This is a genomic window from Pseudomonas sp. GM48 (genome assembly GCF_000282335.1).
In the GTDB taxonomy this organism is placed as follows: Bacteria; Pseudomonadota; Gammaproteobacteria; order Pseudomonadales; family Pseudomonadaceae; genus Aquipseudomonas.
Genome location: NZ_AKJM01000009.1, coordinates 1 through 57,671, shown reverse-complemented (window position 1 = coordinate 57,671; position 57,671 = coordinate 1). Strand labels below are relative to the sequence as shown.

General features: G+C 62.2%; 33 protein-coding genes and 1 pseudogene. 12 read left to right on the top strand and 22 right to left on the bottom strand.

Annotated elements, in window-relative coordinates; all coding sequences use genetic code 11:
- Window positions 1–127: 127 nt before the first annotated feature.
- The gene (gene relB / locus PMI28_RS26830; RefSeq protein ID WP_007981750.1) at window positions 128–319 is read right to left on the bottom strand and encodes a type II toxin-antitoxin system RelB family antitoxin; all 192 of its coding nucleotides are present in this window, start codon (window positions 317–319) and stop codon (window positions 128–130) included.
- A gap of 539 nt (window positions 320–858) precedes the next feature.
- Between relB and PMI28_RS26835 the strand changes: the two genes are divergently transcribed.
- Complete coding sequence (locus tag PMI28_RS26835) at window positions 859–1,206, top strand: DUF6124 family protein (RefSeq protein ID WP_007981747.1); 348 nt, start codon at window positions 859–861, stop codon at window positions 1,204–1,206.
- 146 nt (window positions 1,207–1,352) lie between these two features.
- Here the strand turns inward: PMI28_RS26835 and PMI28_RS26840 are convergent, their stop codons facing one another.
- The 7 genes from PMI28_RS26840 to PMI28_RS26870 form a co-directional block, all read right to left on the bottom strand.
- Complete coding sequence (locus PMI28_RS26840; protein ID WP_007981745.1) at window positions 1,353–2,318, bottom strand: alpha/beta hydrolase; 966 nt, start codon at window positions 2,316–2,318, stop codon at window positions 1,353–1,355.
- Window positions 2,319–2,595: 277 nt separating this feature from the next.
- Window positions 2,596–14,430, bottom strand: a complete 11,835-nt coding sequence (locus PMI28_RS26845; protein WP_007981743.1) for a non-ribosomal peptide synthetase — start codon at window positions 14,428–14,430, stop codon at window positions 2,596–2,598.
- Window positions 14,427–17,525 carry a non-ribosomal peptide synthetase gene (locus tag PMI28_RS26850; protein WP_007981741.1) on the bottom strand — a complete coding sequence of 1,033 codons (3,099 nt, stop codon included), beginning with the start codon at window positions 17,523–17,525 and terminating at the stop codon, window positions 14,427–14,429. Before PMI28_RS26850 ends, PMI28_RS26845 begins: the two co-directional genes overlap by 4 nt.
- Before the next feature lie 11 nt (window positions 17,526–17,536).
- Window positions 17,537–18,595, bottom strand: coding sequence for a TauD/TfdA family dioxygenase (locus PMI28_RS26855; protein ID WP_007981738.1), 1,059 nt, complete (start codon window positions 18,593–18,595; stop codon window positions 17,537–17,539).
- Between the two features lie 52 nt (window positions 18,596–18,647).
- Complete coding sequence (locus tag PMI28_RS26860; RefSeq protein WP_007981736.1) at window positions 18,648–27,881, bottom strand: non-ribosomal peptide synthetase; 9,234 nt, start codon at window positions 27,879–27,881, stop codon at window positions 18,648–18,650.
- Between the two features lie 235 nt (window positions 27,882–28,116).
- Window positions 28,117–28,851, bottom strand: coding sequence for a thioesterase II family protein (locus tag PMI28_RS26865; protein ID WP_007981735.1), 735 nt, complete (start codon window positions 28,849–28,851; stop codon window positions 28,117–28,119).
- Between the two features lie 169 nt (window positions 28,852–29,020).
- A complete protein-coding gene (locus PMI28_RS26870; RefSeq protein WP_007981734.1) occupies window positions 29,021–30,193 on the bottom strand; it encodes an MFS transporter in 1,173 nt (390 codons plus the stop codon).
- Window positions 30,194–30,449: 256 nt separating this feature from the next.
- On the opposite strand from PMI28_RS26870, the gene PMI28_RS26875 reads away from it, so the two are divergent.
- Window positions 30,450–32,273, top strand: a complete 1,824-nt coding sequence (locus PMI28_RS26875; RefSeq protein ID WP_007981732.1) for a glycoside hydrolase family 15 protein — start codon at window positions 30,450–30,452, stop codon at window positions 32,271–32,273.
- Between the two features lie 323 nt (window positions 32,274–32,596).
- Window positions 32,597–32,986: a hypothetical protein gene (locus PMI28_RS26880; RefSeq protein ID WP_007981730.1), complete on the top strand. Its 390-nt coding sequence runs from the start codon at window positions 32,597–32,599 to the stop codon at window positions 32,984–32,986.
- An 11-nt stretch (window positions 32,987–32,997) separates the two neighbouring features.
- On the opposite strand, the gene PMI28_RS26885 is transcribed toward PMI28_RS26880, so the two are convergent.
- On the bottom strand, window positions 32,998–33,981 hold the full coding sequence (locus PMI28_RS26885) for a GlxA family transcriptional regulator (protein ID WP_007981728.1): 984 nt from the start codon (window positions 33,979–33,981) through the stop codon (window positions 32,998–33,000).
- A gap of 88 nt (window positions 33,982–34,069) precedes the next feature.
- On the opposite strand from PMI28_RS26885, the gene inhA reads away from it, so the two are divergent.
- Window positions 34,070–34,756 (top strand): isonitrile hydratase, encoded by a 687-nt coding sequence (gene inhA / locus PMI28_RS26890; protein ID WP_007981726.1) that lies wholly within the window; start codon window positions 34,070–34,072, stop codon window positions 34,754–34,756.
- A gap of 294 nt (window positions 34,757–35,050) precedes the next feature.
- Here inhA and PMI28_RS26895 read toward each other — a convergent pair whose 3' ends face one another.
- Window positions 35,051–35,533: an SRPBCC family protein gene (locus PMI28_RS26895; protein WP_007981724.1), complete on the bottom strand. Its 483-nt coding sequence runs from the start codon at window positions 35,531–35,533 to the stop codon at window positions 35,051–35,053.
- 197 nt (window positions 35,534–35,730) lie between these two features.
- Between PMI28_RS26895 and PMI28_RS26900 the strand changes: the two genes are divergently transcribed.
- Both PMI28_RS26900 and PMI28_RS26905 read left to right on the top strand, forming a co-directional pair.
- Entirely contained in the window at window positions 35,731–36,129 is a 399-nt protein-coding gene (locus PMI28_RS26900; protein WP_007981722.1) for a GFA family protein, read from the top strand.
- Window positions 36,130–36,192: 63 nt separating this feature from the next.
- Window positions 36,193–36,594: a lysozyme inhibitor LprI family protein gene (locus PMI28_RS26905; RefSeq protein ID WP_007981720.1), complete on the top strand. Its 402-nt coding sequence runs from the start codon at window positions 36,193–36,195 to the stop codon at window positions 36,592–36,594.
- A 119-nt stretch (window positions 36,595–36,713) separates the two neighbouring features.
- Here PMI28_RS26905 and peaD read toward each other — a convergent pair whose 3' ends face one another.
- The 4 genes from peaD to peaA all read right to left on the bottom strand — a co-directional run bounded on the left by peaD (window position 36,714) and on the right by peaA (window position 41,303).
- Complete coding sequence (peaD, locus tag PMI28_RS26910) at window positions 36,714–37,832, bottom strand: quinohemoprotein amine dehydrogenase subunit beta (protein ID WP_033063031.1); 1,119 nt, start codon at window positions 37,830–37,832, stop codon at window positions 36,714–36,716.
- Window positions 37,833–37,870: 38 nt separating this feature from the next.
- A complete protein-coding gene (qhpC, locus tag PMI28_RS26915; RefSeq protein ID WP_007971075.1) occupies window positions 37,871–38,194 on the bottom strand; it encodes a quinohemoprotein amine dehydrogenase subunit gamma in 324 nt (107 codons plus the stop codon).
- 1 nt (window position 38,195) lies between these two features.
- Complete coding sequence (peaB, locus tag PMI28_RS26920; RefSeq protein ID WP_007981716.1) at window positions 38,196–39,626, bottom strand: quinohemoprotein amine dehydrogenase maturation protein; 1,431 nt, start codon at window positions 39,624–39,626, stop codon at window positions 38,196–38,198.
- A 96-nt stretch (window positions 39,627–39,722) separates the two neighbouring features.
- On the bottom strand, window positions 39,723–41,303 hold the full coding sequence (gene peaA / locus PMI28_RS26925) for a quinohemoprotein amine dehydrogenase subunit alpha (RefSeq protein WP_007981714.1): 1,581 nt from the start codon (window positions 41,301–41,303) through the stop codon (window positions 39,723–39,725).
- 344 nt (window positions 41,304–41,647) lie between these two features.
- Here peaA and PMI28_RS26930 point away from each other — a divergent pair, with 344 nt between their 5' ends.
- Complete coding sequence (locus PMI28_RS26930; RefSeq protein ID WP_007981712.1) at window positions 41,648–42,004, top strand: hypothetical protein; 357 nt, start codon at window positions 41,648–41,650, stop codon at window positions 42,002–42,004.
- A gap of 49 nt (window positions 42,005–42,053) precedes the next feature.
- Here the strand turns inward: PMI28_RS26930 and PMI28_RS26935 are convergent, their stop codons facing one another.
- The gene (locus PMI28_RS26935; protein WP_007981710.1) at window positions 42,054–42,308 is read right to left on the bottom strand and encodes a DUF1652 domain-containing protein; all 255 of its coding nucleotides are present in this window, start codon (window positions 42,306–42,308) and stop codon (window positions 42,054–42,056) included.
- Window positions 42,309–42,585: 277 nt separating this feature from the next.
- Here PMI28_RS26935 and PMI28_RS26940 point away from each other — a divergent pair, with 277 nt between their 5' ends.
- Entirely contained in the window at window positions 42,586–44,076 is a 1,491-nt protein-coding gene (locus PMI28_RS26940) for an aldehyde dehydrogenase family protein (protein ID WP_007981708.1), read from the top strand.
- Window positions 44,077–44,188: 112 nt separating this feature from the next.
- Here PMI28_RS26940 and qhpG read toward each other — a convergent pair whose 3' ends face one another.
- The 7 genes and pseudogenes from qhpG to PMI28_RS26975 form a co-directional block, all read right to left on the bottom strand.
- Window positions 44,189–45,484 (bottom strand): flavin-dependent monooxygenase QhpG, encoded by a 1,296-nt coding sequence (qhpG, locus tag PMI28_RS26945; protein ID WP_007981706.1) that lies wholly within the window; start codon window positions 45,482–45,484, stop codon window positions 44,189–44,191.
- Window positions 45,481–46,158 (bottom strand): subtilisin-like serine protease QhpE, encoded by a 678-nt coding sequence (gene qhpE, locus PMI28_RS26950; RefSeq protein WP_007981704.1) that lies wholly within the window; start codon window positions 46,156–46,158, stop codon window positions 45,481–45,483. Before qhpE ends, qhpG begins: the two co-directional genes overlap by 4 nt.
- Window positions 46,148–47,866 (bottom strand): ABC transporter ATP-binding protein, encoded by a 1,719-nt coding sequence (locus tag PMI28_RS26955; RefSeq protein ID WP_007981702.1) that lies wholly within the window; start codon window positions 47,864–47,866, stop codon window positions 46,148–46,150. The genes qhpE and PMI28_RS26955 overlap by 11 nt, the downstream gene beginning before the upstream one ends.
- Window positions 47,866–49,770 (bottom strand): sigma-54-dependent Fis family transcriptional regulator, encoded by a 1,905-nt coding sequence (locus PMI28_RS26960; RefSeq protein ID WP_007981699.1) that lies wholly within the window; start codon window positions 49,768–49,770, stop codon window positions 47,866–47,868. Before PMI28_RS26960 ends, PMI28_RS26955 begins: the two co-directional genes overlap by 1 nt.
- 233 nt (window positions 49,771–50,003) lie before the next feature.
- Window positions 50,004–51,029 (bottom strand): histone deacetylase family protein, encoded by a 1,026-nt coding sequence (locus PMI28_RS26965; RefSeq protein ID WP_007981697.1) that lies wholly within the window; start codon window positions 51,027–51,029, stop codon window positions 50,004–50,006.
- A gap of 120 nt (window positions 51,030–51,149) precedes the next feature.
- Window positions 51,150–51,479, bottom strand: a pseudogene (locus PMI28_RS26970) (M20/M25/M40 family metallo-hydrolase); the annotation flags it as partial.
- A gap of 814 nt (window positions 51,480–52,293) precedes the next feature.
- Window positions 52,294–53,259 (bottom strand): LysR family transcriptional regulator, encoded by a 966-nt coding sequence (locus PMI28_RS26975; protein ID WP_007981693.1) that lies wholly within the window; start codon window positions 53,257–53,259, stop codon window positions 52,294–52,296.
- Between the two features lie 295 nt (window positions 53,260–53,554).
- Between PMI28_RS26975 and argH the strand changes: the two genes are divergently transcribed.
- The 4 genes from argH to PMI28_RS26995 all read left to right on the top strand — a co-directional run bounded on the left by argH (window position 53,555) and on the right by PMI28_RS26995 (window position 57,642).
- A complete protein-coding gene (gene argH, locus PMI28_RS26980; RefSeq protein ID WP_007981691.1) occupies window positions 53,555–54,982 on the top strand; it encodes an argininosuccinate lyase in 1,428 nt (475 codons plus the stop codon).
- Window positions 54,983–55,122: 140 nt separating this feature from the next.
- Window positions 55,123–56,001 carry an amino acid ABC transporter permease gene (locus tag PMI28_RS26985; protein WP_007981689.1) on the top strand — a complete coding sequence of 293 codons (879 nt, stop codon included), beginning with the start codon at window positions 55,123–55,125 and terminating at the stop codon, window positions 55,999–56,001.
- A gap of 10 nt (window positions 56,002–56,011) precedes the next feature.
- Complete coding sequence (locus tag PMI28_RS26990) at window positions 56,012–56,776, top strand: amino acid ABC transporter ATP-binding protein (protein ID WP_007981688.1); 765 nt, start codon at window positions 56,012–56,014, stop codon at window positions 56,774–56,776.
- 41 nt (window positions 56,777–56,817) lie between these two features.
- Window positions 56,818–57,642, top strand: a complete 825-nt coding sequence (locus PMI28_RS26995; RefSeq protein ID WP_007981686.1) for an ABC transporter substrate-binding protein — start codon at window positions 56,818–56,820, stop codon at window positions 57,640–57,642.
- Window positions 57,643–57,671: the final 29 nt, after the last annotated feature.

Below are 57,671 nucleotides of genomic sequence, written 5' to 3'. Positions count from 1 at the left end.
CAGCTTATAGTTAAGTGTCGAGTGACTGCTTTGGGGGGTGGTTTCAACCGGCGATGAAATACCCTAAAGATCAAGGGTATTCCTGCCGAGCATGCAACACGCTCAATATCTCGATTCAAACCATCACTCAACCAGCATCCTGCTTGTTGTGCTTTACCTCGATGAGGGCTCGCATTTCAGCCATCACCTGATCGTGCGAGACATTCGGGCGTGGATCGTCAAGCGAAGATTGCACCTTGGCGCTGAACCAACGGTTATGGCTGGCGGCCTGCGCTTCGGTCTCAAACTCTAAAACGATGAGGGGAAAATCGGCGCTCATAATGACCTCCAGAGCCGCTGTCATCATTGACAATGATGAGTGTCATTGGCTTACCCGACCAATGCGTAACGTCAGATCGTAAGGGCTGTACTTCCGAGGACCAACCGCAAACTTGCGTAGGATTTTTCTTGCCGATTCCAAAAGACTTCAACGCTCTCTGACAAGGCAAAACAGCAGGTTAAAAACCACTTGGCAGTGCTTGTTTAAGAAGCCTGTAGGTTACTTCGTGAAAGCCACAACGCCTTGCGCCGTTGCCTACAGGTACGCCAGAATCCGCCGGCTTGTGCGCCTTGGGGGTCGTCGGTAACTTGATTCGGGTCACTGATTTCCAGTGATCGGGTTTAGTAGCCCGGCCAAGGTAAGAGCGGTCGCATGAGTATCATCAGTCAGGTATTCGCCTGTGCTTGATGGTGGCTGTGCGCATGGCGTCCTCGGGCGCGCCGGTTTTTGCTTACCTCACCGGTCTACTAACTTGCGCACAGCTGCCACCCCTTCGTTTAGTAGCGAACTGGTGCGGCCCTCTTTAAAGGTAAGTATCTATGTTCAAGGTTACTCCAAATCCGCCGGACACCGACCCGGCCGCCCCACATGAAAGCCCCGACTCAAAACAGTCCCACGAAACCGCCGAGTGCGCCTTCGATCCAGGCCCCAACATCATGGCCACCCCGCGCACACCCAGCACGATGTTCATCGTCAACCCCGAACTCAGTACCGAAACCCTGCTGGTGCACGCCTGTGAGTCACTGGCGTCGGCCAATGTTATGGCTAACGATCTGGTGGATCATTTGCAAGGGACGAGCCGCAATGCGCTGTTGGGGATTGCGCAGGTGATCATGCTCGGGGAACTGGCGGTGAATCGGGCGCTGGATCAGCTTGATCCGCCCTGACCACATTTCCCAGATCACCGATAGACCTGTGGGAGCGGGCTTGCTCGCGAAGGCGGCGTGTCAGGCAACTTATGTGTCGGCTGAAATATCGCTTTCGCGAGCAAGCCCGCTCCCACAGGGGTACGACGTCGCTGATCACTAATATGTCAGGCCAAACTCTCGCTGATCTGCGCCGCCAGTTGCGCCAGCATCCCCGGTACCTCCTGGACCATCTCGCCCATGCGCGCAAAGTCGTGGGTCATGCCGGCCTTCACGTCCAGCACCAACGGCTGCCCCGCCGCACGCAGTTTCTCGGCCCAGGCCAGGCCCTCGTCCAGCAACGGGTCGTACTCGGCCAGCCACAGGACGGTGGGCGTCAGACTTTGCAAACGCTCGGCGTACAGCGGCGAAAAACGCCAGTCGGCACGGTCCGCCTCGCTGCGTTGGTACTGCTGGTAAAACCATTCCAGCGTGGTGGCTTCCAGCAGATAACCTTCGGAGAATCGCTCCAGGGACGGGCGCTTTGTTACAGCGTCGATCACCGGGTACAGCAGCACTTGCAGACGCGGCACAAGCGGCCATCCCAACGGGTCCCGGGCAATGGCGATACACAGCGATGCCACCAGGCTGCCGCCGACGCTATCCCCCGCCAGCGCGATTCGCCTCGCGTCCAGCCCCAACGCTTTGGCTCCGGTAATGGCGAGCCAACGCGTGATGTCTTCGGCGTCGTTGTAAGCAGTCGGAAACCGGTGCTCAGGCGCCAGGCGATAATCCGCCGACAACACGGCAAACTCCCCCGCCAGTGCCAGGCGCCGGCACAGGGTGTCGTGGGAATCGAGGCTGCCCACCACGTAACCGCCGCCATGGAAGTACAACAACACCGGACGCTGCTCGCTGCCCGATTGCGGTTTGGCGAACAGCCGCGCGTTGAGCCAATGCCCGTCTCGCGCAGGAATGCTGACCGCCGTTACCGTCAATGCACCCGTCGGTGCCTCATCGAGCAACTGCGAAGTCTGTTCGAATTGCTGCCGCGCTTCGCCAGGAGTCAGTTCGTGCATGGGTTGGCTTTTGCCGTTGAGGCGGCCGAACTCGGCCAGCTCTAGAAATCCTTCGATGTCCGGGTGCAGTGGCATGGGCGGTAGTCTCCAAAAATAAACAGGCTCACCGTGGTAAACGAACCGGGAGGGATGTTCATTAGGGCTCAATGAAGACCCTCCCAAGCCGAACGAAAACCTGTGGCGAGGGAGCTTGCTCCCGCTCGGCTGCGAAGCAGTCGCAAACCCGCACAAAGCGGTATGCCTGAAGAACCGCGACGGCCGGTTTTGGGGCCGCTTCGCGACCCAGCGGGAGCAAGCTCCCTCGCCACAGAGAAGCTGCCTCACCACTGGCAAGCTCCCTCGCCACAGATGATCAGCTTTGTGGCACCACCTCGCGGCCAAGCAGCGCCACCACCGCATCCAGACACTCATCCTGCTGCAGGATATCGAAGTGGCCGGACGTCACTGTTTGCACCTTGCGCAGCCGTGGTCGCTGGCGCTCGAGGGTCGCGCGTTCGGCCGTCGGGTTGCCATCGGCCCACCAGCAATGCAGCCCGGCTTGCGGAATCGGCAGGGTTTCGACCTGCCGCGACAGCGCCTTCAAGCGTGTGCTGACCATGAACGTCTGGGCCAACTCGTCGGCACCGAGCAGCGCGTAACCGCTGACCTGATCGCTTTCACCGTCGATCACCGCACGAATGATCCGCGCCACGGCATCGTGGTCCCCCGCCGACTCGGTACTCAACGCCCGGGCGATCACCTCGCCATCCATGCCCAAGGTTGCACCAAGGAACTCGACCAGATCCACACGCCACTCATCCGCAGTGGCGACGGCATTGGCCTGGGTCGGCACAAAGCTGTCCACCAGTCCGAGGAACGCCACTCGCTGGCCCTGCTGTTCGAACAAGTCACTCACCATCAACGCCAACGCCCCGCCCAGCGACCAGCCCAACAGGTGGTACGGCCCTTGAGGCTGTTTGCCGCGAATAGCCTCGACGTAATCACGGGCCATCTGCGAAAGCGACGAGTCATGCCACTGCCGGTCGAGCAACATCCGGCATTGCACGCCGTACACCGTGCGCTGACCTTCCAGACGCCGGGCCAACGGTTCGTAGTCGAACACCGTGCCGAAACCGGCGTGCAGGCAGAACAGCGGCGGTTGATCGTCCACCGCCTGATTGAGCAGCAACAGCGGTTGTGGACTCTGGTGCACGGGTTGCTCATCGACACCGGACAACCCGGCAATCGTCGGCTTGGCCATCATGTCGCGCAGTTTCAGCTGGAAGTCCGGCTGATTCAGGGCACGCACTTTCGAGATCACCTTGAGGGTGCGCAGCGAATCTCCGCCCAACTCGAAGAAGTTGTCGGTAATGCCGACCTTCTCGATGCCCAGCACCTGTTGCCAGATGTCCGCCAACGCCCATTCCAGCGGCGTGCGCGGGGTCACGTAGTCGCGACCGGTGAAGGCAGGATCCGGTAGAGCCTTGCGGTCGAGTTTGCCGTTGGGGGTCAGCGGGAAACGTGGCAGCACCACGACCTGCGTCGGCACCATGTAGTCGGGCAGGCTTTCGCGCAATGCCACCTGGCAACGCGGGCCGAGGCCATCGTCTTGCGCCGCCACCACATAGCCCACCAGTTGCGGCCCCTGGCCGTTGTCCCGCACCAGCACCAGCGCATCGTTGACCCCGGCCTGCTCGCGCAAGCGGGCTTCGATTTCCCCCAGTTCGATGCGGAAGCCGCGCACCTTGACCTGATGGTCGATACGCCCGACATAATCGAACACACCATCTTCGCGACGGCGCACCAGGTCACCGGTACGGTACAGGCGCCCGCCCTCGGCGCTGAACGGATCGGCAACGAAGCGCTCGGCGCTTTGCCACGGGTGACGATGGTAGCCGCGCGCGACACCCCGTCCGCCGATGTACAGCTCACCGACGATGCCCACCGGCAGCGGATTGAGGTCCATGTCCAGCACGTGCAGGCTGCGACTGCCGACGCCTTGGCCAATCGGTGCGTACATCGCCTGGCAGTGGCCGTCGGCGGCGATTTTCCACAGCAACGGCGTAACCACGGTTTCCGTCGGGCCGTAGCCGTTGACCAGGTATTGCGGCTTGAGTGTGTGCTTGACTCGCTCGAACGTGGCGTCCGGCACCGCATCGCCACCGAAGCAATAGATGCGCACCGGTGGCGGTTCACCGCCCTGCAGTTCGGCGTGCTCGGCCAGTTGCAGCAGGTACGCCGGCGGGAAGCAAGCGACGCTGATGCGCTGGCGATGCAGCACGGCCAGGGTCTGTTCGGCGGTCCACAAGGTGTTGTCACGAATGACCAGGGTCGAGCCGCTGACCAGCGCGGTGATCCAGCGTTCATGGGCGCCATCGAAGGCGAACGACATGAAATGCAGTTCGCGATTGTCCGGGTCCATTTCGTACAGCTCGGCGATGGCTTGCACGTGCATGCTCAACGGCCCATGGGCCACGGCGACGCTTTTCGGTTTGCCGGTCGAACCGGAGGTGTAGATCAGGTAGGCCAGTTGCTCGGCGTGCACAGCACGTTGCGGTGCCGACACCTCGACGTCGAGATTCAATCGGTCCACCGCGACCATCGCCGTACCCGGATTCAACTGCGCTGTTTCGCGCAGCCGTTCCTGGGTCAACAGCAGGCGCATGTCGCTGTCGGCCATCATGTAGCGCAGGCGTTCCTGCGGGTATTGCGGATCCAGCGGCACATACGCGGCGCCGCACTTCATCACCGCCAGCAGCGACACCACCAGCTCCAGCGAACGCTCCATGAACACGCCAATCACGTCTTCGGCCTGCACGCCTTGTTCCAGCAGGTGCACCGCCAAAGCATCGGAACGACGGTCCAGTTCGGCGTAGCTCAAGTGCTCGGCGTCGCGGTCGGCATAGCTGAGGACCAGCGCCGTGTGATCCGGTTGCAGTCGCGCACGCTGACGGATCAGCTCGTGCACCGGTGTCTCGTCACCGTCCGCCAGCATCGGCCGTTCGCCGTCCAGTGCCCGGCCTTCGTCCAGAGTCAGCAGGCCCAGCTCGCCGACGGCACGCCCGGCGTCTTCACACAGGCGCTGCATCAGGCTTTCCATGTGGCTGCGCAGGGTTTCGACGGTCGCCAGATCGAACTGATCGCGCTGGTGCATGTACTCGATGCGCAGCCCTTCATCGAGGCTGATCATCAGGTCCATGGCGAAGCTGGTCAGGCCGAAGTCGGAGACATCTTCGAAACGCAGCGAGTCGCCGTTCCACTCGCGCAGGGTGCGATCCACCGGCTGGTTTTCGAAGACGATGATGCTGTCGAACAACGACTGCCCGCCCTGCCCGGCCCAGCGCTGGATATCACTGAGCGGGGTTTGCTGGAAGTCGCGGATGTCGAGGTTGCAGGCCTGGATTTCACGCAGCCAGTCACCGACGCTCGCGTCGGTGGGCACCGTGTTGACCACCGGCAAGGTGTTGATGAACAGCCCGAGCATGTTCTCCGAGCCGTTAAGGGTTTCCGGACGCCCGGAAACGGTGGCGCCGAACGTCACCGTACGCTGGCCGGTGTAGCGCTGCAACAGCAGCAACCACGCGGCTTGCACCAAGGTGTTGAGCGTCACCTGTTGTTGCTGGGCAAACGCCTGCAAGCGAGCGGTCTGACTCGCATTGAGGTGCGTGTAGATCGCGTGATAACCGGTTTGCGGTGCCTTGACCGGCAAGGCGCGGGCCAAATGCGTGGCGCCTTCCAGATTGTGAAGCTTGCCCTTCCAGAACGTCTCGCTGGCTTCGGCGACTTGCTGGCCGAGCCAGTCGATGTAATCGCGATAGGCGGCCACCGGTTCCTGCGGGTCGCCGCTGTAATGACGCAACACTTCACCGATCAGGCGCGACACGCTCCAGCCGTCCATGAGGATATGGTGGTAGGTCCAGATCAGGCGATAGCGATCATCCTCAAGACGCACCAGCAGCAGACGCAACAAGGGAGCGCGGTTCAGCGAGAAGCCACGCTCGCGCTCCTCCATCGCCAGTTGGCGTACGCGCTCAGGTTGATCATCCAGCCCGCGCCAGTCCAGCTCGGTCAGCAACGCAGGCGCGTCACGCCGCACCACTTGCAGCGGCTCCCTGTCGCCTTCCCACAGGAATGCGGTGCGCAGAATCCCGTGACGCCGGGCGGCATCGGCCCAGGCCGCACGAAAACGCGCACCGTCAACACCGCGCACACCCACTTCGATCTGGTTGACGTACAGCCCCGAGTCGCCGTCCTGCACCGAGTGGAACAACATGCCCTGCTGCATCGGCGACAGCGGATAAACGTCCTCGACTTCGTCCGCCGTCAACTCCAACGCCTGGTACTGCGCTGCGCTCAGTTCGATTTTCGCTGCCGGTGCAACCACGGCCGGCACGGTTTGATCTGCCACGAGTGGTTGGGCAACTGTCGCCAGTTCGGCAATAGTCGGGTGACTGAACACATCCTTGGGCGAAATGCTCAAACCGGCCTTGCGTGCGCGGCTGACGGCCTGGATCGAGACGATGGAGTCGCCGCCCAGCTCGAAGAAGTTGTCGTGCATGCCCACCTGTGGCACTTCGAACAACGCCTGCCACACCGCTTGCAACGTTGATTCCACGGCATTACGCGGCGCGATGTATTCGCGCACTTGCTGGTCCGGCTGCGGCAATGCGCGGCGGTCGAGTTTGCCGTTGGGCGTCACCGGCAACTGATCGAGCAGCAGCATGTGGCTTGGCTGCATATGCTCGGGCAGCGCGTTGCGCAGGTGCTGCTTGAGTGGCTCAACGTCGGCTTGACCGACAACGTAAGCCACCAATTGCTTGGACTTGCCAACGTCCAGGGCGATCACCACGGCTTCGCGCACCTGTGGATGCGCCAGCAGGCAAGCTTCGATTTCCCCCAGTTCGATGCGCAAACCACGGATTTTCACCTGATGGTCGATGCGGCCGACGTATTCGATCACACCATCCTCACGGTAGCGTGCGAGGTCGCCGGTACGGTACAGACGCTCGCCCTGCTCACCGAACGGGCTGGCGACGAAGCGCTCGGCGGTCAGGTCCGGGCGGTTGTGATAACCACGGGCCAGGCCGATGCCGCCCAGATACAGCTCGCCCACACACCCCTGCACCTGCGGTTGCAGGCTGTCGTCGAGAATGCAGGTCACCAGGTTGGCAATCGGATAACCGATCGGCACGCTGAACCCACCGTCATCGACACAGGTCCAGTGGGTCACGTCAATCGCCGCTTCGGTCGGGCCGTACAAGTTGTACAGGCCAACGTTCGGCAAGACGCGGAACAGGCTGTGCTGCAAATCCGCCGACAACGCTTCGCCGCTGCACATGATCTGCCGCAGGCTGGCGCAACGCTCGAAGCCTTCGCCCTGGACAAACGCCTGCAACATCGACGGCACGAAATGCAGGGTGCTGACCCGGTACTGCTCGATCAGGCCGACCAGTTGCGCCGGATCGCGATGGGCACCCGGTTCGGCAACGACCAGCCGTGCGCCGGTCATCAGGGGCCAGAAGAACTCCCAGACCGACACGTCGAAACTGAACGGGGTTTTCTGCAAGACGGTGTCGCGACCATCCAGCGGGTACGCGCCCTGCATCCACGCCAGGCGGTTGTACAAGGCTTCATGGTGATTGGCCGCGCCCTTGGGTTTGCCGGTGGAACCGGAGGTGTAGATCATGTAGGCCAGCGATTGCAGCTCGACCACGCAGGGCAGGTTTTCTTCGCTCTGGCCTTCGAGTAACGGCGCCATGTCGTCCAGGCAGATCGTCGTGGTGGTGGCCGGGATCGGCAATTGCTGAAGCAGATGCCGCTGGGTCAGCAGCAGGTGTACGCCGCTGTCGTCGAACATGTGTTCCAGACGTTCGCGCGGGTAGTCCGGGTCCAGCGGCACGTAGGCGCCACCGGCCTTCATGATCGCCAGCAGACCGATCACCAGTTCCAGCGAACGCTCGGCAGCGATGCCCACCAACACTTCGGCGCCCACGCCCTGGCTGCGCAACAGGTGCGCCAGGCGGTTGGCCTGTTGGTTGAGTTCGCGATAACTCAGGGTCCGGCCGGCAAACACCAGGGCCGGAGCCTCCGGGGTTTGCAGTACCTGGGCTTCGAAGCACTGATAGACCGGGCGCACCTCCGGCCAGACTTGCGCGGAGCGGTTGAAACCTTCGACCTGCTGCGTCGTTTGCGCGGCATCGAGCAGGCTCAAGCGCCCCAAAGGCTGTTGCGGCGCACTGACCATGGTGTCGAGTAACGCCAGCAGACGTGAGCTCAACCCTTCGATGGCCGTGGCGCTGAACAGCGCCGTGTCGTAGTTGAAACGCAGGTCCAGGCATTCGCCCAACTCGGCGGCAATCGCCAGCGGGAAACTGGTCTGGTCATGGTGACGGATACCGGAGAACTTCAGCGCGCTGCTGTTGCCCTCCTCCAGCGCTTGCGCCACCGGGTAGTTTTCGAACACCAGCAGCGTGTCAAACAGCGCCTCGCCGGCATGACTGGCCCAGCGCTGTACATCAGCCAGCGGCGTGTATTCGACTTCGCGTAACTTGAGGTTGAGTCCCTGGACTTCATCGATCCATTGGCTGACCGTGCGTTCGGGGTGCGGCGTGGCGATCACCGGCAAGGTGTTGATGAACAAACCTATCTGCTGTTCGATCCCTGGCAACTCGCTCGGACGCCCCGACACCGTGGCGCCGAACGCCACCGTCTGTTGCCCGGTGTAGCGTTGCAACAGCAACAGCCATGCAGCTTGCAGCAGGGTGTTGGGCGTGACGCGGGCCTGACGGGCAAAGCCGCTCAGGCGTTCGGTGGTTGCGCGGTCCAGGCTCAGGTGCAGAGTGCGATGACCGTTGTCCTGCCCTGCAACCGGTGCCGGCAAGGCACCAGCCAAACGTGTCGGTTCGGTGAACGCCCGCAATTGCTCCAGCCAGAACGCTTCGCACGCGGCACGGTCGCGAGTACCCAGCCAGCCCATGTAGTCGCGATAACGGCCAACGCCCGGTGCGGGCATGTTTCCGGAATACCGCTGCAGCACTTCGCCGAACAACTGCGAGGTACTCCAGCCGTCCAGCAGGATGTGGTGGTTGGTGAAGATCAGGTGATGCTTGTCACTGGCGGTCTGTACCAGAGTCAGGCGCAGCAATGGCGCCACCGTCAGGTCGAAACCGCGCAGGCGATCTTCATCTGCCAATTGATCCAGAGCGCGGGACAAGCCCGTTTGATTGCGCCAGTCGAGCACGGTCAGCGGCAGCGTGGCGTCGGCCAGAATCACCTGCAGCGGCCGCGAGCCGTTGCTTTCGCTGAAAAATGCCGCGCGCAGGATTTCATGGCGCTCAAGCGTCTGCTGCCAGGCGTTGCGGAACGCCTCGACATCCAGGCCCTGCACATCCACGCGCATCTGCGGGACGTAGGCTCCGGCATCCGGGGCGAACAGACTGTGGAACAACATGCCTTGCTGCATAGGCGACAACGGCAGGATGCTTTCGATCCGGTTTGCCGCCAGCGGCAAGGCATCCAGCTGCGCCTGATCGACACTGACCAGCGGCACATCGCTCGGGGTCAGGCCGCCGGCACCGCTGAGGCAATGTTCGATCAGCCGTTGCAGTTCGCTGGCGTAGGCATCGGCCAGGCGCTGCACGGTTTGCGCTTTGAACACTTCGCCGCTGAAGGACCAACTCAGGCGCAATTGCCCGGCGAAGACCTGACCGTTGATGCTCAGGCCACGCTCCTGCGCGGCCGATGCACCTTGCTCGGCACCGCCGCTTTCCCGGGCCGGACGCCACGGAGCCTGTTCGTCGAAGCTGGCATCGAACTGACCCATGTAGTTGAAGGTGACTTGCGGTGATGGCAAGTCCTTGAGGCCAACGTCGGCCAGATACCGCAGGATGCCAAAGCCGATGCCTTTGTCCGGCACGGCGCGCAACTGTTCCTTGACCGCTTTGATGCTGCCGGCCAGATCGCTGGCCGGGGTGAGTTTGACCGGGAAAATCGAGGTGAACCAGCCGAGGGTGCGGGTCAGGTCGATGTCGTCGAACAGGTCTTCACGACCGTGACCTTCCAGCTTCACCAGAGTCGACGGCTGGCCGGTCCAGTTGCCCAGCACCCGCGCCAGTGCGGTCAGCAACAGGTCGTTGACCTGGGTGCGGTAAGCCGCCGGAGCGTCTTGCAGCAGTTGGCGGGTGAACGTGCTGTCGAGCACTGTTTCCACACTCTCAGTGTGCTGGCTGGCCAGGCTGCCTTGGGGATTGTCGGCTGGCAGTTCCAGCGCGACGCCGTGGTATTGGGCTTGCCAGTAAGCGGCTTGCGTCGCCAGTTCCGGGCTCTGTGCATGTAACTGCAAACGCGCTGCCCAGGCCTGATACGCGCTGGTTTTCAATGGCAGACGCAAGGGCTGAGCCTTCTGTGCCTGCTGGTAAGCCGTTTGCAAATCTTCGAGCAACAAGCGCCAGGACACCCCGTCCACCGCCAAGTGATGCACCACCAGCAACAGGCGTTGACCTGCGGCGCCCATGTCCACCAGCAAGGCACGCAACAGCGGGCCATCCTGCAAATTCAGGCTGGCCTGTGCGGCGTTGCACAACTCAAGCAACTCTTCGGCGTTCGCCGCCTGGCGCTGCCACAGCACATCGGCGCTGCACCACTGTTCGGCTTGCGCCTGTCGCCACACGCCATCCACCTGATGCCAGCACAAACGCAGGGCATCGTGATGCCAGCACAAACGCAGGGCATCGTGATGCTCCAGCAACGCCGCCAGCGCTTGTTGCAGGCAATCGCTGTCCAGCGGCTCACGCAACTCCAGTAGCAGCGACTGGTTCCAGTGATGGCGAGCATCAATATGCTGCTCGAAGAACCAGTGCTGGATCGGCGTCAGCAACACGTCACCGCGCACCGGCCCCTGATCGATGATCAGTCCCGCACTGCGCTCAGCGACTTTCGCCAGGCTCTGCACGGTCTGATGCTGGAACAGGTCGCGCGGGGTGATGCGAATGCCGGCCTGACGCGCGCGGCTGACCACCTGGATCGAGATGATCGAGTCGCCGCCCAGTTCAAAGAAGTTATCGTCGATGCCCACGCGCTCGAGCTTGAGTACGTCTTGCCAGATTGCCGCCAGCTCGGTCTGCATCTCATCCATCGGCGCCGTGTAAACCTGTTGCGCCAGCGCGGCGTCGGGCTTGGGCAATGCGTTGCGATCAAGCTTGCCGTTGCTGGTCAGCGGCCAATGATCAAGTTTGATCAGATGCGCCGGCACCATGTAGTCCGGCAAACCGGCCTGCAAGTGTTCGCGCAGGGACTGACGCAAATCCTTGTCGTCGCTGGTAGCGGTGAACCACGCGACCAATTGCTGGCTGCCGTTGACCTCAGGCGCCAGCACCAATGCTTGCTCGATGGCCGGGTGGCTTTGCAGGCGATCCTGGATTTCCCCCAGCTCGATGCGAAAACCACGAATTTTCACCTGATGGTCGATACGCCCGGCGTATTCGATGCTGCCATCGGCGCAGTACCGCGCCAGATCGCCGGTGCGATACAAGCGCGCCCCCGACTCGGCGGCGAACAGGTCCGGCACGAACCGCGTAGCGGTCAGATCGGCACGCTGGTGATAACCACGGGCCAGGCCGGCACCGCCGACGTACAGCTCACCAACGCAACCCTTGGCCACCGGGTTCAGGAGCGGGTCGAGCACGTACCAGCGCAGATCGCTGATCGGCTCGCCCAGCGGCGAGCTGTTGTTGCCATCGAGGTCGGCGCGGGACAGCGCACGGTAGGTCACGTGCACGGTGGTTTCGGTGATGCCGTACATATTGATCAGCAACGGCTGTCGATCGTCGAAAGCGTCGTACCACGGCCGCAGGCTGGCCACATCCAGTGCCTCGCCACCGAACACCACGTAACGCAGGGCCATGCTTTGCGCGTTGGCGCAGGCAAACGGTATCAACTGGCGGAAGGCCGAGGGGGTTTGGTTGAGTACCGTGACCCCCTCATCGCTGAGCAAACGGGCGAAGTCTTCCGGGGAACGGCTGACCGCGTGCGGCACCACCACCAGCTTGCCGCCGTAGCACAACGCGCCAAAGATTTCCCATACGGAAAAGTCGAAGGCATAGGAGTGGAACAGGCTCCAGACATCGTCCGCGTTGAATCCGAACCAATGCTCGGTGGCGCTGAACAGGCGGGTCAGGTTGCTGTGGGGCAGCAGCGTGCCTTTGGGTTTGCCGGTGGAGCCGGAGGTGTAGATGACGTAGGCCAGGTTCGCTGGAACGGTCAGGTTCGGCAAGTTGTCGGCACTGGCCTCGGACAGCCAGTCGCTGGCGTGATCGAGGCAGATCACTTCGATCTGTTCGTTCAAAGGCAGGCGCGGCATCAGAGTCGAAGCGGTCAGCAGCAGGCGCGTGCCGCTGTCGGCGAGCATGTAGGCCAGGCGATCCTGCGGGTAATCCGGGTCCAGCGGCACATAGGCGCCACCGGCCTTGAGGACCGCCACCAGACTGACGATCATCTCCAGCGAACGCTCAAGGGCGATACCCACCAGCACGTCCGGGCCGACACCACGCTCGCGCAGGCGATGGGCGATGCGGTTGGCGCGGTTGTTCAGTTCGGCGTAAGTGAGAGTGATGCCGTCGCAGGTTACGGCGATGTTATTCGGGTGCGCAATGGCCTGGGCTTCGATCAATTGATGAGCGCACAGCGGATTCGCCGGGGCAGCGGCATTCAGTTCGGCACTGCGGTTCCAGTCCAGCAACGTGGCCTGCTGCTCGGCAGGGTCGAGCATGTTCAGGTCCGCCAAAGCCACGCGGCTGTCTGTGCAGATCGCCTGCAACAGGTTCAGCCAGTGTCGGCCAAAACGCTCGATGGTCGCGGCGTCGAACAGCTCCGTGGCGTACACGAACGAAGCATGGATGCCGTCGTCACTCTCGACGGTGTCGAGCATCAAGTCGAACTTGGTGGTTTTTTCATCCCAGATCAGCGGTTCGACGCTCAGCCCCGGCAAGTCCCAGCGTTGCGGGCCGCCAGCGTCGCGCTGGTGGTTGAACATCACCTGAAACAGCGGCGTATGGCTCAGGCTGCGTTCCACGCCCAGGCCATCGACCAGTTGCTCGAACGGCAGGTCCTGATGGGCCTGTGCACCAAGTGCCGCAACCTTGATGTCGGCCAGCAATTGCACAAACGGCTGATCCGCCCGGGGCTGGCTGCGCAGCACCTGGGTGTTGACGAAAAAGCCCAGCAGGTTTTCCACGTCCTGGCGGGTGCGGTTGGCAATCGGCACGCCGACGCGGATGTCCTGCTCGCCGCTGTAACGATGCAACAATGCCTGCAATGCCGCCATCAGCAGCATGAACAGCGTACAGCCTTCGCGGTGGGCCAGTTCGCGCAGTTGAGCGGTCAACGTGGCGCAGACTTTCAGCTCGACACTGGCGCCCTGCTGGCTCGGGATCGCCGGGCGACGACGGTCGGTCGGCAGGTTCAGTGGCGGGTGCTCGTGGCCCAACTGCTCGCGCCAGTAATCGAGCTGGCGCTCGGCCTCGCCGGCCTCCAGCCACAGACGCTGCCAGCGGGCGAAGTCGGCGTATTGAATGCCCGGCTCCGGTAGCTGCGGGGCCTGCCCGGCACTCAGTTGTGCATAGAGTCGGGTGAACTCCTGCAACAGGATCGGCAGCGAGCCGCCATCGGTGACGATGTGGTGGAAGGTCAGCACCAGCACATGTTGCCGGGCATCGAGGCGGATCAACCGGCAACGCATCAACGGGCCGTTCTGCAGGTCGAACGGCTGCTCGGCGTTGAGGGCGATCTGGCGTTGCAGTTCGATGTCGTCGGTGGCAGTGACCTCGACCAGCGGGGTGTCCATCTGCGGGTGAATCTTTTGCAGCACTTGCTGTTCGTCGAAGACGAAAGTGGTGCGCAGCACTTCATGCCGTTGCACCAGTGCAGCCAAGGTCTGCGCCAGCGCGTCGCGGTTCAGCTCACCGCTCAGTCGGAAAGCGCCGGTCAGGTTGTAGGCGGTGGCCTGGGGCTGCATCTGCCAGAGGAACCACAAGCGCTGCTGCGCGTAGGACGCGGGCAGCGTGTCGACGGCGCGGTCCCGTGGCGGGATCGGCAGCAGTTCCAGGGTCAGCCCCTGGGCATGCATCTTCTGTTGCAACGCACGCCGGGCGTCTGCGCTCAAGTCGCAGAAACGCTGGGCCAGGGTCATCATTCTGTCCGGTGCAGCACTCATCGTGCGTGTTCCTCATCCACTTCGTCGAACAACGCTTCGAGGGCGTCTACATCGTTTTCCTGGTGTTCACTTTGCTGGCGGAACTGCTCGATTTGCGCCGCCAGGCGTTCCAGGGTGTCGCCGTCGAAAAACAGCTTGAGCGGGATCGCCAGGTTCAGTTCCTCCTGAATCCGCGCACGAATGCGCGTGGCCAGCAGCGAGTGCCCGCCGAGTTCGAAGAAACTGTCGTGTACGCCAACGCGCTCCACGTGCAGCGCTTCGGCCCAGATCGCCGCCAGGGCTTTTTCCAGGTCGTTGCGCGGCGCAACGAAGGCACTGCGGCGCACGTCGAGATCGAGCAAGGCCTGGCGATTGAGCTTGCCGTTGGGCATCAGCGGGAAGCGCTCCAGCACCTGCAAGCGCGCCGGCTGCATGTGCTCGGGCAGCGCCTCGGCCAGATGGCTGCGCAATTCATTGAGGCGAACATCGGCGGTGTCGGCCGGGGACACCACGAAGCCCAGCAGTTGCGGGCCGGTCGGGGTTTCCCGGGCTATGACGGCGGCGTCCTCGATGCCCGGCGCGCTGCGCATGGCAGCTTCAATTTCGCCCAGTTCGATGCGGAAGCCACGGATTTTCACCTGATGGTCGACCCGGCCCAGATACTCCAGCACGCCATCGGCGCGATAGCGCGCCAGGTCGCCAGTGCGGTACAGGCGCTGGCCCGCCGCCTTCGCGAACAGGTCGGGGACAAAACGCTCGGCCGTCAGCGTGGCGCGTTGCAGATACCCCCGGGCAATGCCGGCACCGCCGACATACAACTCGCCTTCGACGCCCACGGCCAGCGGTTGCAGGTCCGGACCGAGCACGTGGATGCGCATGCCGGCAATCGGCTGGCCAATCGGGATGCTGTCGTCGTCCTGGCCGAGCGGCGGCTCCCAGGCCGAGCACCACACCGTGCCTTCGGTCGGGCCGTATTCGTTGACCAGCGTCACCCCCGGCAACGCCTCGCGATGTCGCTGCACCAGCGCCTTGCTGCAGGCTTCACCGGCAACAATCACACAGGCCAGCGCCTGACGGTCGAGGTGCTCGAGAATCTGCGCGTGGTAGGACGGCAAGGTCAGATAGTGGGAAATCTCTTCGCGCTGGATCAACGCCGCCAGTTGCACCGGATCCTTGTAGCTGTCCTCGTCCGGCAGGCACAGGGTCGCGCCCTGCCCCAGCGCCCAGAAGACCCCGGCCACCGAGCTGTCGAAGGAGAACGACGAGAGCATCAGGAACGCGCGCAGCGGTTGTTGATAGAAAGCATTACGCGCCAGGGTCGAGGCCACGGCGTTGGCATGGCTGATCATCACACCCTTGGGTTGGCCGGTGGAACCGGAGGTGTAGATGACGTAGGCCAGATTGGCGCTGTCGCCCTGAGGCGCAGGTTCGGTTTGCGCGGCGGCCCAGACGTCGGCCCCCGGCAGCAGGGAAATTATCCGCTCATGACGCAATGCGTCCGGCAGCGGCTGGCAGGCCAGCACGTGGCGTGCACCGGTATCAGCAAGCATGAACGCCAGGCGCTCGATCGGGTAGTTCGGGTCCAGCGGCAAGTACGCAGCGCCGGCCTTGAGCGTGCCCAACAAGGCAATGACGATTTCCAGCGAGCGCTGGCCGTAGACCGCAACGACCTGCTCCGGCGCCACACCCTGGGTGCGCAAGGCATTGGCCACCTGATTGGAACGGGCATCGAGTTCGGCATAGGTCAGGCGCTGACCGCTGACACTCACGGCGGTGCGTTGCGGATGCAGGCGTGCCTGTTCGCCGAACAGCTCTTGCAGGAAACGGCACGGCAATGCCTGCCCGGCAGCGTCCGGATTGAAGCCATCGATCAATCGGCTCAGTTGTGCGTCATTGACCAGACTCGCCTGAGCCAGGGTCAGTTCGGGCATCGCCAGCAATTGGCTGCTGAACTCGACAAACTGATCCAGCCATTCGACCAGTATCGATTCGGGCAGCGCACCGTCAAGACACGACACCTGCAACCGATCGCCCTGCACGCGCAGGCGCAGGACTTCGGGGTTGCCGTCGTCCACCTCGATACCGGCTTCGATGGCGGCCTGATAGACAAAGCCATAACGCAACGGCGCGCTGCCTTCGGCGCTCAGTTCGAATTCGTTGAGGCAGTCGAGCCAGGACAGCGACTGTTCAACGCTGGCGGTAAAGGACGCCAATGCTTGCGCCAGGGTTTGATTGCCGCGGTGATCAAAGGCCACCGGCAAGCGACGGGCGAAACGGCCCAGGGTCGCTGCGGTTTGCTCGTTGCGCCCCTCGACCTGCCAACCCATCAGCAATTTTTCTTGTTGGCCGATGCGGGCGACAAATGCGCTCCACAACAGCAAGACCACCTGCTCGGCCTCGACACCGAGGTCGGCGGCGGACTGTTGCACACCGGCAAACCATTGCTTGTCGATGAGCACGGCCTGACGGCGAGCAAGGGAAACCTCGGCGGCTTTTTCAAACGGCAAGCGATGGGCCACGGCGAATTGCTGTTGCAGATTGCGCCAGAACGCCGCGCCTTGGTGGCCAATGTCTTGCTCACGCAGCTCTTCCTGCCACGTGGTGTAGTCCAGGTATTGCAGCGCGTCCTCATCGTCGGCCAGGGTTTCACCGCGCAACAGGCAGCCCAGCTCACTCGCCAGCACCCGCAGTGATGTCTCATCGAAACTGCATGCCGGGGTCAGCAGGGTGATGAAATGCTGCCCTGCTTCGCCTTCGACCTGCGCTACCACCAGCGCGAGATTCGAATCTTCAACCATGACTTCGCGGCTGCGGCTCAAGGCCTCGGCCACCGAAGGCTGGTTGCCCGGCAATGCGAGCGGCAACCCATCGCACAGGCTCTGCACCGGCCACTTCATGCCCGGCAAGCGGCGGTACAGCGTGCGCAATATTTCATGGCGCTGACCGAGTGTTTCCAGAGCCCTGCGCAGCGCCTGGGCATCCACTGGCCTGGCGACCGGCAACGTCAGTGCGGCGAACAGCGGCTGGCCGCCCAGCTCCTGGGCACGCAAATAAAAGGCCTGCTGGGCCGAAGTCTGAAATACGTCTACCGAAGGTTCGAGGGCGGTGGTGTTCATGTCGGGTGTCCTTATTCCTGATCCAGGTCGGCGCTTTTCTGCGCGATGGCCATGGCCGTGAGGATTTTTCTGTAGCCGGTGAATTCGTTACGCGCATGCACGCTGAGGATGTTGTCCAGCAGGACCACGTCGCCTTTCTCCCAGGCGAACTCGACCATCACCTCGCGGTAGATGCCTTGCAGGTGGCGAATCACCTCGTCGGGAATCGGCGAGCCGTCGCCGAAAAAGGTGTTTTGCGGCAGGTCTTGCGGCCCGAATTCACGCAGCAGGTTGTCGCGGATACTGTCCGGCAAAGTCAGCGCGTTGAAGAACGTGCCGTGGTTGAACCAGATGCGCTCGCCGGTCAGCGGATGGCGGACGATGGCCGGGCCGTTCTGCCGGGTGCGCAGGCGGTTACCGGACTTCCATTCGGCCTGGATACCGATTTTGGCGCAGTAGGCTTCGACCTCGGCGCGGTCCTCGCTCTGGAACACGGTCTGCCACGGCAGCCCCATGCCATCGCCGTAGTTGCGCACGTACATGATGCGTTTACGGGCAAACTCTTCGCGCACCGGCGGGTCGATTCGCGCGAGGATCCGGCGGGTATCGCCAAACGGCGTTTCACCGCCGGTGGCCGACGGGGTGTCGCAGTAGAAATACAGGTGACGCGGGAACACCGGCGAATACGAGTGCTCGTTGTGCGGGAAGATTTTCTCCGGCGCCGGGTAATCGGTGGAGCTGTAGATCTTGAACTGACCGCTGATCTGGGTCCGTGGCGAGGCGCGGAACAGGTACTCCAGGGCACCGCCGGAAATCGCATCGACGCAGCGGTTGAACTCGCCGATATCGGCTACCTGGAAACCACGGAACAGGATCACCGCGTGTTCCAGCAGCTTGCTTTCGATCAGTGCGCGATTCTGGTTCGCCCATTCCACCAGGCTCACGCCGGACACAGCAGGACGGCACACCAGCGGCATGCTGTGGCCTTCGAACATCGGCGCAAAACTCACCAGCCGCGTCGGATCGGTGGACAGGCTTTTGCGGGCACCACGACCCAACTTGGGAATGGACCTGGTCGTTGAAACGCTCATAAACCCCTCCAGAAAATGTTGACGGCGGCGCTGAAAAGCACCGCCGACTGAATCAGTCCGCCGTCGATTGCACGGTTGGCACACCCCGGATCGCCGAGCGCCGCTTGATCGCCATCGCGCCGCCGAGCAAGGCCTTGCGTTGCTCGTTCAAGCGCACATCGGCACGGCGCTGCACATCGGCGGCCAGGTTGAGCAACTCGCCAACCTGCAACTCATCGGCACTAATCAGCGTTTCGAGCACCGCCTGAATCTGTTCGAACAAACATTCCAGCGTGCTCGGCAGGTACTGGCCGGCCGGTGTCTCGAAGCTCAGGTGGATGTGCTGTCCATCGTTGTAGAACGCTGCGACCATGCCGATTTCGGCGGCCTGACGCCCGGACGGAAAATCCTCCACTTGCAACCCATCCATCGAGGGCAAGCGACCAACGCCTTCCTGGTAAATCAGCTTGATGTCGAACAGCGGCGAACGTCCGGCCCGGCGCGGCAGGCGCAAGGCCTCCACCAGTCGCTCGAACGGCAGGTCCTGATGGTCCGAAGCCTCCAGCACCGCTCGGCGACAGGCGTCCAGCAATTGCGCCGCCGACTGCCCGGCATCAACGTCGATTTGCAGTACTAATTGGTTAACGAAGAAGCCGACCATTTCTTCAAGCTCGGCTTGATTTCGGTTGGCGATATCGGTGCCGATGCGCACACGACTGACCTCGGTGCGCTGGCGCAGGACCAGGGTGAAACCGGCCAGCAGCAGCATGAACAGCGACAGATCGCGCTGTTGGGCAAAGTCGCGCAACTGCTGGCTGAGTTCGACACTGAAGGTGAAATGCGCACTGGCACCTGCTTGCGCCGTGCGCCGGTCGCCATCGGCGGGCAACTCCAGCACGACCAGAGGTTCAGCGAGGCGCTGCTGCCAGTAATCGAGCTGGCGTTGCAACTCGCCGCCCTGCTCCAGCCACTGGCGCTGCCATTTGGCGAAGTCGGCGTACTGCACGCTGTGCGCCGGCAGTTGCGGAGTTTCGCCACGACTGAGGGTTGGATACAGCGTGACGAATTCATTGATCAGGAGGCGGAACGACCAGTCATCGGCGACGATGTGATGCACCGTCAGCAACAGCACATGCTCGTCGTCCGCGACCCGCAACACCCGCACCCGCAGCAACGGACCGTGGCGCAGGTCGAATGGCCGGGCGACTTCCTCGCGGGCCAGTTGTTGCGCTTCGACGTCCGGTGCCGGCAGATGCCGCAGGTCGCTGTCGACAAAACTCAACGGCAGATGCGGATGCACCCGCTGCCAGGTCTGGCCGTCCTCTTCGTAAAAGGTGGTGCGCAACACCGCGTGACGCTGCACCAGGGTTTCGAAGGTCTGGCGCAAGGCCGCCAGATTCAACTCGCCGCGCAAGCGCAAGGCACCCGGCATGTTGTACATCGAACTGTCCGGCTCCAGGTTCCACAGGAACCACAAGCGCTGCTGGGCAAAGGACAACGGCTGGCGTTCGCCAGAGGTGTCCGCAACCAGCGCCGGGCGTTCACAGCTGTGTTGCAGCGTCTGCACCTGAGCGGCGAAATCCTCAAGACGCGGATGTTCGAACAGGCTGCGCAGGCTCACCGACAGGCCCAGGCGCTGGCGGATCTGCGAGACGATTTGCGTCGCCAACAACGAATGCCCGCCCAACTCGAAGAAGCTGTTTCCGCGGTCGACGCGACTGACCTGCAACACCTGCTGCCAGATCTGCGCCAGTTCGATTTCCAGTGCACCTTGGGGCGCGCTGCCAGCCTCGACCTCCCACAGTTGCGGAGCCGGCAACGCGGCGCGGTCGAGTTTGCCATTGCGGTTGAGCGGTAACGCGGCCAGCAACACCAGTTGTGTTGGGAGCATGTAATCCGGCAGGCGCTCGCCCAAGGCGCGGCGCACGGTGTCGTTGAGCTGGCGCGCATCAACTGCCAGCAGCCCTGCCTTGGCCGGCACCACATAGCCGATCAATTGCTTGCCACCAACGCCCTCGTGCACCAGCACCGCAGCTTCGCTGATCATCGGCAGGCCTTGCAGGTGCGCTTCGAGCTCACCCAGTTCGACCCGGAAACCACGGATTTTCACCTGATGATCGATACGCCCCAGGTATTCCAGCGCACCGTCTTCGCGATAGCGCGCCAAGTCGCCGCTGCGGTACAGCCGCGCACCCGGCGTGGTGGAAAACGGATCGGCGATGAAGCGCTCGGCGCTCAACCCCGAACGTTGGTGATAACGCTGGGCAAGGCCGGCATCGCCGCCGATACACAACTCGCCGACACAACCGGTCGGCAGCAGGTGCCCTTCGCTGTCCAGCACATACAACGCACGTCCCGGCAATGCTTTGCCGATGGGCACGCCGACGTGGTTGCGAGTATCGGCCAACGTGCATTCGTGGGTGCTGGACACCACCGTGGCTTCGGTCGGCCCATAGGTGTTGAGCAAACGCACCTCACCCAACCCCGCCGCGTACCACAGCTTCAGGCCTTCGAGGGACATGGCCTCGCCGCCGACGTGGACCTGACGCAGTCGCCCCTTGTTTCGCTGAGGCTGGGTGGCCCACTCCTGAGCCAGCAGGAACCAGTAGGCCGCCGGCAGGTCGGCCAGGGTCACGCCGTGCTCGATGATCTGGCGGTAGAGGGTGTCGGTGTCCCACAGCTCATCGCCGCGCATCACCAGTGCTGCGCCCACGCACAGCGGCGGATAGCACTGTTCGACAAAGCCGTCGAAGCTGAACGTGGCGAATTGCAGCACACGGTCTTCAGGGGTGAGTTGCGAATAGTCCGCCGCGATCACGCAAAACTCGCGCAATGCGGCGTGGGCCAGGCACACACCTTTCGGGCGTCCGGTGGAACCGGAGGTGTAGATCAGATATGCGAGGTCTTCGGTGCTGGCGAGGTTCGTCGGGTTTTCAGTGGAGTAACTGTCAGCGCCCGACTCCAGCGCCAGGCGCGGCAAACCTTGCGGCAGCGCTACATCGGTGAGCAACCCCGGTTGCGCCAGCAGCAGATCCATGCCGCTGTCTTCGATCATGTAGGCCAGACGCTCGGCCGGGTAATCCGGATCGAGCGGCACATAACCGGCGCCGGACTTGAGGATGGCCATCAGGCTGACGATCATCTGCGCATTGCGCCGCACCGACAGGCCAACCCGCTGCCCCGGCGCCACACCGTGGGCGCGCAGGCGATGGGCGAGCCGGTTGGCTTGCGCATTGAGCTGGGCATAGGTCAGGCGCTCGTCGCCGACCATCACGGCCAGCGCATCGGGCGTGCGTGCCGCTTGTTGCTCGAAGCGCTGATGGGCCAGCAGCGGGCTATCGATTTGCGGCGCAGGCGGACGGCAATAAGCCAACACTTTTGCCCGGGCCTCGGGGTCCAGCAAGCTGACCGCGCCCAATGCCTGTTGTGGCTGCGCGACGAATTGCTCCAGCACCTGCAACAGACTGGTGCCCAACTGGCTGATCTGCACAGCACTGAATCTGGCCCGGTCGAAACTGAAATCCAGACGCAAGCTGGCACCGACTTCGATGCCCAGGGTCAGCGGGTAGCTGGTGATTTCGTGATTGTGCAGCTCGCCGAAAGTCAGGCCTGCCGGCGCCCCTCGCTTGAGGGCTTCGGCCACCGGGAAGTTCTCGAACACCAGCAGACTGTCGAACAGCGCCCCCTGCTGTCCGGCCCAGCCCTGAATGTCGTACAGCGGCACATGTTCGAATTCGCGCAGGCTCAGGTTCAGGGCTTGCAGGTGGTTGAGCCACTGGGCCACCGACTGCCCCGCGTGCGGACTGGCAATGATCGGCAAGGTGTTGATGAACAGCCCCAACTGCTGCTCGATGCCCGGCAGCGGCGCGGAGCGTCCGGCAATGGTTGCGCCAAACGCCACGCAGGATTGGCCAGTGTAGCGCTGCAACAACAGGCCCCAGGCGCCTTGCAGCAACGTATTGAGCGTAATTTTCTGCTGCCGGGCGAAATCACCCAGGCGCTGTAGCGCGGCGCTCTCAAGGGTCAATTGATGTTCGCCCATGCCGTGGCCATCGACCGGCGCCGGCAAGGCTTGCGCCAGCAGCGTCGGCGTCTCCAGTGGCACCAGTGCTTGCTTCCAGAACTGCTCGGCGGCCAGTAACGGTTGCAGTTGAATCCAGCCCAGATAATCGCGGTATTGCCCCAACGGCGTGGCCAGCGTCTGGCCGGCATAGTGCTGGATCACTTCGCCAAGCAACTGCGCGTTGCTCCAGCCGTCCATGAGGATGTGATGGCTGGTGTAGATCAGATGCCAGTCTTCAGTGCCGCGGCGCACCAGCACCAGGCGGAACAACGGCGCGGCGCCGAGTTCGAAGCCACGGCTACGCTCCTCGGCGGCCAGTGCATCGAGGTCGAGGTCGGCCGCTTCGATCACTTGCAGTTGCAGGTCGATCTGGCGATGAATCACCTGATGCGCGCACTCAAGCCCCAGCCAGTGGAAGCTGCTGCGCAGGATGTCGTGTCGGTTGATCGCCGCTTGCCAGGCCCGGCCGAATGCCGCCAGTTCCAGCCCCTGGATGTCCAGGCGCAATTGATTGATGTAGGCCTCGGCCTGGGGTTCGTAGAGAGTGTGGAACAGCATGCCCTGCTGCATCGGCGTCAGCGGGTACACGTCCTCGATGGCTGGCGCGGCGACGGGCAAGGCGTCCAGTTGCCGCTGGCTGATGCGCGCCAGTGGGAAGTCCGACGGCGTGACCTGACCTGGCGTTGTCGCACAGCAATGTTCGATCAGTGCCTTGAGCTCTTCGGCGTAGGCATCGGCCAGTAGCTGCACCGTGGACTCGGCGAACATGTCGCGGCTGAAGCCCCATTGCAGCGAGAGCTGCCCGCCATAGACCTGGCCTTCCACGGTCAGCCAGTTGGCCAGCGGCGCATCATCGCCCTGGGCCTGGCCGCCGCTTTCCGGGGCCGGGGCGAACAGCGCAGCCTCATCGAACTGACGGTCGAACTGCCCCAGGTAGTTGAAGGTGATGCGTGGTGCCGGCAAGTCTTGCAGCGATTGCCGCTGCGCCGGTTCACCGAGATAGCGCAGCAGTCCATAGCCCAGGCCTTTGCCGGGGATGGCGCGCAGTTGTTCCTTGATCGACTTGATCGAATGCGCCGCCCCGGCCTCGGGTTGCAGGCGCACGGGAAACAGACTGGTGAACCAGCCGACGGTGCGGCTCAGGTCGAGGTCGTCGGACAGGCCTTCGCGGCCGTGGCCTTCGAGCTGGATCAACGTCGAGCCCTGCCCGCTCCAGCGGCAGATAACCCGCGCCAACGCGGTGAGCAACAGATCATTGACCTGGGTGCGATAGGCCGCCGGGGCCTGTTGCAGCAACCGGCGGGTCAGTTCGGCGTCCAGTTTCGATTCGATCTTGTGCCCGTGGCGCTGCTGCAAGCTGCCCTGCGGGTTATCACACGGCAGGTCCCGGGCATCCGCCGTTTGCGCCTGCCAGTACGACATTTGCCCAGACAAGGTGCCGGCATGCTGTTGCAGGTGCGTGGCCCAGGCTTGATAGGCGCTGGTTTTCTCGGGCAGCGCCACTTGCCGGTAAGCCTGTTGCAAGTCTTCGAGCAACACCCGCCACGACACCCCGTCCACCGCCAGGTGATGGACCACCAGCAACAGGCGCTGGCTGCCATCGTCGAGGTTGACCAGCAAGGCGCGCAGCAGCGGCCCGTGCGCCAGATCGAGGCTGCGTTGCGCTTCATCGCACAGGGCGGTCAGGGCTTCGGCCGAAGACGCCCGACGCAGCCACAATCCAGCGGATTCGACCTGCGGCGCATGGTGTTGGCGCCAGCCTTCGGCACCGTCGATGAAGCGCAGGCGCAAGGCGTCGTGGTGGTTGATCACGGCGACCAGCGCCCTATCCAACACTTGCGGATCCAGCGCTTCCCGGGGCGTCAGCAGCAGCGACTGATTCCAGTGCTGACGCTGGGCGATGGCTTGTTCGAAGAAGTAATGCTGCGCCGGGGTCAGGATCACCTCGCCACTGACCGGGCCTTGATCGATAGTGCTGCGGCTGTCGAACACCGCGACCAACGCCAGGCTGCGCACGGTCTGGTACTGGAACAGATCCCGTGGACTGAGGCGAATGCCGGCCTGACGGGCGCGGCTGACCACCTGGATGGAAATGATCGAGTCGCCGCCGAGTTCGAAGAAGTTGTCTTCGAGGCCCACAGGTTCCGTGCCCAATACGTCCTGCCAGATCTGCGCCAACGTGGCCTGCATGGCATCTTGCGGTGCGACGAACACCTGTTGCGGTGCGGCGTCCGGTTGCGGCAAGGCCTTGCGGTCGAGCTTGCCGTTGGCGGTCACCGGCAAGGCATCCAGCGGCATCAGGTAAGTGGGCACCATGTATTCTGGCAGGCTGCCGAGCAGCCAGGCCTTGAGGGTTTGCGCCCACTGCGCATCGGCGTCGGCGTTTTCCAGCACCAGATACGCCACCAAATGTTTGCCGCCCTGCACCAACACCACGGCCTCGCGCACCAGGTCATGCTGCATCAGGCGGGTTTCGATCTCTCCCAGCTCGATGCGCAGGCCGCGCAATTTGACTTGATGGTCGAGGCGACCGAGGTATTCGATCACGCCGTCGGTACGCTGTCGCACGCGGTCGCCGGTGCGGTACAAACGCGCGCCATCGTGGAACGGGCACGGTACGAAACGCTCGGCAGTGAGTGCCGGACGCCGGTGATAACTGCGCGCCAGCCCGGCACCGCCGAGGTACAACTCCCCTGCCACGCCGGCCGGAACCGGAAGCAATTGCGCATCCAGCACATGGGTGCGCAGGTTGGCGATGGGCCGGCCAATGGGCACGCTGTCGGCGCCTTCGTCGACGCAGGTCCAGTGGGTCACGTCGATGGCCGCCTCGGTCGGGCCGTACAGGTTGTACAACCCGGCACCCGGCAGTTTTTTGAACACCTGCAATTGCGCATCCAGCGGCAAGGCTTCACCACTGCAAGCAATGCGTTTGAGGCCGGTGCACGCCTCGACGCCTGGTTCGTGGATGAACGCCTGGAGCATCGACGGCACAAAGTGCAGCGTGCTGATGCCGTGGTCAGCGATGAGGCGGATCAACTGCGCCGGTTCCCGATGTGCGCCCGGTGGCGCCACCACCAGACGCGCGCCGGTCATCAGCGGCCAGAAGAACTCCCAGACCGAAACGTCGAAACTGAACGGGGTTTTCTGCAACACCGAATCGCTGCCATCGATTCCGTATGCCTGTTGCATCCAGCACAAGCGGTTGACCAGTGCCGCGTGACTGTTGCCGGCGCCTTTAGGCTTACCGGTGGAACCGGAGGTGTAGATCACATAGGCCAGGTTCAACGGATGCACCTCTACCAGCGGGCAGGTTTCGCTGTAGCCGTCGAGCCAGTCGTGCTGCTGATCCAGGGCGATGACCTTGACGCCGTCGGTGGGCAGCGCGCCGATCAGGGTGCTTTGCGTGAGCAGCAGGCCAATCGCGCTGTCGTCGATCATGTAGGCCAGACGTTCGCCCGGGTACTCCGGGTCCAGCGGTACGTAGGCACCACCGGCCTTGTGAATGGCCAACAGGCCAATCACCATTTCCAGCGAACGCTCGACGCAGATCCCCACCAGCACATCCGGGCCAACACCCTGCTCGCGCAGGCAATTGGCCAGCTGGTTGGTGCGGGCATCGAGTTGCGCGTAGCTCAACTGGCGCTCGCCAAACACCAGCGCCGGTGCCTCGGGCGTGCGTCGGGCCTGGGCCTGAATCAGCTGATGCATGCACTGTTCGACGGGATAGACCGCAGCGGTGCGGTTCCAGTCCTGCACCAGCACCTGATGTTCATCTGCGCTCAGCATCGGCAACTCACCGATTTTTTGCGTCGAATCCTCGACTAACGCCTGCAGCAGGCGCGTCCAGTGCCGGGCCATGCGCGCGATTGTGTCGGCTTCGAACAGGTCGTTGGCGTAGGTCAGCGCGGCGTGCAGCTTTCCGCCCTTCTCCCAGGTGTCGAGGGTGAGGTCGAACTGGGTGGTGCGGCTTTGCCAGTCGATGCTGCCCAGCACCAGGCCGGAGGCGGTGCTGACCGACGCCATGTCGGCCACGTGCGGCTGGTGGTTGTACATCACCTGGAACAACGGCGTGTGACTGAGGCTGCGCTCCAGTTTCAACGCTTCGACCAGACGCTCGAACGGCAGGTCCTGATGGGCCTGGGCGCCGAGGGCGGTTTCCTTGACGGCGCGCAGCAAGTCGTCGACCCGGGTCTGGCCGTCCAGCTGGGTACGCAGCACCTGGGTATTGACGAAAAAGCCGATCAGGCCTTCGATTTCCGCACGGTTGCGGCTGGCGATGGGCACGCCGACGCGAATGTCGGTTTGCCCGGTGTAGCGATGCAGCAACGCGTTGAAGGCGCCGAGCAACAGCATGAACAAGGTGATGTTGTGCTTCTGCGCGGCGCTGCGCAGTTGTTCGGCCAGTTGCGCTTCGACCGCGAATTCGTAGCGGGTGCCGCGATAGCTCGGCATGGCCGGGCGCGAATGATCCAGGGGCAATTCCAGCACCGGATGTTCATCGCCCAGTTGCGCCTGCCAGTACGCCAGTTGCCGCGCCTGCTCGCCCGCCTCCAGCCAGCGGCGCTGCCACAAGGCGTAGTCGCTGTACTGGATCGGCAATGGCGCCAGTTGCGGTTGCATGCCCGCATCGAAGGCATCGTAGTAGCGGATGAATTCGTCGATCAGCACGTTCATCGACCAGCCGTCCGACACGATGTGGTGCAGGGTCAGCAACAGGACGTGCTCTTGTTCGGCGAGTTTGAGCAAAGTGACCCGCAGCAACGGGCCGGTCGCCAGATCGAATGGCAGCATCGATTGCTGCTCTGCGGTGTGCGCCACGGCCCGTTCGCGTTCCTCGGCGGGCAGTGCGCTGAAATCCACTTGTTCGATCAGCAGCGGCGCCGTGGCAGGCACTTGCTGCAAGCTGCCGTCGACCTGACGCTGGAACACCGTGCGCAGGGTTTCATGCCGCGCCACCAGGCTGGCGAACGCCTGCTCCAGCGCCGATAGATTCAAGTGCCCGGTCAACCGCACCGCGCCCGGCAGGTTGTAGGCGCCGCTGTGCGGGTCCAGCTGCCAGAGGAACCACATGCGTTGCTGGGCGTACGACAACGCCTGGCGATCCTCGGCCCCGATGCCGGCCGGAATCGGAAAACGGGCGAAATCCACGCCCTCCTTGTCCAAGGCCGCAAGGAACATCTGGCGCTTTTCCAGGGACAACCCGATAAACCGGCGAGCAAGTTTCAAGGAGTCTTCAGCATTCATCTATCGGCATCCGCATCAGTAGGCGCAAAGGCGCGTCGTCCCTATAAAACGAATGCAGGCGGGAAAAATTAGCGGATGGGAACAAGTATCAGGAGGGAGGGTAAAACACGAAAAACCGTGGTTGTTGCAGTTCAAAATGTGGGAGCGGGCTTGCTCGCGAAGGCGGTGTGTCAGTCACATGCATAGCGTCTGATACACCGCTTTCGCGAGCAAGCCCGCTCCCACACTGACCGAGTCAGGCAGTGACCGCCATGGAGTGCCGCCGATGATGCACCTCAAGCTGATCCTTGATCACCCGCAGCACTTTCGCTTCATGCTCATGGATGAAGAAGTGCCCGCCCGCCAGCATGTCCAGCGAAAAACTGCCACGGGTTTCCTTGCTCCAGCCGATCAATTGCTCGGTGGTGGCGCGGTCGTTCTTGCCGCCGAGTACATGCACCGGGCACTTGAGCAGGGGTCGCTGCAGCGGTTCGAAACGCCCGCACAACAGGAAGTCCGCACGCAGCACCGGCAGGGTCAGGCTCATCAGTTCTTCGTTGGCCAGGATCTCTTCGCTGGTGCCGTTGAGTGTGCGCAGTTGCTCGATCAGTTCGGCGTCGGTTTTGGGCTGGGCAAAACCACGATCGTAATCGGCGCGCATCGTCGGCGCGGCGGTGCCCGAAGCGAACAGCGCCACCGGCTCCGGGCAACCCAGTGAGCGAAACGCGTGGGCCATCTCGCAGGCCAGCAGCGCGCCCATGCTGTGCCCGAACAACGCGTACGGTGCCTTGAGCGTGGCTTTCAGTTCCTGGGCCAGTTGCAGCGCCAGGCGCCGCATGTCGGTGTGCAAGGGCTCGCCATAGCGCGCCCCCCGCCCCGGCAGCTCCACCGGTTGCAGCTTGAGCCACTGCGGTAGCTTGCGCCGCCAGCGGCTATAGACCATGGCACTCGCGCCCGAATAGGGCAGGCACAGCAATGTCAGCTGGGTCACCGGGCTTACCTCGAAAGTTGTCTGTTTGGAGAACGGATGAGGTGTAGCCGGAATTAGTCGCAGATCCAAATGTGGGAGCGGGCTTGCTCGCGAAGGCGGTGTGTCATGCAACATTGATGTCGACTAACACGACGCCTTCGCGAGCAAGCCCGCTCCCACAGGTCGATCTTCATTTCAGATGGCGATAGCTTGGAATTGCGGAGCCGAGCACCACAGCCCCCGCCGCAATTGCCAGCCAGAACCCGCTGCGCGCGCCGAAGGCATCCACCAGCCAACCGGAGCCGGCGGCGCCAATCGCCACGCCGATACTCAACCCGGTCACCAGCCAGGTCAGGCCTTCAGTGAGTTTGGCCGGCGGCACGATCTGCTCCACCAGGGCCATGGCGACGATCAGCGTCGGGGCAAAAAACAGGCCGGCGACAAACACCGCCAGCGACAAGCCGAAAATATTCACCGCCAGCAGCAACGGCAAGGTAGTCACCGCCGTGGCTACCCCGCCATACAAATACAGGCGCGGTAGCGGCACTTTCGAGCGCAGTGCGCCGAACGCCAATCCGGCCAGGCACGAGCCGATGGCATACACCGACAGCACGATGCTCGCCGCCGCCGGTTGGCCCTGTTGCCGGGCGAAGGCAACGCTGACCACGTCCACCACGCCAACGATGGTGCCCATGGCCACCATCAACAGCATCAGCAACTGAATGTCACGAGAGCGGATGATCGAGCCCTGGTGCTGTTCTTCATGGGGATGCACCGGCGGCTCCGTGCTGCGCTGCAGGACAAACGCGGTGACGCCGATGGCCAGCGCCAGCAAGGCCGCCAACGGCCCGGCCTCGGGAAATGCCACCACGCACAACCCCACCGACAGTGGCGGCCCGACAATGAAGCAGACTTCGTCCAGCACCGACTCCAGGGCGTAGGCGGTCTGCAACTCTGGGCGGCCGCGATACACCACGGTCCAGCGCGCCCGCACCATCGCCGACATGCTCGGCATGCAACCGGCCAGCGCGGCGAAGACAAACAGCGTCCAGTGCGGCGCCTGCAACCGCGTGCACAGCAACAGCAGCAACAGTGCCCCACCACCAAGCAATGCCGCCACCGGCAGAATCCGCCCCTGGCCATATCGATCCACCAGCCGCGATACCTGTGGCGCACAAAACGCCGTGGCCAGGGCGAACGTCGCCGCCACCGCGCCAGCCATTCCATAGCCACCCTGCAACTGCGAGAGCATGGTGATCAGGCCGATGCCGGTCATGGAAATCGGCATGCGCGCGATCATCCCGGCCAGTACGAATGCGCCACTTCCGGGGGCGTTGAACAACTCGCGATAGGGGTTTGCCATGGGGCTGGTCTCATCAGGGGACTGCACGTTGCCATAACGGCTGATTGCGGGGGAAGTGTGGAATTGTTGGTTGAGTGTGAAGGCCCCTTCGCGAGCAAGCCCGCTCCCACATTTGAGCGGTGTACGCCGGCCATTGTGGGAGCGGGCTTGCTCGCGAAGAGGCCCGAAAAACCACCACTACCACCCCGCCAAATGAACTCTCGGCCACCCAAACCAGTCACCTGCTTAGGCCCCAGGTTCCCGGAGATTCACGACAATGGCTGATCATCCCGAACGCCAAAGCCCCATCGACGCCCACGGCATCATTGGTGACATGCGCAGCGCGGCGCTGGTCAACGACAAGGGCAGCGTGGATTTTTTCTGCTGGCCTGAATTCGACAGCCCATCGATATTCTGCTCGCTGCTGGACAGCCCCGAGGCCGGAATTTTCCAACTCTCCCCGGATTTACCCGATGCCCGCCGCGAACAGATTTACCTCCCCGACACCAACGTGCTGCAAACCCGCTGGCTCAGCGACCGCGCCGTGGTCGAAGTCACTGACCTGCTGCCCATCGGCGACACCGAGGAAGACCTGCCGCTGCTGATGCGACGGATCCGTGTGGTCAGCGGCCGCGCCGCGTTCCACATGCGCTGCGCTGTGCGCCATGACTACGCTCGTGCCAGCACCCACGCTCGCATGGATAAGAACGACGTGATCTTCGAGGCCGCCGATCAACCACCCCTGCGGCTATCTTCGGATCAGGTTTTACGCATCGACGACAACGTGGCGGTCGCCCGATTCACCCTCGACCAGGACCAGACCAGCGAATTCCTGCTCGGCGCCATCGACGATCCGCGTTTCAGGAAAGGCGCTGCCGAACTGTGCCTGCAGCGCACGCTGAAGTTCTGGCGCGACTGGATCGGCCAATCCAACTACCGTGGTCGCTGGCGCGAAATGGTCAACCGCTCGGCCCTGGCGATGAAGCTGCTGACCTCGCGCAAATACGGCGCGATTCTCGCTGCCGCCACCTTTGGCCTGCCGGAAAGCCCCGGTGGCGAACGCAACTGGGACTACCGCTTCACCTGGATCCGCGACGCCTCGTTCACCGTCTACGCGTTCATGCGCCTGGGCTTCGTTGCAGAGGCCAACGCCTACATGCGCTGGTTGCGCGGGCGGGTCAGCGACTGTCGGGGCAAGCCGATGAAACTCAACATCCTGTATGCCATCGACGGTCGCCAGGAGTTGCCGGAAATCGAGCTGGCGCACCTGTCCGGTCATGGTGGCGCACAACCGGTGCGCATCGGCAATCAGGCGTATGAACAGGTTCAGCTCGATATCTTTGGCGAGCTGATGGACGCGATTTACCTGGTCAACAAATACGGCGAAGCCATCTCCCATGAAGGCTGGAAACACACAGTGGAAGTGATCGATCAGGTCTGTGAAACCTGGGAACAAAAGGATGTCGGCATCTGGGAAATGCGCGGCGAGCAACACCATTTCCTGCATTCACGGCTGATGTGCTGGGTCGCCCTGGACCGCGCCATCCGCCTGGCGTCCAAACGCTCGCTGCCCGCCCCGTTCGCGCGTTGGGACCAGACTCGCCAGGCGATCTACGCCGACATCTGGGAAAACTTCTGGAGCGAAGAGCGCGGGCATTTCGTCCAGCACATCGGCGGCACCGGCCTGGATGGTTCGATGCTGCTGATGCCGCTGGTGCGCTTCGTCAGTGCCCGCGACCCACGCTGGCTGGCAACCCTGGCAGCCATCGAAAAGAACCTGGTGCGCGACGGCATGATCTACCGCTATCGCAACGACGACAGCCAGATCGACGGCCTGCCCGGCAGCGAAGGCGCGTTCGCCGCGTGCTCGTTCTGGTACGTCGAATGCCTGGCCCGCGCCGGCCGGCTCGACAAGGCCCATCTGGAGTTCGAACAACTGCTCCGGTACGCCAACCCGCTGGGGTTGTATGCCGAAGAATTCGACAGCCATGGACGGCATATGGGCAACACGCCGCAGGCATTGACGCATCTGGCGTTGATCAGTGCGGCGTGTTTTCTGGATCGACGGTTGAGTGGGGAGAAAAACGTCTGGCAGCCATGATGTCGTGTTAAACACAAATTCAGAGACAACCTGATCCCTGTGGCGAGGGAGCTTGCTCCCGTTCGGCTGCACAGCAGTCGTAAACCATCAAGACGCCGGATGCCTGACAGACTGCACTGTCAGGTTTTGGGGTTGCTTCGCAACCCAGCGGGAGCAAGCTCCCTCGCCACAGATCTTGTGCAATCCAAGTCCTACATTTTTTAAACAAAACAGCTTGCAACATCCCGAAAACACCCGGTTGCCGGCTGTTAAATCCCCGCCTAACATCGACTATCAAGGGTACAGCGGAGCTGTCCAACACAACCCGAATTCAAGGAACCAGAATGACCCAACGCATCCAACGCAGCATTGACGCCCCGCTCCGAACCGGTTTGAACCGCGAAGAACTCTGGGAGGCTGATGACAAAGGCCTGATCAAATGCTGGGAAGTCGGCCGCCAGCGCGCCGCTCGCTTCCCCGACCTCGCCCAACAGTGCCGCGCCGGCGAGTTGCCGGTACTGGGCTGGAAAGGTGGCGTCAGCCGCAGCCTGAAGAAACTCGAAAAGTACGGTTCGCTCAAATACCTCGCACAGTGGCAAGGACTGCGCGGGGAAGATCTGGATGTGGATCTGGTACAGGAACGGGCACTGACCTGTTCACGGACAGGCATGGTGGTGACGTTTACGCCGGATCGGGCGAAGTATTTCAATCAGGTGGCGGAAACGGAAACTTGATAGCAAGGGGCTCAAGTCATGGCGGAATCTGCTCCAGCACCGACCGAAAAACGCTCCCGATAAGCCTGCGGCGTCACACCCATGGCCCGCAGGAAACTGCGGCGCAGGGTTTCTTCGCTGCCGAAGCCGCATTGCACCGCCACCCGCTTGATCGGCACGCCAGTGTCGCTGAGTAAACGCCGTGCGGTTTCGACGCGGATCAGTTCGATGGCCCGGGCCGGCGTCTGGCCGGTGTCGGCGCGGTAGTGGCGCACGAAACTGCGTTCGCTCATCCCGACCTGCAAGGCCAGGGTCGGGATGCCAAGGTCCTGGGTCAGGTTTTCGCTGATCCAGGCGTGAAGTTCGTCGAATCGGTTGCCTTCTTTTTGCAGGGACAGGGTCACGCTGAATTGCGACTGACCACCCGGACGCTTGAGAAACACCACCAGTTGCCGGGCGACTTCCAGGGCCATGTTGCGCCCGAGGTCTTGCTCGACCATGGCCAGCGCCAGGTCGATGCCGGCGGTCACCCCGGCCGAGGTCCAGACCGGGCCGTCGTTGATGAAGATCGGGTTGGGCTCGACGTGCAATTGCGGGTGTTGCTGTGCCAATTGCTCGCAGCGGGTCCAGTGGGTGACCACGCGCCGGCCATCGAGCCAGCCGCTGGCCGCCAGCAGAAACGCACCGGTGCACACTGAGGAAACCCGCCGGCAGCCATGGGCATGTTCGCGCACCCAGGCGACCAATGGCGCATCCTGCGCCGCCGCGTAAACGCCCCAGCCACCGGCAATGATCAAGGTATCAGTGCCCTCGTCCGGTAACGGTTCGGCCAACAGCGCCAACCCCGCCGACGACATCACCGCCCCGCCGCCGCTGGCAATCACCGTCGGCGCATAGGGTGGCGGCAGGCCTTGCTGACGGGCAATGTCGTTGGCCGAAGCGAATACCTGCAACGGACCGGTAACGTCGAGTAATTGCACGTTAGCGAAAGCGAGTACGTGGATGGTTTTATGCATTTGGCGTAATTCGTGGGGATATTGGCGTATACGCCAAAGCCTACGGGCCTACAGTTAAACCGTCCACCCACTTCACGAGAAAAACACCATGACGTTGCAGATCGGTTTTCTGTTGTTTCCACAGGTTCAGCAACTGGATCTGACCGGCCCTTATGACGTACTGGCCTCGCTGCCGGATGTGAAAGTGCATCTGGTCTGGAAGGACCTGATGCCGGTCACTGCCAGCACCGGCCTGATGTTGAAGCCGACCACCACCTTCGACGATTGCCCGGCGCTGGACGTGATCTGCGTCCCCGGCGGCAGCGGTGTCGGGCCGTTGATGGAAGATGACCAAACCCTGGACTTCCTCAAGGCCCAGGCCGCCAACGCCCGGTACATCACGTCGGTATGCACCGGCGCGCTGGTGCTTGGCGCGGCGGGGTTGCTCAAGGGCAAACGCGCCACCACCCACTGGGCGTATCACCAATTGCTCAAGCCGCTGGGCGCAATTCCGGTAAAGGATCGGGTGGTTCGCGACGGCAATCTGCTGACCGGGGGCGGGATCACCGCCGGTATCGACTTTGCCCTGACCCTGGCCGCCGAGCTGTTCGACCAGGCCACCGCCGAGCTGGTGCAACTGCAACTGGAATACGCCCCGGCCCCGCCGTTTACCGCGGGCTGCCCCGAGACGGCCCCGGCCAGTGTGTTGGAAGAGGCTCGCAAGCGGGCTGCCGGCTCGTTGAAGCTGCGGGCGGAAATCACCGAGCGCGCGGCGGCGAAACTCGACCGGCAGTGAAAAAATGGCGGCAGGAGCCCGGCTTCTGCCGCCACGATTTTTCAGACGCCCACAAAAAAACCCGCCGAAGCGGGTTTTTCCAAGACCATGACGACTCCTTGTCGTAGCATTCCTTGCATATGGTCGATCATCCATGATCCTGAGCACATCCTGTGCTTCAGTGGGTGAGGCCAGATTACGCATCGGATCCAATCTGTAACAGGCGACATCGTTACCAGCGCGTGTAAGACATTCGCTATAAGCCCCCTTCCGAAAACCCTTAGACGCCTCAGGCCCGGAGGCCGCGAGTTTCGCTCAAACACCCTGATGTTCGTGTGCCTTGGCCAGTAGAAACTGTTCGATATTGCTCATTTGTTCATCCCAGCCGCGACTGTCCATGCGGAATGCCTTGAGGCGGCGATGCTGGGGAACGTGGTCGAAACCGGACTCGGAGACCTTGAGCAACGTGCCGTTGTCCATGTCTTCGAGCTCGAATTTCACCAGTGTGGTGGGCTCCTGGGAGTAATCGAAATCAGGCTCTACCGCATACGGATGCCAGCGAAACGAAAACAGCCGTTCCGGTTCGACCCGCTCTACCAGTACATTCCAAAGCAAATGCTCATAACCGGGATAGGTAATCTGCCCCTGGGTCCATTCGCCTGCCACAAAGCGCTTGCCCTCCAGCGCCACGCCAAACCACTTCCCGAACTCTTCGGCATGGGCTATCGCTCGCCAGACCTGTGAACGCTTGGCCTTGAGCAGGACTTTCCTTTCGATGCGATCAGATGCTGGGTTCATAAGTCACCTCCTGTACTTGAACAGTAGGTCAGTAAGATCACAAGACCAACCCTAAAGTTGTACCAATCGGGATGCGCAATCAACCATACCTGAGATATTCGGTTGCATTTACACCGATAAGTTCTGGAGCAGGAGAATAGTCAGAGAATCGAAACTGCTAACGTTCCCCATTGAAATCGCCCCGAAAGGAGTCATCCATGAAAAACCTGCGCGGCAGTTGCCTGTGCAAAGCCGTCGAGTACGAACTCGATTGCCTCGACATGCCCATCAGTCACTGTCACTGCCAAACCTGTCGCAAGGCTCACGCGGCGGCTTTTGCATCGACCGCCGGGGTCATGCGCGAGCACTTTCGCTGGACCAAAGGCCAGGATCGCCTGAGCCGCTACGAATCGTCACCGGGCAAGTTTCGGCATTTCTGTTCGGTCTGCGGTGCACATTTGATGGCCGAACGGCTGGCCCAGCCTCACGTTATTGTTCGTGTGGCGACACTGGATAGCGATCCGCAGATGACGCCCCAAGCGCATATCTGGACGTCTCATGATGTGCCATGGCTTGAATACGAATCGGTGGAAAAGCACTCGCAATGGCAAGCGTAGTGGGCTGATTCCATCTCGGCGCTACACTGCACCTCTACATTCGGTCACAGCGAGCACTCCAGCATGAACCCACGCTTATTATTGGCGCTGCTGCCCCTGTTGTTCACCTCCATGGCATTCGCCGTGGACTGCGACAACGCCAGCGACCAAGCGACGATGAACCAGTGCGCGGCGCAGCAGAATACGGCCGCCGACAAGGAATTGAATGCGCTGTACCAGCAGATCACTTCGCGACTCAAGAGCAATCCGGACAGCAAGAAGCAGTTGGTGAGTGCGCAGCGGGCGTGGGTTGCGTTCCGCGATGCCGAGTGCAAGTTCTCGGCGTCCGGGGTGACGGCGGGCAGTGTTTATCCGCTGATCTACAGCAACTGCACCACGGAACTGACCAAGGCCCGAACCCAGACGTTCAAGAACTACCTGAAGTGCCAGGAGGGGGATTTGAGCTGCCCGGTGCCGGGGGTTTGATTTTTCGGTGCTTTTGAGGGCCTCTTCGCGAGCAAGCCCGCTCCCACAGTTTTTGTGAATACCACAAATCCACTGTGGGAGCGGGCTTGCTCGCGAAGGCGTCAGTTCAGGCGCCGCAATTACCGGACAAAAATCTGCGCCGTGGTAATCGCCATGTCCCCGCCCGGCAACTTGATGCTGCCAGTCTGCTTCAAGCTGTCGGCATCGAAGATCGCCACGTCATTGAATGTCCCCGCCAGGTAGATCTTGCTGCCGTCCTTGTTGAAGGAAATGCAGTAGTACGAGTGATCGAGCGTGGCGGACTGGAGCATTTTCTTCTGCTTGATGTCGTACTTGGCCAGGCGGTTGAGCACGCCAAACATCAGGTTCGGATCCTTGGGCGAGCGCATGCCGCTGAAGTAGATTTCGGTCAGTGGGCCGAAATCGGTGGTTTCGGTCTTGCCGGTCTTCAGGTCGACGCTGAACAGGCCGTACAGGTATTCGGCCGTGGCCGGGTCCTGTTTTTTGTCCTTGAACTTCGCCGCGGTGTAGAGCAGCGAGAAGTCATGCCGATACGTCTGCTGGTTCCACACGTAGAGCACGTCCGGTGCGCTGTAGTTCGGGCGTTTCCAGTGACGGCTGGGGATCAGCACGTCGAACTTTCCGGTCTTCACATTGACCTTGTAGACATCCGCCCCCGCCACGTACAGCGTGCCGTCGTCGCCGCTCTGCATGATGGTCAACTGCCGTGGCGCCGGGAAACTGCGCACAGGCTTGGCGTCCATCCCGGCATCGGTGGCATACACGTCGAGCCGAGGCTGCTGCACTTCGTACCGATCGTTCATCATCAGCGTCGGGTTGGCGATGGTGAACAGTTCCTTGCCGTCGTGGCTGAGAGTGAAGGCGAACATCGACCTCGCTTTCTCCCCCGGCTTCTGGGTGATGCTGGCGTGGAACACCTGCTTGCAGTTGTCCAGTTCGACGCCGTAGACATCCGCGTAGTGATTGTTCAGCACATAGGCGGTCTTGCGGTCCGGCGACAGCTGCACGGTGCCGGGGCCGAAGGCGTCGGGCATCTTGCAGGTCTTGTACAAGGTGTCGGTGGCCAGGTCGATCACGTGCAGGTTGTTCGGGTAATTGGTGGTCAACATGTATTCGTGACCGTCTTGCAACGCGGTGTTTTCATCGGCCAGGACACTGACCGAACAACTGCTCAGGACGGCAAACGCGGCCAGGCCGCAGGCTTTGATGCTGTGCATGCTGGAATCCTTCTTGTTATACGCTGCTTTCAAGGGCATCACTTGTCCTTGGGGAAGACAGTGCCGAGGTTGCGCCAGTTTTCGTTGGACGCCTGGGCATCCTTGTTCCAGTCCGGGTAGGTACTCATCATGTCGGGCACCTGGGCCGGCCACCAGCACGGGTCGGAGCACCCGTAGAGATCGGCCTCCATCGGCTGGCACAGCGACGACACACCGCCAAACGCATCGATTTCCCAGCCCGGGTCGGTGGTCGAGGCACAGCCCGCCACGGAACTCATGGCCACCACTTCTTCAATGCGGTTCTCGTCCGCGGCCTGATCCAGCTTCAACGCTTTGTTATTGATTGCCTTGAGATGTTTCATATCAGTGAGCCTTGCGCGGAGTGATGTAACTGCTGATGAACGCAGGGTTATGGGCCATGATCCGGGTGTAAACCTCGATGCCGAAATCGACCCAGTCACGCATCAGTTCGCAGTAGTGATAAGTCGGGTGAGTCGGATCGCCGTACCGCGCGTAGCTCTCGTGGTAGCAACCGCCGGAACACAGATTGCGGATCTGGCAGTCTTCGCAGCCAGTGTTGGTGCGGTCCAGGCGCTGGGACAGGAAGTCGTTCAACTCCACCTGCTTGACGCCACTGTGGACGTTGCCGAAGGTCGGCAGACTCGAACCGGTAAAGCGGTGGCACAGGTTCAGCTCGCCCTTGTGATCGACCGCCAGCATCTTCAGGCCCGCGCCGCACGGCAGGGCTTTTTTGTGCCCTTCATGAATGTCGGTGATCAATTGGTGCAGGTTGGAGAAGCCGATGTTGCGGTGTTCCAGCGCCGCTTCCAGGTAACGCTTGCCGAGTTTTTTCATGTTGGCGAAGACGTCCACCAATTCATCACTGGTGAGGTTGAAGCTGCTGATGTCGCCGGACGTCACCGGGGCAAAGCCGACTTCGGCGAACCCCAGTTCGTTGAACAGGTGATCCCAGATGGTTTCGACGTCGGTCACGCCGGTGGTCAGCGTCACCCGCGCCCCCACCGGACGACTGTTGTAGCGCGACAGCAACATCTCCGCCTTGCGCCGCACCACGTCGTACGTGCCCTGCCCGCCCACGGTGATGCGGTTGCGGTCGTGCACGGTTTTCGGCCCGTCGATACTCACCGACAGCCCGAAACGGTGAGCGTTGAGGTAGTCCACGGTTTCTTCGGTGAGCAGTGTGGCGTTAGTGGTCATGACGAACTCGACGAACTTGCCCGCCTCACGAAAACGCTTCTCACAGTAGTCGACCATGTACTCGATCAGCTTGCGGTTGCTCAGCGGTTCGCCGCCGAAGAACACCACGGTGAAACGCTCTTCATCCGGGGATTCGCGCAGCAGCATTTCCACCGAGGCAATCGCCGTTTCCACGTCCATCTTCTTGCCGGCCGACGGCTTGTCGAGGTCTTCCTTGTAGCAATACGTGCAGCTCAGGTTGCAGCCGGTGTTGACGTTGAGCACCACGGTATTGATCGCCGTGCGCTCGACTCGCTTGGTGGCGATGTCCGGGGTCAGCGGCGAACCGTCGCTGACCAGTTCCAGGGCCATCAGCTCGCGCAGGGTCTCGGTGATTTCCTCGCCGTTGAAACGCGCGGCCAGGCGCTGGATCAGGTCGTCCGAGGAGCAGCCGGGACCGCGCAGGGTATCGATGATGGTGCCCGTCAGTTCATCGCTGGCAAACAGCGAACTGCTGGGGATGTGAAACAGCATGCGGTCGGCATCGACCTGCACTTCGTGCAGGTTGCGTTCGACCAGATTCAAGATAGCGCCCATTGCAAACCTCCTGTGCAGGCCCCGGTTTGCGGGGCTTGCGGTCATTCCGAAAAAGTGTCTGAAACCGTTTTGGTCAGCCAAGCTCTGGTTTCAGCATCACGGAATGGGTGGATTGTTCCAGCGTTGCACGGTCACGATCATGTGGCCTTCGCCGGTCAGGGATTTCCCTGCGTCGTCGACGGCGGCGATCACCTTGAGGTTGCCGGCATTGTTGGTGGACATCTTGCGTGCCGGATTCGGCCCGGCATCGCCCGGTGTGAATACGCCTGCATCAGCCTGCATGGTGCCGGCAAACTTGACGTCTTCGTCTTCCTTGGCGCGGTCGTCGAAGGCCTCGACCTTCCATTGCGCCGGGAACACGCCGATGCGGTACGGCTTGCCGTCAGCGCCCTTGCCCCAGGCTTCCGCGTCGAAGCGGCCCTGGACTTTCGGCGTCGAACCACCGCCTTCACCGATCCGCGCCACCGAGAACTCAGGCACGACTTTGACTGCATCGATCTTGCTGTACACCGACAGGCTCGGGCCTTTCAGCGTGCCGACGCTGACCGCGCGCGCGCCCGGCTGGGCATTGGCGGCGGCCTTGAGCTTGACCCGCATGCGCTCCGGGGTTTGCTCCAGCACTTCGACCACTTCCACGCCTTTGCCGAAGTCAGGTTTGCCGGCCAGGCCGCTGCCGATCAGGGTCACTTCGCTTTCACTGCCAGCCTTCACATAGCCCGGTTGCACCGCCAGCAAACGCTGGGAACCCTGTTTGGCGGCGACGAAGTCCAGGCCACGTTCATCGTGCTCGGCCTCGAACATCCGGCCCTGCAGCGCATTGCCTTGCGCGGCGAACACCTGGCGCATGGTCACGCCATCGATGGTCACGTTGCCGCGCCATTCGTAGCCGGTGTACAGGATTGCGCTGCCGTCGCCATTGAACGGGCTGCCGTCGGCGTATTGGCCCTTGACGCTGACCTTGAAGGTGTCGCTGCCATCGGCACTCACGGTCATGACACCGGCCAGCTCACCCTTGCCCGGCAAGTGGCCGCTGAAGCTCCAGTCGCCCACCAGCGCTTCGGCTTTCGGCGCCGCGCTCTGCCATTTTTTCCACGCCGGGTTGTCCAGCGGATAACGCTTGGCCAGCAGCGGCACCATGTCCTTGCGGGCGATGTCGAACCAGTCGCGGTCGCGGGCCAGCGCCTGGTACTCCAGGGACGGCCACTGACCGAGGTGGAAGTTCACCAGGCGTTCCCACTCCTGCGCCGGACGCCGTTGCAGGGCGACCCGCGCCCCGGAGTGGCAGCGGCCGCACATCTGGCTGGTCTGGTCGTCGAAATGCTCAACGGTATTGAGCCGCCGCTCCAGCGCATAGCGCACGCCATCGGTTTCGCTCGGCGCCAGGCCCTGGGTGTCAGCGAGGTATTTGACCAGCGTGCGACGGTCGTCATCGCTGATCTGCAAACCGTGCATGGTCTGCATGCGGGCAATGCTCATCAACCAGCCTTCCGGCGTTTTGCGCTGGTGGCTGATACGGCTGAGGGTGTTATCGGCTTCGGGGGTGTGACAGCCCTGACAGGTTTCCTTGAGGATGGTCTGGGCGTCGCGGGCTGCCAGGCTATGAGGCGAATGCAGCGCTACACAAGCGGCTACGGCCAGCAAGCTGGCGCTCATGCCTGATCGGAGTTTTCTCTTCATCAACGTCGAACCTCGCACGGTGCGTTCTTATTGTTGTGGCTTATCGTTTTTATGGTTTCTGCCGTCGGCTTTAATCCGCTGACGGAGGCAAGAGAAACGTCTGCAATGTGCAATACACAGAGCGTGCCAGCTTGCAGATAAGCTTTTTTATCAATCACTTGCGTTGATCTTCCTGCTTTTGGCCATGCCAGGACGCGATGAGCGGCGTCTAGTTTCGCGACAGCTGTTGCAGTCTGAGACAGCATAGTTGGCCCTGCCGGAACAGCTCATCGCCCGACCATTGACGCCCCTCCCTGGCAGGTGCGAAATGGAGAGTCACCGATTGCCAACCTGAGGAATAAAAAATGGCAAGCATCACTGTCCTGGCGGGGGACTTTCTGCAGGGTGACGGAGATTATCGCGATGGCGTTTTTACCCTCAGAACGTCGTTGCACCCGTGGCCCGGCCTGACCCTCCCGCTATCCAGGTTCAAAAGCGTGGAAGTGGCCAATGAGGACTCGATCAACAACATCAAGCAAGCCATCGGTTTCGGCGTGGCAGGAGCCATGTTGCTAGGGCCGATCGGCGCATTCGCCGGGTTCATGCTGGCGGACAAGGAAACCGAAGTGACCTTCCTGGCGACACTCAAGGACGAGCGCAGGTTACTGGTTGCCGCAGATAGCAGCACGTTCGAGGAAATATCGCGAAAAATGGCGTCTTGAACCTATCGGCGCAGTCCGCACCACACCCGTGGTGCGGCTGACGTCAGGTTCAGTGATAGAACGTCGGTTGAACGTTTTTTTGCGACTGGATCTGTTGGCGCATTTCCGCCACCAGCGTTGCAATGCCGTGGACGCTGTCCAGTTTCCACAGTGGAACGTGGGTGGCCACCAGATCCACGTGGCCGGTCATGCAATCGCAGACCCGGATCGTCAATGACTGGTCCGGCGCCACGCTGCAGGTGCATACCGAGGGCAGAAAACTGCGCTCAATGATGCTTTGGATCTCCAGGGGTGAAAGGTTCATCGCTACCTCCCTTACGACAGATGTGTAGCCGGGAAAATGGTCCGTCATTTCACCCACCGAGCCGGAAAATTCTAGTCCTCGCCAAGGGGCGTCTCAAGATCGCGGACCGGTTGTTCGTCGTCTCATCCGGTTTCTCGATTTGCGACAAACCCTCGTATTATCCGACTGCTTCGGCGTCAGGCAAAACCCCGTCCGACAAGGCCTGACCGGCACTCCCGAACACTTGGCACAGCCATTGCGAAAGCCCGGTTCTCACGAACAACAAGAGGCCTCGCCAATGTCGCTCCCAAACGTGCTTCCCGCCACTTCGGCATTCATCCAGCGCGCCCCGCGCATGCTCATCGGTGGCGACTGGGTCGAGGCCGCCGACGGCCAGACCATGCCCCTGCACAACCCGGCCACCGGTGAGGTGCTATGCGTGGTGCCACGGGCAACGCCGGAGGATGTCGACCGTGCCGTACTCGCCGCCCGTCAGGCGTTCGACGACTCGGCCTGGACCCGCACCCGTCCCCGGGAGCGGCAGAACCTGTTATGGAAACTCGCCGACCTGATGCAGCGCGACGCCGAGCTGCTGGCGCAACTGGAATGCCTGAACAACGGCAAAAGCGCGGCGGTCGCCCAGGTGATGGACGTGCAGCTGGCCATCGACTTCCTGCGCTACATGGCCGGTTGGGCGACCAAGATCGAAGGCTCTACGGTTGACGTGTCGGCACCGTTGATGCCCAACGACCAGTTCCACAGTTTTATCCGTCGCGAAGCGGTCGGCGTGGTCGGCGCCATCGTCGCCTGGAACTTCCCGCTGCTGCTGGCCTGCTGGAAACTCGGTCCGGCCCTGGCCACTGGTTGCACTGTCGTACTCAAACCGGCCGACGAAACCCCGCTGACCGCGCTGAAACTCGCTGAGCTGGTACTGGAAGCCGGTTATCCCGAAGGCGTGTTCAACGTGGTCACCGGCACCGGCATCACTGCGGGCTCGGCCCTGACCCACAATCCATTGGTCGACAAACTGACCTTCACCGGCTCCACCGCCGTGGGCAAGCAGATCGGCAAGATCGCCATGGACTCGATGACCCGGGTCACCCTGGAACTGGGCGGCAAGTCACCGACCATCGTCATGGCCGATGCCGACCTGAAAACCGCCGCGGCCGGAGCCGCCAGCGCGATTTTCTTCAATCAGGGCCAAGTCTGCTGCGCAGGCTCCAGGCTGTATGTACAGCGCAAGCATTTCGACAATGTGGTGGCGGACATCAGCGATATCGCCAACGCCATGAAACTCGGCAACGGCCTGGACCCGAGCGTCGAGATGGGGCCGTTGATCTCGGCGCGGCAGCAGGAGCGGGTTTATGGGTACATCGAAAAGGGCCGGGCAAGCGGCGCGACCATCGCCTGCGGTGGCGAGCAGTTCGGCCCGGGGTATTTCGTCAAGCCGACGGTGATTGTCGATGTCGATCAGAAGCACTCTCTGGTGCAGGAAGAAATTTTCGGCCCGGTGCTGGTGGCGATTCCGTTCGATGATGAAGCCGATGCCTTGCGCATGGCCAATGACAGTCCCTACGGCCTGGGGGCGAGCATCTGGTCCAATGACCTGGCGGCGGTGCACCGGATGATTCCGCGGATCAAGTCAGGGTCGGTGTGGGTCAACTGCCACAGCGCCCTGGACCCGGCGCTGCCGTTCGGCGGCTACAAGATGTCCGGGGTCGGGCGTGAGATGGGCTATGCGGCGATCGAGCATTACACCGAGTTGAAGTCGGTGTTGATCAAGTTGTGATTTGTAGCGTCCTTTAGGCCGCCTTCGCGGGCAAGCCCGCTCCCACAGGGAAACGCATTCCAATGTGGGAGCGGGCTCGCTCGCGAAGAGGCCCGCCCAGGCAACCCAGAACTCAGGGTTTGAACCCTTGAGCCAACAACCAACTGCGAACCACCCGCCCCTGCTCCACCGTCAGCCCCGCCAACACCTGCTCGGCCGGCTCCGTGCGCAACCGCCGCACCAACGGCGCCACCTCAACCCCCTGTACATGCCAGATGCCCAACGGCTGATCCGCCGTGATCACCACTTCGGCCGCATCGACAAAACCATCGCGCAGCACCGGTGCGCGCTCGATCCTCAGGGCATTGAAATCGGCCTCGGCATGGGCGATTTCAGCATCCGGCCATTGCCGTCGCGCCTGCCAGAATGGCTGATCCAGCCAACGCTGCTCATCGGCATAAAAATCCCGGCCGATCCGCGCAAAACGCAAATACAACTGTTCCACCCGCTGCTGGTGAAAATGCCGGGCCAGAGCCGCTCGTTCAGGTTTGCACAACAGCGTGTTGATCACCGTCGGCGCCTGCAACGCCGAGGAGAGGGATTGAAAGATGCCATTGCCCGACAACGGGTCCACGGCCATCGCCGCATCACCGACCCGAATCCAGTTATCACCGCACACCTGCGGGCTGAGAATCGCCGTGCTGCTGCGGGCATGCAGCTGCAAATCAAGCTCCGCTTCGCCGCCGAAAAACCCACGGGCCACTGCCGACTCCCCACGGCGTTGGCGACAGTAATCGAGCAACATAGCCTTACCCGGCAACCCGGCACTGGCCACGTCCACCGTCCATTGCCAATAACACTGGCCGTCGGCGCGGCGCGCCATCCAGGCCCAACCGTCCCCAAGGCTTTCCACGGCGCTGGCGGTGCTGCCCGGCGTACCTTGCCAGCGATTGAGCAGGCTGACCGTCTCCGGTCCACGCAAGCCTTTACCGAGGGTCGGCGCCTGGCGTCCGCGGGCCTCCACCAGAAAGTCCGCTACCAGCGATTCGCGGCCGTCGATCTCGATTCGATGTCCGGTCGCGCAGGTCTGTACCGCCAGCACTCGACCTTCAATAAGATCAACTCCAGCCAAGCGCAAATCCTCGCGCAAGCCGCGATCAAAGGTCGGGCGATCGAGCAGGTATTCAACGTTCTGCGCATGCTGCTGGCCGTTCCAGTTCACCTGTCGTTGGGAAGGCAACGCCGCTTGCGCCAACGCCTGATGCAGGCCTGCGCCACGTAACGCCTCCAGCACCCGCACGGACACGCCTTCCAGCGCAGCAAAGCGGCGCCACTCGCTGACCAGTGTCACGGCGTAACCCAGTCGCCGCAGCCCCAAGGCCACCGCCGCGCCCGCCGGCCCCGCCCCCAGAATCACAATCGCGGTCATGGCCCGAAACGCCGTTCGGGGCCGCGATAACGTGCGTTCTGTCGCAGAAACTCGATGATCTGCTCGTTGCTGGCATCAGGCTGTTCGGCGAGGAATCCGGCGATGTGCCCGCTCAACGCGGCACAACCGAGGCTCGCCCCGGATTGCCCCGGATAGGTGCCATGCACGCACGCGGCGAAATCCGCCTGGGCGCTGTTGAGCCACGACCATTCCTGCTCGGCGCACCGCGCATCGCCGGTCACCCGCAACACCTGCGGATAATTTGCCGGAAACACCCCGTCCCCCTGGGCCGGGCTCGACGCACACAGCAGCACGCCCCGCGCCACCGCCGCCGCGCAGGCGGCGCGTAACAGGCTGCGATCCTGACGCAAGCCGAGGCTCAAATTGATCAGTCGCACGTTCTGTGCCACCAGCCAGTCAATCGCCGTGGCGATCTGCAAGGCGCTGGTGACACCGCGCTGGTCGAACACCTGAGCCACGCAAAACAGCGCCGATGGCGCACGCCGGCCGATCGCTTCGATCACCGCACTGCCATGCCCCAGTGGATCTTCACGCAAGTCGCCTTCGGCCAGGCCATCTTCGAGCAATGAAAAGCGCCGACCGGCGATCACTTGCACCCGCTGTGCTGCCGAGTGGCCGCTGTCCACCACACCGATGCGCAACTCAGGTTTCATGCAGCACCGTTTTCGAAGTCAGCACGCCGTCGAGCAATTCGAAACGCAGATCGGCATCGGCCAGGGTTGAAGGACGATGGCTGATCAGGATGCGCGTACGCCCGGCAAACAAGCGGTCGATGGCGTCGATGACTTCACGCTCGGTGGCTTCGTCCACCGCGGAAGTGGCTTCATCGAGCACCAGAATCAAAGGGTCTTGCAACAGCGCCCGGGCAATCGCGATGCGTTGCTTCTGCCCGCCGGACAACTGCTGGCCACGCTCGCCCAGCGGGCTGTCGAGGCCTTCGGGCAAAGACTCGATCAGGCTGTCGAGTTGCGCCAGGCGCGCCACTTCGGCAATCGCTTCGCGGCTGGCGTCCGGCACCGCGTAAGCCAGGTTGTCGGCGAGGCTGCCGCGAAACAGCACGATGTCCTGGCTGACGATGGCAATGCGCCGACGCAACTGGAACAGGTCCAGTTCGCGCACATCGACGTCGCCCAGCAGTACCCGTCCCGATTGCGGATCGTGATGCCGTTGCAGCAGATCGATCAGGGTCGATTTACCCACGCCCGAGCCGCCGCTGAGGGCCACTTTCAAACCGTAGGGAATCCGCGCTTCGATGCCGCGCAGGGTCGACTGGCGACCGGGATGGGCGAAGTGCACGTTGTCGAACCAGAGATCGCCGCCATTCGGCATCGCGCGTGGCCTGGCGGGCGTCGACACGGTCGGCTGCTCGCCGCGCAACTCCATGACCCGGCCGAGGCTGACGGTCATCCGCTGAATCGCGACGTAGAGCCCGAGCAAGCTCTGCACCGGCCCCACGGCCATCCCCAGGTAGGTGGAAAACGCAATCAGCGCACCGAGCTGCCAGGTGCCCTGCACCACCCAGTATCCGCCGATCAAAAAGGCGCAGGCCCGGGACAGCGAGGTCAGTGTGCCGGGCACGGCCTGGGTGAAAAACTCAGTGACTTGCAGGCGCAGCAACTGGCTCATGTAGCCTTGCCCCAGCGTCTCTAGGCGCCGTGCTTCGCGCTGTTGCTGGCCGGCGGACTGGATGAACTTCATCACCGGCAACGTCTCGACCATGAACGACGACATGTCCGCCGAACGCTCGCGCAACTGCCGCACATCGCGTTCGACCTTGCGCCGCATCCAGCGCAGCCAGAGGACATCGAGGGGGATCAGCACCAACGCCAGCAGCGACAGTTTCCAGGACAGGGTCAGCAACATCGCCACCGCGACCACCAGGCCGATCACGCTCGACACCGCCGAGAACAGCGAGTCCACGGCAAAACGCTGGATTTCTGCGACGTCACCGTCGAGGCGCGACATCAGGTCGCCGATGCGCCGCTGGCCGTAAAAGCTTGGCGACAGGGTTTGTAAATGCCGATACAGGTCATCGCGCAGGGCAAACAGCATGCGCCCGGACAGTCGCGTGTGCAGGTAGCGGTTGATGCCCGAAAGCGCCGTGCCCAACAACCCGGCAACGATCATCAGCCCGGCAATCAGCACCAGCATCGGGAAGTTGCGCGCCAGCAGGCCGTCGTCGATCAGCAGTTTGGTCAGCCACGGCTGCACCAGCACCAGCGCTGAGGCGCAAACCGACAGACCCAGCAGCCCGGCAATCGCCAGGCGATGGGGGCGCACAAAGCTGTACAGCCAGCGCAGCGACGCTTGCAGGGCCTCGGGGTTCTGGCTGTCGATCAGCCGGACGATCAAGCGCTGCATCACGAACGCAACTGTTTGAGCTTGCGATACAGGGTCGCGCGGCTGATGCCCAAGGCGTCGGCGGCGGCCGAGACGTTGCCCTGATGCGTGTCCAGGGACTGACGGATCAGCTCCAGTTCGTTTTCCCGGATGCTGCCGGCCTGGGGCCGTTCGCTGGCGGTCAATTCGTCGAGCATGCTGTCGGGCAAGTGGTCGAGGGTCAGCACGGTTTCACCCGGCTCGCGCATGGCCAGCGCGGTGCGCAGGACCATCTCCAGCTGGCGGATGTTGCCGGGCCAGTGATAGCCGCTGAGCAAGCGATTCAGATCGTCGTGCAGGACCACGGCGGGTGCGCCCAGTGTCGTCAGCATGCGACTGACCAGCGCGGCGAAATCTTCGCGTTCGCGCAGGGCCGGGAGCATCACGCTGATGCCATTGACCCGGTAGAACAAGTCCTCGCGAAAGTGTTTTTCTTCCACCAGACGCTTGAGGTCACGGTGGGTGGCGCAGATCAGTGCGACGTCGATGTCCTGCTCTTCGCCAGCACCCAGGGGCGCGACCTTGCGATCCTGCAACACGCGCAACAGCCGGGCCTGCAAGGCCAATGGCATGTCGCCGATTTCATCGAGGAACAAGGTGCCGCCGTGAGCCTGTTGCAGGCGCCCGACCATGCCGCCCCGGCGCGACCCGGTGAACGCGCCTTCGCGATAGCCGAACAGTTCGGACTCGATCAGGCCTTCGGGAATGGCCGCGCAGTTCACCGCCACGAAGGGTTTGTCGCAGCGCGCTCCGGCCATGTGCAGGGCGCGGGCGATAACCTCTTTACCGGTGCCGGTTTCGCCCAATAACAACACCGGCAGTTCATTGGCCAGACCTTGACGGGCCATGCGCAAGGCACGGGCATAACGTGTATTGCTGCCGGCGAGCGCTTCCAGATCCGGCTGCGCCTTGGCCGGTTTCGCGACTGTGCGCGGCGGGCTGCTGACGTTGATCGAGCGTTGCGGCGCGCGCAGGGTTTTATAGAAGAATTCACCTTTGGCAGTTTGCAGGCTGCCGGTGCCGCCCTGATGCAAGCGCGCCAACAATTGCAGGCCGTCGACACCGAGAAACTCCTCGCAGCGCCGCCCGACCAGGGCCGAGCGCTCGGCGTGGAGCAACTGACAGGCCTGGGCGCTGACCGCCAGGATCTGCCCGCCGAGGCTCACGGCCAGCAAGCCTTGCCAAGGGGACTCCAGGTATTGCCTGCGGCTGTGAAACGCCAGGACGATTTCGTCCGGATAGCTGGCGTTGAACACTCGGCTTTCGATCTGGCTGACCGCCATGGCCAGCAACGCGGTACTGTCGTGGGCGCGGCCGAGCGGGCCTTCGCGGGTCAGGTCGAGGACGCCAAGAATGTCGCCTTGGGGGCAATGGATCGGCACCGAGGTGCAGGAAAAATCGCTGAGGCGATCCAGATAATGCTCGCCGCAATCGATCAGGGTCGGCCGCGCCTCCACCAGTGCCGTGCCGAGGGCGTTGGTGCCGCGGACGGCTTCGCTCCAGCAGGCGCCAAGGGTGATGTCTTGCAGGCCACTGCCCTTGAGGCGATCGGCGCGGCCTTCGACAGCGAGGATGGTGGCATCGGAGTTGGCCAGGATGATCAGCCCTTCCTTGCCCTGACGCTCGGCCAGGTAATCGATCGCCGGCAATGCGGCGTCGATCAGCAAGCGATTGCTGGCCAGCAACACGTCCAGGCTGGCACTCGATTCCAGCGCCAGCTCATGCTTGGCATTGAAATGCACGCCATGACTCAAGCTGCGCCGCCACGAGGCATCGATTTCCGCACGCAGGACGCCGTCCGGTACTTCGCCTTCCAGATGCAGCTTTTCCCGGGCCAGCCGGGCTTCGCGATGCAGTTTGGGGGAGTTTGTTTTTATTAGCGTCATCAAGCGCTCCGGGTCATCCGCCCTGCGCCTTCATACATCGGCGCCCTGCCGCAATCTTTACGTTAACGTAAGGGCTATGGCAAGTGCCGTAGGGCGCTTACAGACCGCGTTATCGTTCTTCGCGAGCAAGCCCGCTCCCACACTTGACCGGGTTGAAACACAGGCATGTGATCAACCAAGCCCCATGTGGGAGCGGGCTTGCTCGCGAAGGCGATGTCACAGGCACCGAAGATTCAGCGCCGCCACACTTGCGGCCCGACAAAAAACGCCCGCGCATTATCCTCCAGACTCTCCAGGTGATAGCCGCCCTCCTGCACGATCAGGCACGGCAACCCGAGGCTGCGAATCCGTTCACCGAGCACGGCGAATCCTTCGCGGGTCACTGCCACTTTGCTTTGCGGGTCCAGCTCGAAAATATCGAAGCCCAGGGACAGCACCAGTACCTCGGCGCCAAAGTCTGTCACGGCCTGCAGTGCTACATCCAATTGCTCCAGGAAGTCGGCCTCGCTGGCGCCATGAGCCATCGGCAGATTGAGATTGAAACCCTCGCCCGCGCCGACACCGCGCTCATCGGCAAAGCCTGCGACACCGGGATAGAAATTGGTTGGATCGCCATGCACCGAAACGTAGAGCACGTCCTCGCGGTCGTAGAAAATCTCCTGGATCCCTTGGCCGTGGTGCATGTCGGTATCCAGCACCGCTACCCGCGAAAAACCGGCGCGCAGTACCTGCGCCGCCACTGCCGCGTTGTTCACATAACAGAAACCACCCGCGGCTTCGGCCCGGGCGTGGTGTCCCGGTGGGCGGCACAAGGCATAGGCTGCCGGCTCGCCATCGAGCAACGCCCGGGCGCCGGCGATGGCGCTTTGCGCCGACCAGTAAGCCGAACGCCAGGTTTGCCCGCCCACCGGACAACTGCCATCGGCCAGATAACGCGCGGCTTGCGCGAGTATCCCGCGCAGGGCATTGGGCTCACGGACAAAGATGTTCGACATGACCTCGTCGCCCCAATCCTCGGGAATCTCTTTCCAGCGCTGGTGGGCTTCCTGCAAGAACCTCAGGTACGGTGCGCCGTGCACCGCCAGCAACGGATTGAGCCCGGCATCGGCCGGTTGCTCAACGGTAAAACCCAATGCATGAGACGCCTGCACCAGGCGCTGCGCACGCTCCGGCACTTCCTGCGGCGTGCGCATCTGGCCACGGGAGTAATAGCTGCGTGGATGGTGGAGCAATTGTTCGGGATGGAAAAAACTGCGCATAGGGTTATTTCCTGTCAGTGTGGGAGCGAGCTTGCTCGCGATGAGGCCAGCACATTCAACATTGATGGCGACTGATCCACCGCAATCGCGAGCAAGCTCGCTCCCACATGGGATTTGTGTTTATTCAATGATTTCGGCGCGGGCCAGCACGGCGTTGAGCAACACATCCGTGCCCTGGCGCACATCTTCGGGCAACACGTCTTCGGCTTCGTTGTGGCTCAAGCCGCCTACACACGGGATGAACACCATGGCCGTCGGGCAGAACCGCGCCAGGTGGATCGCGTCATGCCTGGCGCCGCTGACAATCGACTGCTGAGCGTAGCCCAGCGCATCCACGGCCTGCTGCACCGCCGCCACACAGTCCGCGTCGAACGGCGTCGCCGGGCTGATCCAGTGCGGGGTGATTGCCAGATGCAAACCGCGCTCGTCGGCCATCGCCATCAGACTCGCCCAGAGGCGTTCGCCATTGATCTTCAACATGAGTTTCTCCAGGAAAATTCAGCTTAAGGACCGGGCCAGTTCCACGCGTTCAGCGCTGGCGTGGCGATGGGCAAGGGACAGGACACACAGCAGCGCGACGCGGCTGGGACGAAGCGGAAGGCTTCATGGGGGACTCCTTTGGTTATTTTTTGGCAGGAGAGAAACGGCAAATCCGCGGCGCTCTGGCGGCGTCGGTCTGGGGATGATTTTTCGATCCCTGACCATGATTAGTCAATTTTCTATTAATTATTCGAAGTATTACGAAGACTTATAATCAAGAACGGCGGCAGCCGAACGCGATGTGCCACGCATAGGCGTTCAGACGCGTCACTGGCAATCGATGACCGGAACTGAAACGAGACTACGCCGGGAAGCAGTGATTCGATCCTGTCATCTCACAGGCCGGTTTTTTCAGAGAGCGACTCAACAACCAAAACCGAAGAGCAGCTCTACAACATCAAGAATGGCGTTCACACCTTCAAAGGCATCCCTTATGCCGCGCCTCTGACTGCGCAAAGCCGCATCGTCGATGCCAAAGAGCCGGACAACTTTGCTGAGACGCGTCCCGGCGATCGCCTACAGCCCAAACTGCCCTCAAGCCGAACGTGAGGACTGGAATTACAAGCGAATTCACGGCACGGCATTGGGAACTCTACAAGTAGTATTGAGCGGCCGTTTCGATAAAAACGATGTCGTGTTGCTGCAAATGCTTAAGCCTCAAGCCTGGTTCATCATCCCCATTGGCCGCCAGTGTTCGTTAGTTAGCGTTCAATGCGCTGAACAATCAAACCGAGGCTTTTAAATCCACGCCCAGTGCCTGGGCAAATGCCTTCACCAACGGGCTGCGCACAGTGTTATGGCGCAGGATCAGACTGAACGGCGTGATGATGTTGATCAGGTCCGGGCGCACCGGGCGAAACTCTCCCCGCGCCACCATCGGCGCAGCGTAATGCTGGGGCAGGAAGCCCAGGAAACGCCCCGTCTTGATCAGCAGCGCAACGGCCTCCACCTGGGTTGCCGAGGCGGAAAAGCTGTCGTAGTGGGCAAATTTCAGTTTGTCGCGATGAATCGCGTAGCGATGGTTGATGCACTCGTAGTCCTTGAGCACATTACCCTCCATGTCCGCGTCCGCCATGGAGAACAGCGGGTGGCCAAGCCCGCAATAAACCTCTGAGCGTTCTTCGTATAGATCGTAGTAATCGAACTCTTCGCGTTTTTGATAAACCGGAACAATTCCCGCCACTAGCCGACCTTCTACAACGCCCCTTTCCACCTCATCAAGTTGTGTCGCCTGAAGTTGAAACCGAACCTTGGGTGACTGTTCATTTATTTTTCTAAGCGCAGCAACTAACGGCGAATTATCGTCAGAGATCGTATTATCAATAACACCCACACCAAGATCGCCGATCAGTTCATTCTGAGCCGAACTAAGGCGATCACGAAAGTTGTCGACGGAAGCAAATAAATCAATCGACGCCTGATATACCAAACGCCCCTCTTCCGTCAGGTGAAAGCCCTCTCGCCCTCGTGTGCAAAGGCGCATGCCGATACGGATTTCCAGGTCGGAAATCTGTTTACTGATGGCTGCCAGCCCCACATTCAGCTCATTTTGCGCGGCGCTGAAACCTCCGGCCTCGACCACGGCCTTGAACACTTTGAGCAGTTTGAAGTCCAGCCCACTGAGGGCCAACGGCGCCCGTTGCAGCGTTTTCGGCGGCGGGTTTCCGGAATTGGAAAGTGGGGTTTCCATAATGCTTATTTACCTCTGGCGCCCTATTCAACAATCTGTGCCCAACAACAAAAACATAGCTGGCCTAATAATAATGAACACAGAAAACCAGGCTTGGCAACCGCCAATAAATCCCGAACATCAGTGCCAAATCACTGATCTCAAAACATTAAAAGCTGACACTTCGATCAGCTCTCGCTCCTTTGCAACTGCCCTCTTGAAAACTGCTCTGGCCTGATTTCGTTCGCTGACTTTGTAGCGACGTTGCGGCCCGGTATACCCATTTCAGTTCGCGTTACCGACGAGGAAAATAACAATGTCTCAAACCACCGACCGTCTCTGGGGTGCTCGCTTCAAAAGCGGCCCGTCCGAAGCCTTGGCGGCCCTGTCCCGTTGCCCTGAGCGCTACTTCCGGCTCACCCCGTACGACCTCGCCGGTTCCAAGGCCCATGCCCGGGAACTGCAGCGTGCCGGACTGCTGAGCGAGCAAGAAACCCAGACCATGCTCGACGCCCTGGAACGTATCGGCGCTGACTACCGCGCCGGCAGCATCGCCCCGACCCTGGACGACGAAGACGTCCACACCTTCATCGAGCGTCTGCTGACCGAACGCCTTGGCACCCTCGGTGGCAAGCTGCGCGCCGGTCGTTCGCGCAACGACCAGACCGCCAACGACCTGCGACTGTTCCTGCGAGACCACGTGCGCACCCTGGCCGTTGAAGTGCTGGGCCTGCAGCAGGCGCTTGTGAACCAGGCCGAGCAACACATCGAGAGCATCTGCCCCGGCTTCACCCACCTGCAGCAGGCACAACCGATCGTATTTGCTCATCACCTGCTGGCCCACGCCCAGTCAATGCTGCGCGACGTACAACGCCTGGTGGACTGGGACGCGCGTACTTCGCTGTCGCCACTGGGTGCGGCGGCCATGGCTGGCTCGGCTATCGCCCGTTTACCTCAGCAATCGGCAAAAGAAATGGGCTACAGCGGTGTTTGCGAAAACTCCATCGACGCCGTGGCCAGCCGCGATCACGTCGCCGAGTTCCTGTTCATCGCCAGCATGCTCGGTATCAACATCTCGCGCCTCGCCGAAGAGTTTTGCCTGTGGTCGTCGCGGCAATTCCGCTGGGTCGCGCTGGACGATGCCTACGCCACCGGCAGTTCGATCATGCCGCAGAAAAAGAATCCGGACATCGCCGAACTGGCGCGGGGCAAGGCAGGTCGCCTGATTGGTAACCTGACCGGCCTGTTGTCCACCCTCAAATCCCTGCCACTGTCCTACAACCGCGACTTGAGCGAAGACAAGAACGGCGTGCTCGACAGCGTCGACACCCTGCTGCTGGTGCTGCCGGCCATGGCCGGAATGGTTGCGACCATGACGGTCAACGTCGAAGAACTACGTCGCCAGGCACCGCTGGGCTTCACCCTCGCAACCGAAGTCGCCGACTGGCTGGCGGTGCGCGGCGTGCCGTTCAAGGAAGCTCACGAAATCACCGGTGCGCTGGTCAAGGCCTGCGAGAAACACGACATCGAACTGTGGGAAGCCTCCCCGGCGCTGCTGGCGGAAATCGACCCGCGTCTCACACCGGAAGTACGCGAAAGCCTGACCCTCGAAGCCGCCATCGCCGCCCGCAGCGGCTGGGGCGGGACCGCGCCACAACAGGTGCGCGAACAGATCGGCCGCCTGAAAACCGCCCTCGCCGCCCAGCAGCAATGGACCGAGGACTATCAGGGCTTCCGCCTCTGAAGTAATAACCAAAACCTGTGGGAGCGAGCTTGCTCGCGATGACAGTTTCACATTCAACCTCTACGTGGACTGACCCACCGCTATCGCGAGCAAGCTCGCTCCCACAGGGATAGCGTTGAAACCGAGTTCGGAGAAACAACATGAGCCAGACACAGGCAGAACGACTCCAGGCGGAGCGCAAACTGGCGGAAAACCAGTTCGACATCACCCAGTACGATCATGTGCCCCGGCGTTACTACGGGCGGATTTTCTTCGCCACGGTGATCGTCATCGCGATCATCGGCCTGGTGCGCGCCTTCGCCGAAGGCAAGATCGAATGGTCGTACATCGGCCAGTTCCTCACCTCCCAGGCGATCATGTGGGGCTTGCTCAACACCATTGTCATGGCGGTGCTGGCGATGGCGCTGGGCATCGTGTTCGGCGTGATCACCGCGATCATGCGCATGTCGGCCAACCCGATCCTGCGCTATGTGGCGCTGACCTACACCTGGCTGTTCCGCGGTACGCCGCTGATTCTGCAACTGCTGTTGTGGTTCAACCTGGCGCTGATCTTCCCCACCATCGGCATCCCCGGCCTGTTCGAACTCGACACCGTGAGCCTGATGACACCGTTCGTGGCCGCCCTGCTCGGCTTGAGCATCAACCAGGGTGCCTACACTGCCGAAGTGGTGCGCGCCGGTCTGCTCTCGGTGGACACCGGGCAGTATGAAGCCGCCAAGTCGATCGGCATGCCGCGCCTGCAGGCGCTACGCCGGATCATCCTGCCCCAGGCCATGCGCATCATCATTCCGCCGGTGGGCAACGAGTTCATCGGCATGGTCAAGATGACCTCGCTGGCGAGCGTCATCCAGTACTCGGAACTGCTCTACAACGCCCAGAACATCTACTACGCCAACGCCCGCGTGATGGAGCTGCTGATCGTCGCCGGTATCTGGTACCTGGCCACTGTCACCGTCCTGTCCTTCGGTCAAAGCCGCCTGGAGCGTCGTTTCGCCCGCGGTGCCGGCAAGCGTTCTTGAGGAATCCGATATGAGAAGCATCGTCAAGGCCGTGAGCCTGAACAAGTACTACGACAACTACCACGCGCTCAAGGACATCAACATCGAAGTCGAGCAAGGCGAAGTGCTGTGCATCATCGGCCCGTCCGGCTCCGGCAAGAGCACCTTGCTGCGCTGCGTCAACCAGTTGGAAAAGATCGACAAGGGCGGCCTGTGGGTCGACGGCGAACTGGTGGGCTACCGGATCGTCGGCAACAAACTGCACGAACTCAACGAAACGCAGATCGCCCGCCAGCGCCTGTCCACCGGCATGGTGTTCCAGCGTTTCAACCTGTTCCCGCACATGACCGTGCTGCAAAACATCATCGAAGGGCCGTGCCAGGTGCTCAAGCGTTCGCCCAAAGAGGCGCACGAAGAAGCCGTGGAACTGCTCGCCCGCGTCGGCCTGGCCGACAAACGCAACAGCTACCCGATCGAGCTGTCGGGGGGTCAACAGCAACGCGTCGCCATTGCTCGTGCATTGGCCATGCGTCCCAAGCTGATGTTGTTCGATGAGCCCACTTCGGCACTCGACCCGGAACTGGTCGGTGAGGTGCTGTCGGTGATGCGTGATCTGGCGCAGACCGGCATGACCATGATCGTCGTCACCCATGAACTGGGCTTCGCTCGCGAGGTTTCCAACCGCATGGTGTTCATGGACGGCGGGCAGATCGTGGAGGCTGGAAGCCCCGAAGAAATACTAATAAGTCCGCAAAACCCTCGCACCCAAAGCTTCATTTCTGCCGTTCGAACCTAAGGCCCGATGTCGGCCTTCACAACACTCATAAGAGAACGACCATGAAGAAACTCGTTATCCCAGCAGTACTCGCCGGCGTTATGGCATCCGGCTTCACCTTCGCTGCCGAATTGCCGGCCAGCATCAAGGCCAAGGGCGAGATCGTCGTAGCGATCATGCCGAACTACCCGCCGATGGATTTCAAGGACCCGGCCACCAACACCCTCACCGGCCTGGACTATGACCTGGGCAATGCCCTGGCCGAACGTCTGGGCGTGAAGATCAAATGGCAGGAAACCGGTTTCGAGCAAATGATCAACGCCCTGACCACCGACCGCGTGGACATGGTGCTGTCGGGCATGACCGACACCGCCGAACGTCAGGCCAGCGTGACCTTCGTCGACTACTTCACCAGCGGCCCGCAGTTCTACACCCTGCAGAAAAACAAGGACACCAACGAGATCATCGACCTGTGCGGCAAGAAAGTCGGCACCAGCCGCCGCACCACCTTCCCGGCGGAAATCGCCGAATGGAGCAAGGCCAACTGCGAAGCCGCCGGCAAACCGGCGATCAACGTGATCGGCACCGAAGGCTCGTCCGATGCCCGTGCGCAACTGCGCCAGAGCCGCATCGACGCCGCCATGCAGGGCAGCGAAACCCTGCCCTACCTCAAGACCCAGGAAAAGGACATGTACAAAACCGTGGGCCTGCCGATCTCCGAGCAGTACACGGGGATGGGCGTGAGCAAGAAAAAACCTGAGCTGAGTGAAGCGGTGAAGGTTGCGTTGCAGAGCATGATCGACGACGGCAGCTACCAGGCGATCCTGAAGAAGTGGGATCTGGAACTGGGTGCGATCAAGACGGTGACCGTCAACGCCGGTAAATAACACGCCGACCTGTAGCAGCTGCCGAGCCT

Excerpts from the sequence above, each read along its gene's own strand:
- inhA (WP_007981726.1), top strand. The coding sequence starts at position 34,070 with ATGACGTTGCAGATCGGTTTTCTGTTGTTTCCACAGGTTCAGCAACTG.
- peaD (WP_033063031.1), bottom strand. The coding sequence starts at position 37,832 with ATGCACAGCATCAAAGCCTGCGGCCTGGCCGCGTTTGCCGTCCTGAGC.
- PMI28_RS26930 (WP_007981712.1), top strand. The coding sequence starts at position 41,648 with ATGGCAAGCATCACTGTCCTGGCGGGGGACTTTCTGCAGGGTGACGGA.
- qhpC (WP_007971075.1), bottom strand. The coding sequence starts at position 38,194 with ATGAAACATCTCAAGGCAATCAATAACAAAGCGTTGAAGCTGGATCAG.
- PMI28_RS26975 (WP_007981693.1), bottom strand. The coding sequence starts at position 53,259 with ATGGAAACCCCACTTTCCAATTCCGGAAACCCGCCGCCGAAAACGCTG.
- qhpE (WP_007981704.1), bottom strand. The coding sequence starts at position 46,158 with ATGAAACCTGAGTTGCGCATCGGTGTGGTGGACAGCGGCCACTCGGCA.
- PMI28_RS26935 (WP_007981710.1), bottom strand. The coding sequence starts at position 42,308 with ATGAACCTTTCACCCCTGGAGATCCAAAGCATCATTGAGCGCAGTTTT.
- PMI28_RS26845 (WP_007981743.1), bottom strand. The coding sequence starts at position 14,430 with ATGAGTGCTGCACCGGACAGAATGATGACCCTGGCCCAGCGTTTCTGC.
- PMI28_RS26965 (WP_007981697.1), bottom strand. The coding sequence starts at position 51,029 with ATGCGCAGTTTTTTCCATCCCGAACAATTGCTCCACCATCCACGCAGC.
- PMI28_RS26850 (WP_007981741.1), bottom strand. The coding sequence starts at position 17,525 with ATGAACACCACCGCCCTCGAACCTTCGGTAGACGTATTTCAGACTTCG.
- PMI28_RS26895 (WP_007981724.1), bottom strand. The coding sequence starts at position 35,533 with ATGAACCCAGCATCTGATCGCATCGAAAGGAAAGTCCTGCTCAAGGCC.
- PMI28_RS26960 (WP_007981699.1), bottom strand. The coding sequence starts at position 49,770 with ATGACGCTAATAAAAACAAACTCCCCCAAACTGCATCGCGAAGCCCGG.
- PMI28_RS26855 (WP_007981738.1), bottom strand. The coding sequence starts at position 18,595 with ATGAGCGTTTCAACGACCAGGTCCATTCCCAAGTTGGGTCGTGGTGCC.
- PMI28_RS26835 (WP_007981747.1), top strand. The coding sequence starts at position 859 with ATGTTCAAGGTTACTCCAAATCCGCCGGACACCGACCCGGCCGCCCCA.
- PMI28_RS26990 (WP_007981688.1), top strand. The coding sequence starts at position 56,012 with ATGAGAAGCATCGTCAAGGCCGTGAGCCTGAACAAGTACTACGACAAC.
- PMI28_RS26905 (WP_007981720.1), top strand. The coding sequence starts at position 36,193 with ATGAACCCACGCTTATTATTGGCGCTGCTGCCCCTGTTGTTCACCTCC.
- PMI28_RS26875 (WP_007981732.1), top strand. The coding sequence starts at position 30,450 with ATGGCTGATCATCCCGAACGCCAAAGCCCCATCGACGCCCACGGCATC.
- PMI28_RS26880 (WP_007981730.1), top strand. The coding sequence starts at position 32,597 with ATGACCCAACGCATCCAACGCAGCATTGACGCCCCGCTCCGAACCGGT.
- PMI28_RS26995 (WP_007981686.1), top strand. The coding sequence starts at position 56,818 with ATGAAGAAACTCGTTATCCCAGCAGTACTCGCCGGCGTTATGGCATCC.
- relB (WP_007981750.1), bottom strand. The coding sequence starts at position 319 with ATGAGCGCCGATTTTCCCCTCATCGTTTTAGAGTTTGAGACCGAAGCG.
- PMI28_RS26985 (WP_007981689.1), top strand. The coding sequence starts at position 55,123 with ATGAGCCAGACACAGGCAGAACGACTCCAGGCGGAGCGCAAACTGGCG.
- PMI28_RS26840 (WP_007981745.1), bottom strand. The coding sequence starts at position 2,318 with ATGCCACTGCACCCGGACATCGAAGGATTTCTAGAGCTGGCCGAGTTC.
- PMI28_RS26900 (WP_007981722.1), top strand. The coding sequence starts at position 35,731 with ATGAAAAACCTGCGCGGCAGTTGCCTGTGCAAAGCCGTCGAGTACGAA.
- PMI28_RS26885 (WP_007981728.1), bottom strand. The coding sequence starts at position 33,981 with ATGCATAAAACCATCCACGTACTCGCTTTCGCTAACGTGCAATTACTC.
- peaB (WP_007981716.1), bottom strand. The coding sequence starts at position 39,626 with ATGGGCGCTATCTTGAATCTGGTCGAACGCAACCTGCACGAAGTGCAG.
- argH (WP_007981691.1), top strand. The coding sequence starts at position 53,555 with ATGTCTCAAACCACCGACCGTCTCTGGGGTGCTCGCTTCAAAAGCGGC.
- PMI28_RS26870 (WP_007981734.1), bottom strand. The coding sequence starts at position 30,193 with ATGGCAAACCCCTATCGCGAGTTGTTCAACGCCCCCGGAAGTGGCGCA.
- PMI28_RS26860 (WP_007981736.1), bottom strand. The coding sequence starts at position 27,881 with ATGAATGCTGAAGACTCCTTGAAACTTGCTCGCCGGTTTATCGGGTTG.
- qhpG (WP_007981706.1), bottom strand. The coding sequence starts at position 45,484 with ATGACCGCGATTGTGATTCTGGGGGCGGGGCCGGCGGGCGCGGCGGTG.
- PMI28_RS26955 (WP_007981702.1), bottom strand. The coding sequence starts at position 47,866 with ATGCAGCGCTTGATCGTCCGGCTGATCGACAGCCAGAACCCCGAGGCC.
- PMI28_RS26940 (WP_007981708.1), top strand. The coding sequence starts at position 42,586 with ATGTCGCTCCCAAACGTGCTTCCCGCCACTTCGGCATTCATCCAGCGC.
- peaA (WP_007981714.1), bottom strand. The coding sequence starts at position 41,303 with ATGAAGAGAAAACTCCGATCAGGCATGAGCGCCAGCTTGCTGGCCGTA.